This window comes from Flavobacterium sp. WG21 (genome assembly GCF_000335775.1).
Classification (GTDB): domain Bacteria; phylum Bacteroidota; class Bacteroidia; order Flavobacteriales; family Flavobacteriaceae; genus Flavobacterium; species Flavobacterium tructae.
The window spans coordinates 288,358-346,028 of record NZ_AMYW01000001.1 but is presented as its reverse complement, the minus strand read 5'-3'; the positions used below and the strand labels follow the sequence as shown (position 1 = coordinate 346,028).

Here is a 57,671-nt window from a genome sequence, read left to right as displayed (position 1 = left end):
TTGAACCCCTCCAATGCTTAATGTTATATAAAATTCAGGGTTGATTAATTGAGTCCAATCAAAATTATTCATAAATGCGCTTGGTTATATTTATAAGGTGGTGAAATTAACAATAATTTGCTTCAACCACAATTAAAAGCCATATTTTAAAGATAAATTAACTATTAAAAGCCCGGATACAAACCCGGGCTCTTTTGTTTTTTATTCTCTTACATATTTGCAGCAGGAATGTAGATTATCATAATCAGCATCCGTAGCTTTAACCTCTTTAGTATCATGTCCTACCTTAGCGATAACGGCATTTAAATCTGCCGTAGATGATTTTTCTTCGTTCAAAATCACCGCAAGCTGATGCGTATTAATATCCCAAACCGCCGATTTTACACCCGGAACACTAAAAGCAGCTTTTTCAATACGTTTTTTGCATTGCTCACAAGTACCGTTTACCTCAGTTGTATACTTTAAATTTTTATTCTTTTTAGTTTGAGCCTGAGCTGAAAATCCTAAAAAAGTTATTAGTGCAATTAAAATTATTCTGTTCATCTTGTTTATTATTTAATGTTATTTTTTTTATGTTATGTGTGAAATGTTTTATGTGAGATGTAAGATGATTTCATAAAATTTTTGTGTTTCCACAATTCACATTTTACAATTCACATTTCACATCTCAGATTTTTACCTCTATTTTATCTTAAAACGCAATCCCGCGTAATACATCTGTCCAAAAATAGGAGCATACGCAACAGAAGCATCAAAATTAGGACCAAATGGATCTGAAGCTCCTAAAATGGCTTTTTGCTGTTTGTAATTTCCGATATTCTCCCCTCCTACATATACTTCAAAAACAGAAGAAAAAATTCGCGTTACCTGAACATTCATCACCGCGTACGAAGGCGAAAAATCAGGGAATTGATCCGCAACAGGATTTGACGCTGTATAAGGCAATTGTTGTTTTCCTGACCAGTTAAAAGTATAATCAAATTTCCATTGCTTACCATCATTGACTTGGGTTTCGTATTCCAAATTCCCCAGAAAACGATGCTTCGCCTGTAAAGGTCGCTGAAAAGTTCCTCGCAGATAATCCGTTTGAATGTCGTAATACTTGTAAGCTGTTCTTAAATTCAGGTTATGAATCAATTCGAAATTAAATTCCAGCTGAAAGCTATTGGCAAACGAACTTCCTTTTAAATTATAAAACAAAACATCCTGCGGACTCTGCATCAAATCGACAACGGCCTGATTCTGAAAATCGGTACGATAGAAATCAAATCCTACTTCTGCGTTTTTATTAAAAAGACGGAATTTCTGAGAAAAACTCACTCCATAATTCCATGCGATTTCCGGATTCAATCCATAAATTTTACCGCCTTGATCTAAAATTGAAAACGTTCTGGAACTCGCAAAAAGCTGTTGATTTTCGGCAAAAATATTAGCGGAACGTTTTCCTCTTCCTGCCGAAACACGAAGCACTCCATTTTTCCATGGATTGTATCTCATGTGCAGACGCGGCGTAACAAAAACCCCCAATCGATTGTGATTGTCTACCCTACCTCCTAAAATCAAACTAAAATTATCGGTATTATCATAAGTGTATTCGAAAAATGCCCCCACAGAATTATCGATTCGGCTGTAATCATTTGCATTTACAAACTCCCGATACTGATCGTAGGCAAAATTTAAACCCGTAGAGAACTTATGCTTCGTATTGTTAATAATCGAATTGAAAATTAAATTTGAATAATAACTATTTTGTCTGATATCATAAAGACTCAGTCCAAAGTAAGAGTTTTGATTATGGGTATTAAAAGCATTCTGAAAACCGATACTTTGATACGGCATATCTTTAAAGACATATCCAATTTTTGTAGAAACATCAAAACGTTCTGTGTTGATTTCTGAACCCCAGTGATTTTTTGTTCCGCGATCTGTATCCTTATCAAAATCAAGTTCTCCGGTCTGTTTTTTATCATTCATATACCTGAAATTGATAAAACTTACTAAACCGCTATCAGGATTGTAATATTGGTAACGGTTCAAAACATTAATCTGTTTTCCCAACGGATTATCCAAAAAACCGTCGTCGTTCATATCGTTCTTTGCTACACGCGCATTACCATGAACAAACAAACTTGTTGCCCATTTATCCGACAGTTTTCTATTAAAATGGGTATTTAACTCAAAACGGGCATCTGTAGAGCCATAAGCATTTAAGAAAAACGGAATGTCGTTTAATGGCTTTAAAAGTTCGGTATTAATTTGTCCGGAAATGCTCTCATAACCATTGATAACACTCCCCGCTCCTTTTGTAATCTGAACACTTTCGATCCATGTTCCCGGGGTAAACGATAATCCGTAAGCTTGTGAAGCTCCGCGTACAGAAGGAAGATTCTCTTCGGTGATTAATAAATAAGGGCTTGTTAAGCCAAGCATTTTAATTTGTTTGGTTCCGGTTAAAGCATCCGAAAAATTCACATCAATCGAAGGATTTGTTTCGAAACTCTCGGCCAGGTTACAGCAGGCTGCCTTTAATAACTCCTTGCTGGTGATAACAGTAGTATTGGAGGTAAGCGTATAGGATTTTTTTATTCCTTTTTGCTTTTTTGTGATTTTTACTTCCTGCAGATCTTCTTGCGAAAACGCGGACACAGATAGCAAAAATGCCACAAAAAGCAGTATACTTTTTTGCATAAAAAAATGATTTAATGTTAAATAGAAGGCTGTTTCTATAAAATCTCTTCAAAAGGAGAAATAAACAAACAGCATAGCGCAAGCCAAAATGGCCTGGATCTAAACATTAAAATCAGGAATAAAAAATATACTGGTGATACAACTTAAATAAAGGAGGCGCATTGGCATCAGAATAATACGAAATAACCTGATTGCTTTTGAAATTTGCAATTCCAAGGAAAGCAATCGGTTGATATTCCTGAACTGCCAGAGGAAAAGCAAACTGAAAGAAGAAAAACTTTAAGGTAGCATCATCTGATTTCTTTTCAAAATGAACTACTTTGTCTTTACAGCAAGATGATTTTTTTTCAGAGGTGCCGCAACAATTCTTTTCCGGAGCTGCTGCTGTTGTATTCAATGAAACCGAAGCAATCTCTCCGCCACAATAGTGCACATCAAAAGCAAACCCAATATTGGAGACCAATAATAGGAAGGCCAAAAATAATCCGGTACACTTTTTTAGTTTCATACTGCAAAATTATTTAAAAGACTCCAGAAAAGACTGAATAAAGTATTATTTTTTTAAATTTTGCTGCTGATAATAAAATGCAGGAATAAATAACAACACAAATATGGGCTGAATAATGAACCTTCGCACATAAAAAAGAAGCCAGTTTCCTTCTGCAAAACATTCAAGAACGACAAAAAACATCCCCAAAAGTATCACAGCAAAAAACACATACAGAAACAAACTAAATTGAAGCATATCCCGATCCTGAAACAAAACATAGATTAATGCCAAAGATAAAATAGTGTTCAGTACATAACGAAGTAACAAATTCAGAAAAAGAGTAAAAGTTTTCACCTCGGGAAAAGGCAAATTTTTAAAATCACCGTCAAAATAATCCAAAAACGGATCATAGAACAGCTGATTTTCAAAAGCTCTGATAACTGCAAAACACAATACAATCGCAACCGCGATTATTAATTTGGACTTATGTTCGAGGATTCTACTTAGCATACTTCGAAAATTTGTTTACCCATATAATCCACAAAAGAAAAACGAAACCATAAATAATCAAAGGAAACAAAGTTCCGTGCAAGAAATGATCCTGTTCCGGAAAACGAAACAATAAAACAACCAATATTGCAATTCTCGCTACATTTAAAACATAAATAGAGAATATTCCAAACACTATAAACAACAAAGTGGCTCTGAACTTTCCGGAAAAAGCAAGTACAAAAGCAACAAACAAAATCATAACGCTTACCGCATTACAGCCTTCAACAATCCGAACGGAATAGTGCTTATTGTACCAAACCTCCATCCAGGAATCAGTAAGGCTTTTATGAATCTTGATATCACAATTAAAACCCTGCATCAATTGTTCGACATTTCGCCCTACAGTGTTGGTTATTCCATCGATTTCATTTGGTCCAAAACCGTTTAGATAAAACTTATATAGCAAGGTGAGTCCAATATAGGCTGCAAAAAAAGTGCCTATAAAAATAAGGAAGGGTTTAAACTGTACGAGATATTTTTTCAACGAAATTTTTTTTCAAATTTATGTATTTTTTGAGTTTAGCTTTAAATACTTTTGTATAAAATCTTAACATCATGACATTTCAAGAATTACAACCAAAAATAAGCACTATTGTTTCTGACACCGTACTAGTTAGAGAAGAAAAATTATTAGCAATCTGCCAGTTATTAAACGAGAATATCGAATACTATAATTGGGTTGGTTTTTATTTTGCTAATCACGAGAATAAAACCTTACACTTAGGCCCGTATGTTGGAGCTGAAACTGATCATACGGTTATTCCTTTCGGGAAAGGAATCTGCGGTCAGGTAGCCGAAAGTAATGCCAATTTTGTAGTACCCGATGTTGCGGCGCAGGACAACTATATTGCCTGCAGCTTTACGGTAAAATCTGAAATTGTTGTTCCGTTATTTGTTGATGGAGTAAATATTGGTCAGATTGATATCGACAGTCATGTTATAGATCCGTTTACAGAAGCTGACGAACGATTTTTAGAATTCGTAAATCAGGAAGTTGCCAAACTGTACTAAAAATAATACATTCGAGTAATTTTCTTTTTATTAAATTCCATGAAACTAATTTTACGCGTTTTCTTTTTCTTTATAATTTCAGCAAAATTATTTGCTCAAGCCCCTGCGTCGGCTAATAAGTTAATTTATCTCGACTCTTTGTGGACACCTGGTACTCCTGAAAATTATAAGTATACACGCCTTATTGAAGACTATTATTCTGAAAAGAAATCCTATGTCTACAAAGACCATTATAAATCCGGGGCAATAAAGTATATTGCAAATACTACAAACAAAGATGTCATTATAAATGAAGGGCAAGCTGTCTCTTATTATGAAAATGGCAACAAAAAATCTTCCGTGTCTTACGTTAACTCAAAAAAAACAGGGAAAGAATTCAATTGGTATGAAAATGGAAACCTGAAATCGGAACTTGAGTATTCTGACTATAAAAAAGGAGAGGTTGATTTTAAAGTTAACAACTACTGGGCTCCTAATAAGGAACAAACTGTAACTGCAGGAAATGGCAAAGTTGAAGACACTAGTTACGATATTGAGCAAAGCGGCACCATAAAAGACGGTTTTCCTGATGGTATATGGAAAGGTAAGAACCTAAAATCCAAATACATTTTTACAGAGCAGTATGAAAATGGCAAATTAATCTCCGGAAAGAGCATTGATTCTTTAAACATTGAACACCGTTACAAAATCATAAGTGAAAAACCTCTTCCGAAAAACGGTATTGATTCATTTTACAGATATTTTAGCAGCAAAATGGTTATCCCCGTGGATATAAGAAACAAAGTGTCCGGAAAAATATACATGACTTTTATAGTAGATGAGACGGGAAATCTGGTAGATCCAAAAGTAATAAAAGGTGTTGGTTATGGATTGGATGAAAATGCAATTCAGATAATTAAAGAAGCTAAAAAATGGAATCCGGGCTTAATTAGAGGAATACCTGCAAGGATTCTATACAAACTCCCCATTACAATTGTAAAAAACGGACGATAAAATTCGTTTTTCCAAAAAAAAGTTCTAATTTTGCACCCGTCTTACAAAAGTTGTATGACATACATAAAAATCATTAAACAATATTGGAATGTATTTAACTAAAGAAAAGAAAGAAGAGATTTTCGCACAACACGGTGGTGCAACAAACACTGGAAGCGCAGAAGGTCAAATTGCATTGTTCACTTACAGAATTTCACACTTAACTGAACACTTGAAAAAAAATCGTCACGATTACAACACTGAGCGTTCACTTGTACTATTAGTAGGTAAGAGAAGAGCTTTGTTGGACTACTTGAAAAAGAAAGAGATCAACAGATATCGTGAGATTATCAAAGTATTGAATATCAGAAAATAATCAATATAGAAAAGAGGTGCGAGAGTGCCTCTTTTTGTTTTTACATTACAAGCATTTTATAAGAAAAAAAGTTTGGTTTTTCATTGGGTTTTAGAACAATAACTACACACAACAACAACTACAACACAACTAAAACCCATTGTATAATCAAAAAGGAAAAATTATGATTCCACAATTATTTGTAGAAAAAATCGATTTAGGTGATGGCAGAAGCATCACAATCGAGACAGGACGTTTAGCCAAACAAGCAGACGGTTCTGTAGTAGTAAGAATGGGCGATACGATGATTCTTGCAACAGCAGTTTCAGCTCGCACTTCAAACCCGGGCGTTGATTTTTTACCTTTAACGGTAGATTATCGCGAAAAATTTGCAGCAGCAGGTCGTTTTCCAGGTGGTTTCTTTAAAAGAGAAGCTCGTCCAAGTGATAGCGAAGTATTGACAATGAGATTAGTTGACCGTGTTCTACGTCCGCTTTTCCCAGACGATTACCATGCTGAAACTCAGGTTATGATTCAATTAATGTCTCATGACGAAGAGGTTATGCCGGACGCTTTAGCTGGTTTAGCGGCATCTGCAGCATTAGCTGTTTCAGATATCCCTTTTTATAACTTAATTTCTGAAGTACGTGTTGCACGTATCGACGGAAAATTGGTCATCAACCCAAGCAGAGAAGAATTAGAAAAATCAGACATCGATATGATGATTGGAGCTTCTATGGATTCTGTGGCAATGGTTGAAGGTGAGATGAAAGAAATTTCAGAAGCCGAAATGATCGAAGCCATTAAATTTGCTCACGAAGCTATTAAAGTTCAAATTCAGGCACAATACCGTTTACAGGAAGCTTTTGGTAAAAAAGAAATTCGTACTTACGAAGGTGAGAAAGAAAACGAAGAAATTTACAAAAAAGTAAAAGCTGCTGCATACGATAAAATTTATGCTATTGCAAAAGTTGGTTCCGCTAAACACGAAAGAGGAGCTGCATTTGCTGAAGTAAAAGAAGAAGTAAAAGCTTTATTTACTGAAGAAGAATTGGCTGCTGATGGTGATTTAGTTTCTAAATACTTTTACAAAACAAACAAAGAAGCTGTTCGTAATGTAGTTTTAGAATTAGGCGTTCGTTTAGACGGAAGAAAAACAACAGATATCAGACCAATCTGGTGTGAAACTGATTACTTACCAAGAGTTCACGGATCTTCATTGTTTACACGTGGAGAAACTCAGGCGTTGGCTACAGTAACTCTAGGAACTTCAAGAGAAGCTAACCAAATCGATTCTCCATCTGAACAAGGTGAAGAGAAATTCTACTTACACTATAACTTCCCTCCTTTCTCAACTGGTGAAGCAAAACCATTAAGAGGAACTTCAAGAAGAGAAGTTGGTCACGGTAACTTAGCTCAAAGAGCATTAAAAAATATGATTCCTGCTGATTGTCCTTACACAATTCGTATTGTTTCTGAGGTTTTAGAATCTAACGGTTCTTCTTCTATGGCAACAGTTTGTGCTGGAACAATGGCCTTGATGGATGCTGGAGTTCAAATGGTAAAACCAGTTTCTGGAATTGCTATGGGATTGATTACTGACGGTGAGAAATTTGCTGTATTGTCTGATATTTTAGGAGATGAAGATCACTTAGGAGACATGGACTTTAAAGTAACCGGAACTGCTGATGGTATTACTGCTTGTCAGATGGATATCAAAATTGACGGTTTACGTTACGACATTATGGAGCAGGCTTTAAGTCAGGCTCGTGATGGACGTTTACATATCTTAGGTAAATTAACTGAAACTATTGCTACACCAAGAGCTGACGTTAAAGCGCATGCCCCAAAAATCATTACCAGAACTATTCCTGGAAACTTTATTGGAGCATTAATCGGACCTGGTGGAAAAGTAATTCAGGAATTACAAAAAGCTACCGGAACTACTATTGTAATCAACGAAGTTGACGAACAAGGTGTAATCGAAATCTTAGGTACAGATCCTGCCGGAATTGAAGCGGTATTGGCAAAAATTAAGTCAATTACTTTCAAACCACAAATGGGAGAAGCTTACGAAGTAAAAGTAATTAAAATGTTAGATTTTGGAGCTGTAGTAGAATATACTGCTGCACCAGGAAATGAAGTTTTATTACACGTTTCTGAATTAGCATGGGAACGCACTGAAAACGTAACTGATGTTGTAAACATGGGTGACGTATTCCAAGTGAAATACTTAGGTGTTGATCCAAAAACTAAAAAAGAAAAAGTGTCAAGAAAAGCGCTTTTACAAAGACCTCCACGTGAGGAGAAAAAAGAGTAATCAGATCTTAGTTTACTAAAGGTTTATTCATAGAAAACCCCAATTCATGCATTTGAATTGGGGTTTTTCGTTTTTATGACATTTTCTAACTAAAATTTCCCTTGATTACTAGAAAAATCACAAAAAAACACGACAAACCTTACATTTATATGTGAAAATAAAATATCTTTAACACACCAAAAAAACAAATTAATAATCCTTAAAACACCACTATGAACTTCAACGTTACCCAAATCACAAGAATTAATCAGCAAGATTTTGTATTTTCAGACAAAAGCAATCTTACTTTCCCAATCCCTCCTTTAGCCTCTTCACAACTTTACAGAAATCAGGGAGTCCTTACCTTAAAAATATGTGCTACTGTTTACATCAACTCTAAAGATTCAGCTGCCCCAGCAGTTCGTACACTAATAGAAAACGATACTAATATCGAAGTTTATTTTGACTATACATGGGATGAAAGCACACCAGATACCTATGATGTTTGGTATGTTGAAATCGATTATATTTCTGATAGAATTAGCCAAATTACATCTGTTACATCTTATTTAAGAAATCTGGACCCTGAAACTTCTAGAGGAACTACAACATCTGTAGACGGGTAGTCTTCAGATCCCATAAGCAATCACATCGTTTAATTTTATCTTTAAAAAATTAAACGATGTTTCACAAATCATAATTGAATCAGGGAATAATGAGAAAACTTAACTTACTTTTCTTTTCAATTTTATTTATTTTTCCTTTATATATCTTTAGTCAAGTAAATTCCAGTCTCATTACTTTTAGTGATTGTATAAAGAAAAAAGCTAATGAATTTCCGAAAGAAGTAAACTTCAATAAAGCCCAATTTTTTTTATTTAAAAAAGAATTGGGACTCTACATTGGTATATTCTATGAAACAATTAAGCTCAAGTAACAACAATGAGCTTAAAGATTATTGTCATTACTTTAGAGGATACAGTTTTAGAGAATTAAAACTATTAAAAGAAGCAAAATCAGAATTAAATTTAATTTCTAAAAAATTTATATTCTACAATTTAGTAAACTATAAATTTGGCGCCATTTCATTAGAATTAAAAGAATTTGAGAAAGCCATAAGTTACTTTAACAAAATAGAAAAACTTCCAATTGTAAAAAATGGCGATTATAAATTAAGTAATATCTATGAAAATCTAGGAACAAGTTATCTGCATCTTGAAAAATATAATATTGCCGAAAAATATCTTTTTAAAAGCACTTCTCTTAAAATAAAAGAAAACGACACGTTATCTATTATAAGTTCATACCTAAATCTTGCAAATCTTTATTACTTACAATATAAAGATCAACAAGCCATTCCATATTTTGAAAAAGCCTATTTTTTATCCAAAAAAGTAAAGGATTTTAATAAAAAGAAAGAGGCCGCTTTAAATATGGCTGTAGTGGAAGAAAACAGAGGCGATTTTAAAAAAGCCCTAATCTACAGAAAAGAATTAGGACAATGGAAAGATTCTCTAAACAATCAAAACAAAATCTGGGCAGTTGCCGATTTTGAGAAGAAATTTGCAGTTGCACAGAAGCAAAAGCAAATTAAAGTTCTTGAAGTCGAAAACAAACTTAAAAATGCACAGCGTAACGGTTTGTTTTTTGCTGCTGTTGGGCTGTTATTGATTTTAACAGCTGGAGTTTACCTCTACGCTCAAAAAGTAAAAAATGGTAAGACGATTTTGCGCCAAAAAAACAAACTTGATGAATTAAACGCTACCAAAGATCAGTTATTTTCGATTGTCAGTCACGATTTGCGTTCGTCTGTTAATGCTTTAAAAACCAGTAACACTAAATTATCCTCTACACTGGAAACCAAAAACTATGACGAATTAAATCATCTAATAATCCAAAACAGTACTATCGCAAATGGCGCTTACACTTTGTTGGATAATTTGCTGCATTGGGCGATGTTACAAACCAAACAGTTGTACTTTCAAAAAGAATCCATTCATTTGTACTCTATCGTTCAACAAATTGAACACAACTACAAACCTTTGCTTCTTGACAAAGCCATTACTTTTGAAAATTCGGTCTCAAAAAATAGCTTTATCTTTGTAGACCTCGATTCGTTAAAAATTGTACTTCGAAATTTATTAGACAATGCTATTAAATTTTCGAATGAAAATAGCAAAATCAGCTTTTACACCCAGGAAACCTACCCTGATTTTTGTGAACTTGTTATTCAGGACAATGGTATAGGAATGAGCGAAAGCACCATTCAGGAATTACTCGCTGACAATGCTTTACTTGCCAAAAAAAACAACACTGAAATTATAGGTACCGGTTTAGGTTTGCAGCTGTGCAAACAAATGATCAAAAAAAATGGCGGAACAATAGCCATAGAAAGTGAACTCCATGCAGGAACTAAAATGATTTTGACTTTCCCAAAAACAAAAAACAATGGATAATATTCATGTATTAATTATAGAAGACACTCCTGAACAAAGCGATGCTCTGCGTAAAGTACTGCTTCAAAACAATTATAAGGTTGTAGGCATAGCAACTAATTTTGCTGATGCGTTAAAACTCTTTTACGAAAATACCATCGACATTATTATTATTGATATTTTCTTAGACGGGAAACCGGAAGGAATCACATTTGCGGAATCGATTAACATTATTCCAAATGCAGCAAAACCGTTTGTGTTTTTAACCAGCTCGCAAGACCGTCAAATTTTTGAAAAAGCCAAGCTTACAAAACCGTTCAGCTTTTTACTAAAACCTTTTAATGAATTGGAAATTCTTTATGCCATAGAAATGGCTGTAGAAAAGTTTTATGCTCAAACCGAAGTTTTTCAGACTGAAGAACAAGATACTGTGATTAGCAACGACTACTTATTTATAAAAAAGAAGAACTCCTTAAAAAAAGTAGCATTAAATGATATCCTTTATATTGACGTTGAAGAACGTTATTGCAATATCATAACCGAGAAAGAAAAATTCGTAATTCTTATCTCTTTAACAAAAATCAGCAATCTGCTGGATAAAAACAGATTCATAAAAACACATCGAAATACAATTGTAAACACAAATAAAATTGAAGAAATTATTCTGGCTGATAATCTCATTATTTTAAAAGGCGACCACAAAATAAATCTAAGTGATACCTACAAAGATTTTATAAAAAAGATGAATATTTTGTCATAACAACAGTAAGACGAAAAAATAAAAACTCAGCAAATCCTCTCTATCCGGGAGGATTTTTTTGTTTTAAAAGAAGAATACCCTCCCACAGGGTTAGTAAAAAATTTCATGACAAAAAATTCTGCTTTCATGACATTTTTAATTTCCTTCCCGCAAATCGAAATTACTTTTACACCAAGAAATCCAAATTATAAAATCTAAATGAGAATTGAATTAAACAGACCATCGGACATGAAGCTTTTATCTATATTAAAAAAAATAAAAAACAACCCCTGGGTTGGCGTAACTGTCTCTCTTCTCTTTATCATTCCTTGTTTATATAAAATTCTGGACGACATCACCGTTTTCAGAATCGAATATCTTTTGTTAGCCATTGCATTTCCGATCTACATCAAATCGCTTAAAAAAATATTTGATGACATTTTAGATACCTCAGATGATTTTTCAGATTAAAAAATAAATTTTGCCCCAATTTTATCGAGACACTTTGGCTTAATCTTTTTAAGCCTGAGTGTTTTTTTTATTTTAAGACAGGACAGCTTTCCAAACTCAATAATACCGCATAAATCATTCGCTTTTTAAGTCAAAAAATAACAACCTTATTAAAATTTAACAAAAAGACCATTGTTGTTAACATTTTTTTGATATTTTTGAAGAGCTATAAACCAAAAAATCAAAACCACCAATCCTTTGAAGAAAAACCAAATAAAAGGTCAATATATAATTTTATTGGCCTTATTCTTAAATGCATACATAATTTACGGGCAAACAAACAACGAAATCTTAGTATACAACTGGTTTGACAAAAATCTGGGTGTAGAATCGTTAGAATTTGAAAATGGACCCGCCCATTTAAACTTCGACAAAACAGTCAACAACGAAAACCGGTATTACATTTCCGAAGATTTCAGAAAAGGAAGTATGCAGTATAATAATCAAAATTATTCTGATCTGTTACTCAACTACGATACTTATACCGACGAACTGATTATAAAACCGTATGGTGAGCTTAACACCACTAAAATTAATCTCTTTACCCAAAACATCAGTTACTTTAAAATAGGCAATGATAAATTTGTTCATTTAGACGTTCCGAGTTCAACCACTTTCAGGAAAGGATACTATGAAGAAGTTCCGGTGGGAAACAATGTTATTCTTTACATAAAACACTCTAAAGAGAAGAAAAAAAGCAATAAAGCCGAAGTTGATTTAATAGGATATACAGACAGAAAAGAATTCATCCTTTTAAAGCAGAACAATTTTTATCCTATAAATGATAAAAAAGAGATCATAACTTTATTTCAGGAGAATAAAAGAAAAATAAATGATTTTTATCTACTGTATAGAAATCTAAGAAAAGAAGATGCTGCATTATTTATGAAAAACCTCCTCAAGTACATAAATAACTAAAATCTGTAGCAATTATCCAAATGAGAATATTTACCCTTCTTTTATTATTTTTCGGTTTTAATCAATGTATTTATTCACAAGATCAAAAGATTAGTATAAATTACAACAACATCAATCGGATTGAAGTTCTAAAAAAAATAGAGGCTTCTACAAATTATAAATTCTACTTTCAAAAGGAATGGATAGACAACAACGTACTAATATCCGGAGATTACTCTAATAAAGCTATACAGGATGTACTAAGCAAAATCTTTGAAGACACTGATCTGAATTTCTTTATTACCAAAAACAAAGTCATTCTGACCAAGAACAGTATCATCTATGACAAATTTCAAAATGATAAAGTTAAGGCTGGCAATATTCCTATCTTTTTTCAACAGTATGATTCTGTAAAAAAGAACAAAACAGATCAGGCTACCCCTATTGCATTAATTGGAAAGGAATCCATCGATTCTGAGACTGACTTTTATACCATTTCAGGCTATATAACGGACCTAAAAGACGGTAAACCTCTTGCTGACATAACGGTAAAAGCAAAAAACACCACCGCAACAACCGTTACAAATACTCAGGGATTTTACAGTCTAAAACTACCTGTTGGATTAGCAACAATCGAAATCGAATCATTACTGTACAATAACACCGCCCGAAAAATAATGATTTACAGTGACGGTACTTTGGATTTTCCGATAATTGAAAAAATAAATCAATTAAAAGAAGTTTTGGTAAAAGGAAAAAACAGTCAAAATATAAGAACTGCGATAACAGGAGTTACAACAATTGAAGCCGAAGGCGTAAAAACGGTTCCTCTCGTTCTGGGAGAAAGAGATGTTCTAAAAATTGCCCTCACCATTCCCGGAATAAAAACTGCAGGAGAAGGCTCTTCAGGATTTAATGTAAGAGGAGGAAAAGAAGATCAAAACCTAATGTTGTTGGACAACGGAACAATATACAACCCTGCTCATCTTTTTGGTTTTTTCTCTTCTCTAAACCCTTACACCATCAATAAAGTTGATATTTACAAAGGAGGCATACCATCTGAATTCGGCGGCAGATTGTCATCGGTTTTTGACATTACTTCTAAAAACGGAAACACAGAGAAATTTTCGGGTGAAGGAGGAATTGGCCCGGTTACCAGTAACCTTACCGCTTCGATCCCTGTTGTAAAAGGAAAAGCAAGTTTATTATTAGGAGGCAGAGCCACTTACTCGGACTGGATTCTAAAAACCTTAGACGATGAAAATCTCAAAAACAGCCAGGCTTCTTTTTATGATTTGTTTGCAAAATACAGTCACAAAATAAACAAAAACAATACTGTTGAAGGCACCGCCTATTACAGTAAAGATAAATACACTATTACTCCCGACTCGTTGTATCAATACAGCAACCGCTTGATTTCTTTAAAATGGAAACATGCTTTTAATGAAAAAAACAACAGCGAACTTAATGTCTCCAATAGCGAATACAAATTCAGTATCGATTACCAATCTGTTAATCCTGAATCTTTTATTTTCAAGTACAAAATAAACGAAACTCAGGCAAGTCTTAAATTCAATAGTGAACTGAACAGTAAGCATAAATTTACTTATGGAATATCAAGCAAATTATACAACGTTAGTCCCGGCGAGCTCAGTCCTGATGGAGAAACTTCGATAGTGACTCCTATAAAAGTGGATGACGAAAAGGGATTGGAATCAGCGCTGTTTTTCTCTGATAAGTTTAAAATTACCGAAAAACTATTGTTAGATGTTGGAGCGCGATACTCCTTATACGCGGCTTTAGGAGCATCTACACAGAAAATTTACAAAGAAGATGTACCTAAGACTCCTTCAACAGTTATAGAAGAAAAAACGTATGGTAATAATAAAGTAATTACGACTTACGGAGGTTTTGAACCAAGGCTTGCTTTGCGCTATATATTTGATGAAAGTCTATTTGTAAAAGCCGGTTTCGATAAAAACTACCAATACATCCATTTGTTAACCAATAACACAACCCAATCGCCTACAGATACCTGGAAGTTATCTGATTTGAATGTAAAACCGCAAAGCGGACTACAGTATTCTCTTGGGATTTTCAAAAAACTGGATTATAAAGATATTGAGTTAAGTCTGGAAGGATACTACAAAACTTCTAAAAATATACTCGATTACAAAGTTGGAGCCAACTTACTTTTAAACAAGGATCTTGAAACGGAATTACTTCAAGGTAATGGAAAGGCATACGGTGTAGAGTTTTTACTAAAAAAATCAACCGGAAGACTTAATGGCTGGCTTGGGTACACTTATTCAAGAACCTTTATAAAACTGGACAGCAAGTTTAACGATGAAAAGGTAAACAATGGTGCCTACTTCCCAACTAATTTCGATAAGCCGCATGATGTAAGTATCGTAATGAATTACAAATTTACACACCGCTATAGTTTTTCTTCCAATTTCGTATATCAAACCGGAAGACCAATAACCTATCCTATCGGAAAATACAATTACAATGGTGCCGAATACACATTGTATAGCGATCGTAACAAATACAGAATACCCGATTATTACAGACTAGACATAGGATTAAATATTGAAGGCAATCATAAGATAAAAAAATTAGCACACAGTTTCTGGAACATCTCCATTTACAATGTGCTGGGGCGCAATAACCCTTATTCTATCTTTTTCGTAACAAAAGAAGGTCAGGTAAAAGCCTATCAAACCTCTATTTTTTCTGTTCCGATACCAACAATTACCTATAATTTTAAATTTTAAAAGTTATGAAAAAGATCTTACACTACGGATTTCTTATAACGATACTTCTTTCAATTGTATTGGGATGCACAACACCCTATTCGTACCAAACTAATGGCTTCGAAGATGCTCTGGTAATAGAAGCCACCATGACCGATCAATATAAAAACCATCAAATTAAATTGTCCAGAACGTATAAACTTGATGGAAAGAAACCAACCTTTGAAAGTAAAGCGGTAGTATATGTTACCGATGATCTGGGTAATAAATATGATTTTCAGGAAAAAAATGAATCCTATATTTCCGTAAACCAGTTTCAGGCCAGTCCCGGCAGAGCTTATCAATTGCATATCCTTACGAAGAATGGAAGAACATATGTCTCTAATGAGGAAAAACTGCCACAACAGACTCAAATCGAAAAAGTAGAAGCAAAAACTTTGACAAAAAAAGGAGAACTGGGAGTTGAAATCACCGTAAATAGCAATGATCCAACAAATAAATCCCGATACTACCGATACGAATACGACGAAACTTATAAAATTGTTGCTCCAAAAGCTTATCCTAAAAAAGCCGTTGCTGTTTTTTTTGCCCCGGGCTCCAACCCAAAAGGACAAGTGGTATTTGAAGACAGAACAACAGAAGTCAGAGTTTGTTACTCAGATAAAAAATCGAATGAATTAATTCTAACCAATACAAACCAGCTAAGCGAAGACAGAGTTACTGATTTTCCAATTAAATTTATTAGCAGTAAAGACCCCATCATAAGAACCAGATACAGCATTTTAGTCAAACAATATGTACAGAATCTCGCTGCCCATACTTTTTATGAGACCCTTAAAGAAATTGCTGATATAGGAAGTATACTATCGCAAACCCAGCCTGGTTTTTTCTACGGAAACATAAACCCTGTTGACAATCCAGGTGAGAAAGTGATTGGTTTTTTTAATGTGTCCTCCTATTCCGAAAAAAGGATCTTTTTTAATTTTACCGATCTTTTTCCTAAAGAACCAATCCCTAAATACCAATATTATTGCCCCTCTCCCGTTCCTGAAAATGAAATAAATGATTTTTATTTCGAATACTGCTTCAATCCCAACAACGAGATTTGTCGAGGAAATGACATTTTAGATTTACTTAAAAGCGGAATAAAAACTTTTTTCCCTAATGAGTCACCTACTTCTTACCTACTATATCCCGTTGAATGCGGAGATTGCACTTCATTTTCATCAAACATAAAACCATCATTTTGGATAGACTAAAACAGATAACGATCATCACTTTAGCAATGTGTTTCCAGCAAATATTGTTTGCTCAAAAAAACAATGCCGTAACTGAACTGAATGCAATAGATCAAAACCTCAATGAGTCCATTTACATCAGTACAAATGCTAATTCCTATATAACCGGAGAATCTTTATTCTACAAGGTTTTCTGTATCAATAAATCAACAAACGAAATATCAAAATATAGTAAAGTTGCTTACTTGCAACTGGTTGACAAAAACAAAACAACAGTTCTTACCCATAAATTGTTTCTGGAAAACGGAACCGCCAGCAGCGACTTTTTCATTCCAACAACTCTGGAAACCGGAAACTATAAAATTATAGGATATACCAACTGGATGCTGAATAAAGAAGTCTCAGAATACTGCAATATTGACATTTACATCTTAAACCCGTACAAAGATAAACCTGTAAACACCATTTCTCAAAAAGAAGTAACTTTAGCAGAAACGATAACAAACAGAGACATCTCTTTTAATTTAAAAAGCAAAATTTACAAAAACAGAGATCAGGCAGAATTGCAAATCAACACAAATTCTGATGAGTTTACAAAGGGAAATTATGTGCTTTCAGTAAGAAAAGCAGATGGTTTTATCGCTCAAAAGAAAATCAATTTTGAAGAACTTAGTGCAGGCAATACTTATAAAAGTTCTCTATCAGAAATAAAAAACCCTAATTTTCTATTGCCGGATTTACGCGGTGAACTAATTTCAGGAAAAATAAGATCCAGCAATGCTGACATAAAAAATAAAAAAGTAGCTCTTTCTATAGTCGGCAAAAATTCCACATTGAAGCTTGCCAAAACTGATAATGAAGGAAACTTTATTTTTAATCTGGAAAAGCCAAACTCAAACTCCAATGTAATCGTTCAAATTTTAGAAGACAACAAACAGGATTATACCATTGAAATGGACAAACCGAAAAATATCAATTTTTCAAATTTAAGCTTTCCGGAATTTCAGTTCAATTCAGACTTCAAACAGAATATTTCAGAAAGACTGATTTCCACTCAAATAGAAAACGCCTATTACAATCTTAAAAAAGACAGCATATTAGCCTCAAATGATACCATTCCTTTTTACAACAATTTATCAAAAGAGTTTAAACTGGACGCTTTTACACGATTCGCAACTATGGAAGAAACAATAACTGAAGTTGTAAAAGGCGTTTATTTTTCAAAAGATAAAAACAACTATGCTATTCATGTTTACGACTACGATCCTAATTACGAATCTCCTTTACCAACTTTAATAATCGTAGACGGACTGATTATAGAAGACCTAAACGAACTATTTCGTTATAACCCAAAAAACATCCATAAAATCAATGTTGTAAAAGGAATTTACAATTATGGAGCAAAATCTTTTAACGGTTTAGTTTCGTTTACAACTAAAAATGGCGATTACGAAACCAAACTTAAAGGAAGTTTTATTATCAGACCCGAACTTCTGAGACCACAGTCTAAAAAAGAATACTTTAGACCTGATTATACCAGCACTAAAAATGAAAGAATTCCTGATTACAGACATCAGCTTCTTTGGATTCCTAAAGTGGATTTAAGTGACGCAAATTCAAAAATACAATTTTACACCTCAGACGTTTCCGGCAAATTTGAAATCACACTTGAAGGATTTTCTGCTTCGGGAAAACCCGTTTTTATAAAGGAGACTATCGAAGTTAAAGAGGCGCTTTCAAATTAGATGGGAAGAGATAAAAAAGCAGCCAAACAATTAATTTGTAAAAATAATTTAAATTAATTGTAACTTTTTTTGAACTCATTACGTATAACCATTTGTACACTTAAAAATTGAGGAGACAAAAAACATGAGACAACTTAAAATCACCAAGCAGGTAACCAATCGTGAAACTGCATCATTAGACAAATACCTACAAGAAATTGGAAAAGTTGACCTAATTACCGCCGATGAAGAGGTAGAATTAGCACAAAGAATAAAAGCCGGTGATCAAAGAGCATTAGAAAAATTAACAAAAGCTAACCTACGTTTCGTTGTATCGGTTGCTAAACAATATCAAAATCAAGGATTAACTCTTCCTGACTTAATTAATGAAGGAAACTTAGGTTTAATTAAAGCCGCTCAGCGTTTTGATGAAACTCGTGGTTTCAAATTCATCTCTTATGCTGTATGGTGGATTCGTCAATCGATCCTGCAGGCTTTGGCAGAACAATCTCGTATTGTTCGTTTACCATTAAACAAAATCGGTTCTATCAATAAAATCAACAAAATGTATGCTTTATTAGAGCAATCTAACGAGCGTCCGCCTTCTGCTGAAGAAATTGCAAAAGAACTTGACATGACTGTAAATGACGTAAAAGAGTCTATGAAAAACTCTGGTCGTCACCTATCAATGGATGCACCTCTTGTTGAAGGCGAAGATTCTAACCTTTATGACGTTTTACGTTCAGGAGAATCTCCAAACCCGGACAGAGAATTAATTCACGAATCATTACGTACTGAAATTGAGCGCTCACTAGAGACATTAACTCCAAGAGAGGCCGATGTTGTTCGTTTGTATTTTGGTCTTGGCGATCAGCACCCAATGACTTTAGAAGAAATTGGAGAAACTTTCGATTTAACTCGTGAGCGTGTTCGTCAGATTAAAGAAAAAGCAATCCGTAGATTAAAACATACTTCAAGAAGTAAAATTCTTAAAACTTATCTTGGATAAATTCCAAAGTTCCAATTATAGCAATTCCAAATTCCAATTATTTTGTTGGAATTTGGAATTTATTTCAAAACTACCTATATTGGACGACAAAGCAAACAACAGTTTGATTGACTGTTCGTTTTTTGATTGATGATTGAAACTCCGGCTGATTACCGGAGTTTTTTATTTTATTTTTTTTACTGCAACACCTTTTCAGATCAGACTTTTAAAAAAATACAATGCTTCTTGAATTTATTACTCCAATCAAAACATAAAAACTTTGCATAAATCTTTGCGAGCTTTGCAATTAAAAAAATTAACTTTGCAAAAAAAAACAACACAACACACAACTACACAATGAAGAATACACTTATTGCTCCTTCTGTTCTGGCAGCTGATTTTGCTAATTTGCAACGTGATATCGAAATGATCAACAACAGTCAGGCCGACTGGTTTCATATTGATATTATGGACGGAGTTTTTGTTCCGAATATTTCTTTCGGAATGCCGGTTTTAGAAGCTATTTCGAGACATGCTAAAAAAACGATAGACGTACACCTGATGATTGTTGATCCGGATCGTTACATTAAAACTTTTGCCGATTTAGGCGCCAATATCCTAAGCGTACATTACGAAGCCTGTACACACTTACACAGAACGCTACAAGCCATCAAAGCTGAAGGAATGAAAGCAGGAGTTGCAATTAACCCTCACACTAATATTGATTTATTAGAAGATGTAATCAACGATATTGATTTAGTCTGTATCATGAGCGTAAATCCGGGTTTTGGAGGTCAGTCGTTCATCGAAAATACCTACGCTAAAGTAGAGAAGCTAAAAGCCTTAATTACCCGTAAAAATGCTTCGACCATTATTGAAATTGATGGTGGTGTGACCAGTAAAAATGCCAAGCAATTAGTAGAAGCCGGTGCTGATGTTCTGGTTGCCGGAAGCTTTGTATTTAAAGCCGAAAACCCAACTCAGACCATTGCTGAATTAAAAACTTTGACTACTTTTTAGATTCTTTAAATTGGGAAAGAAATCAATTCCGGTCATTTTCTCAAGAGTCTCAATTGGAACTACAAAATCATAAAGTGATTTGTCACTATCCTTGTTCGGAACTAAAAAAGCAATAGCCTTATGTTCCTTTCCGGTTTTGACCAGGATAATTTTATAAAAATAGCTAGGAACAGATACTTTTTCTGTTCCTATTTTTTTATCCGAATCTTTCAGAATTCCTCCTGTCACTACATAAATGTCATGATACTTTTCAGCCCAATAACGTGTTTTCTGTTCCAGCCTGTTCCAAATTCCACTGTTGAAATCGTGATCTTGTGGTGAAATATTTGAAGTGTAAAAGGTATCGTTATAAGCACTTTCATTAAACTCCATATCTCCCGCAGGACAAAGATGCCCCTTATCATAACCCGACTTTTTATAATTCCTCCAATCTGCGGAACCGGTTGTTACTTTTGGATCTTCAATAAAATAAGGGCGTTTATAATCGGTGTTTTTTAGATATTCTTTCTTTAATTCATAAGCAACCCATTCTGCCTGTTCAAATTTCTCATTGTAGGACAGCGTGTAATAGTCATGTTTTACAATTTGTCGCGTCGTAGAAGTAGGCAAATACGCTGCTGTAAACACTGAATCTGAACTGCTTTGATTCGAAACAAATGGAGTCTGCTCCTGTTCATGTAGTTTTACACTTTCATTAATTTCTTTTTTACAGGATAACAGCACAAATCCTAACAAACTCAAAAGGATATAATTTTTCATCTTTCTTTCTGATATTTTTTTATCTGGTTTCCAACATCTGTAGAATACCGTTAAATCTACAAAAAAACGCTCCAAAAAATACATTTTGGAGCGTTTTCCTAACAAATTAATCCTTTTACAGTATTAAGACTTTACTAATTTATCTCTTTTTATTTTAGTTGTAGCACTGTTTCTTACCACACCTTTTACTTGTAAATCATCTAAAACATTCAATGCTTCTTCTACATAAACATCTTTAGATAATGCCTGATGCCAAGCCTCTCTTTTTTCTTTTAATGTAGCATCACTTTTCATTTCAAGCTCTTCGTAAGGCAATGATTTAAAAACCAAATTGTTTTTGTAATCTGAAATTGGTTTGTATTTTTTACCTTCAGTTTCTACCTGTTCCTGAGTTGCTTTGAAGTTTTTGATGTTTAAACTATACGTATTCTCCTTATTCTTAACATCAATCCATTTCGCATTGTCTTCGATCAATTTAAACTGTGCATTTTGAGCAATTCTGTTTTTACTGCTTTCAATTGCTTTAGTAAAATTTGTATTCGAATGCCATGTGCTATAATCCGCCGGATCTATTTTATCCCAAGGCATAGCATTGTCGATATCGCGTTCTCCCATTTTTAAGTAAGCATAACGATCCGGCATTACCACATCACTATGAACTCCTTCTAACTGAGTAGAACCTCCGTTAATTCTATAGAACTTTTGTCCTGTAATTTTCAAAGCACCTAAATCTCCGTAATTTGCATTACGAACAAATTGATTCAGATCCAGAACATTCTGAACTGTTCCTTTTCCGTAGGTTTGTTTACTACCAATGATAACCCCACGTTTGTAATCCTGAATTGCTGCCGCCAAAATCTCTGAAGCCGAAGCAGAGAAACTGTTTACCATAATTACTAATGGTCCGTCCCACTCCACTTTTTTATCTTTATCGTACAGTACTTCTTTCTTTTTTCCTGCAGATTTCACCTGAACAATTGGTCCTTCTTCGATAAATAAACCTGCAATATCAACAACAGTCGATAAAGATCCTCCTCCATCGTCACGCACATCAAGTACGATACCGTTTATATCTTCTTTTTTAAGTCTTTCTACTTCAAGAGCAATATCTTTTCCGGCATCACGACCGTCTTTATTCTCAAAATCGATATAGAATTTAGGCAGGTAAATTACTCCGTATTTCAATCCGTTTCTTTCTACAATACTGGATTTTGCGTATGTTTCTTCAATTTCAACTACATCTCTGATAATTGAAATGATTTTAATTGTACCGTCTACTTTTTTAACGGTAAGTTTAACTTCTGTTCCTTTGTGTCCTTTGATTTTTTTCACAACATCGTCCAAACGCATTCCCACAACATCTACAGGCTCTTCGTTTCCTTGTGCCACTTTCAGAATTAAATCTCCTGCTTCAAGTTGTTTTCCTTTCCATGCCGGACCTCCTGAAATTAACTCATCAATTTGAGTAAAATCATTTTTCTTAGTCAATCTTGCACCAATACCTTCCAGTTTTCCACTGATATTAACATCGAAACGATCTTTATCTTCAGGCGCAAAATAGCTGGTATGAGGATCAAAACGAGTCATGATTGAATTTACATATACTGAAAACCAATCTTCTTTATTCAAATCTTTAATCAGACTAAAATTGTCATCTAAAGATTTCAGTGAGCTTTCACGTGTTTCTTTTTCCAGAGTTTCAAAAGTTTTCTCCTTATAATTTGGGTCTGTTTTCTTTTTATCCTCTTCTAATTTTTGTTTGGTCACAAGCGAAGAAAGTGTAGATAACTTAATTTGTTTTCTCCATCTTTCGTTGATCTCAGCTGTATTTTTGGCATACGGCAATTTGTCATAATCCGCATTAAAAGTCTCATCAATATCGTAGTTGAAAGGCTGTGCTAAAATTGTCTTATAACGTTTTTTACTTTCTTCCATTCGTTTCATCAATCTTGTATACGTAAGATTGAAGAACGTTAAGTCTTTATTTAAAAACTGATCGTCCAATTGCAATTCATATTGTTTGAATTCGTCAATATCCGATTGCAGGAAGAATCTCTTCGAAGGATCTAATGCTTCGATATAATCTTTAAAAATTCCCTTAGAGAATTCATCATTTATTTCTGCAGGACTATAGTGTCCTTTTTCAATGACAAATGCTAATAATTCTAAAAGTGTTTTATCTCTATTCGGGTCCGGATCTACTGATTTGTCTGCATTTATTTTAAAGGCAAACAACGTCAATGACAAGCATAATACGGCTATAAGTATTTTATAATTTCTTTTCATAAACTTAATAATAGCATTCATCAAATTTTTTAATCTAAGTTACGGTAAAAACTGTGCCAACAAAGCCAAGCCCGCTATAATTTTTTGTTAAAGGTATAAAAATGTTTGACGCGCAAAAATCTTCTTCAAATTAGTTGACAAATTTTGCACTTTTTGTTCGTTTTCTACCGAAATCTGTCACTACATTTGCTTAAACCCCTTATATAACCTTACGATTTTAGCATGAAAAATGAGAAACCCCTAATATTAGTTACGAATGATGATGGTATTTTAGCTCCCGGAATAAGAGCTTTAATCAGTGTGATGGAAACTATTGGCGAAGTCGTAGTAGTAGCTCCGGACAAGCCTCAGAGTGCCATGGGTCATGCCATTACCATAAACAACACCTTGTTTCTTGACAAAATTTCTAAAGAAGAAGATGTGGTAACGGAATATAGCTGCTCAGGAACTCCTGTAGACTGTGTTAAACTGGCCGTTAATGAAATTTTAAAAAGAAAACCGGACTTGTGCGTTTCAGGGATCAATCACGGGTCAAATTCTTCTATAAATGTGATTTATTCCGGTACGATGAGTGCTGCTGTAGAGGCCGGTATCGAAGGGATTCAGGCAATTGGCTTTTCTTTACTGGATTTTGACTGGAATGCCGATTTTGAACCGATCAAATCGTTCGTTAAAAAAATTACTTTGGAAACTCTGGAAAACAAACTCCCTCCGGGTGTGGTTTTAAATGTAAATTTCCCAAAACTAAAAGAAGAAGAAATCAAGGGGGTAAAAATCTGCCGTCAGGCTAAGGCTTACTACTCTCAAAAGTTCGACAAAAGACAGACTCCATTCGGTAAGGATTATTACTGGCTTACCGGAAAATTCACAAACGAAGATCAAGGTGAAGATACTGATGAGTGGGCTTTAGAAAACGGATACATTTCAATTGTTCCGGTACAGTTTGATCTGACCGCTCATCATACCATGCAACAGCTTAATACCTGGAAATTAAATGAATAAAAAAGACATTATCATAGGCTTTGTTATTGGAATTTTCACGGCTTTGCTTGGAAGTTTTTTGTTTGTTTCGTTTTTCACCAAATTTGATTTTTTTACTGGAATTCAAACCATCAGGCAACAAGGATATCTCGGAAAAGTAATCACAATCGGGACCGTTTTAGATCTGGCCGTTTTCGGTATTTTTCTAAAAACGAACCGGGAACTGATGGCCAGAGGTGTTGTTTTGGCAGTCATTGTTCTTGCGATTTCAACTTTGTTTATTTAAATCTTATCTTTGTGCTGCAAAAATTATTTTGCGTTTAAAGTTGGAAACACACTTTCAAAAAAATCAATATGAAGTACTACATAATAGCTGGTGAAGCGTCAGGAGATTTACATGGTTCTAATTTAATGAAAGCACTATATGAGGAAGATCCTCAGGCGGAAATTAGATTTTGGGGCGGTGATTTAATGCAAAAAGCCGGAGGAACTCTGGTAAAACATTACCGCGAACTGGCTTTCATGGGGTTTGTTGAAGTTCTTTTCAATTTAAAAACCATATTAAACAATATTAAAATTTGCAAGAAGGATATCACGGCATTTCAACCTGATGTTTTGATTTTTATAGATTATCCGGGTTTTAATATGCGTATAGCAAAATGGGCCAAAGCTTTACATTATAAAACGCATTATTATATTTCGCCGCAAATCTGGGCCTGGAAAGAGAATCGTATCACGGCAATCAAAAATGATATTGACAAGATGTTTGTGATTTTACCTTTCGAAAAAAGCTTTTACGAGGACAAACATCATTTTCCGGTCGATTTTGTTGGGCATCCTCTGATTGATGCTATTCAGAATCAGCCTTCTTTTGACGAAACAACCTTCAGAAAAGAAAACCAACTGGGAGAGAAACCTATTATTGCGGTGCTACCCGGAAGCCGTCAACAGGAAATTACAAAAATGCTGAGTGTGATGCTAAGTGTGGTGGATGATTTTCAGGATTATGAATTTGTAATTGCCGGTGCTCCAAGTCAGGATTTTGAGTTTTATCAGCAATTCATCAGCAATAAAAACATCAAATTTGTATCGAACAAAACGTATGATTTGTTACGCTCTTCAACCGCAGCTCTGGTAACATCCGGAACAGCTACATTAGAAACGGCTCTTTTTAAAGTGCCCGAAGTAGTCTGCTACAAAGGAAGTGCTATTTCCTATCAAATTGCCAAGCGCATTATCACGCTAAAATATATTTCACTTGTCAATTTAATCATGGATGAAGAAGTGGTTACAGAATTAATTCAGAGTGAATGTAACACGAAACGAATTAAAGAAGAATTACAAAAATTACTGACTTCTGACTATCGTGAAAAATTATTAAAGAATTATGACATCTTAGAGCAAAAACTGGGAGGTGTCGGAGCCAGTAAAAAAACCGCAAAGCTTATTGTAGCTGATTTAAAACACGTTTAAAACTTCTTGCTTTGAAAAGAATCTATTATTTAATACTCATCACTGTCCTTTTTGCTTCCTGTAAATCGGCTTCAACTGCGGTGGGCAACAAAGAATCAAAGCGGGAAAACAGATATACGGTTACGCATTTAATCGAACACGCAACAGACAATATTGGGGTGCGATACAAAGCCGGAGGCACCACCAAAAGTGGCTACGACTGCTCCGGATTAGTGTTTACCACTTTTGAGTCGGAAAATATAAAACTACCCCGAAACTCTTTTGAGCAGGCTAAGGTGGGAAGAATCATTAAATTTAATGACGCCCAAAAAGGGGATTTAATTTTCTTCAAAACAAACAGAAGCAAACAGATCAATCATGTTGGGCTTATCGTAGAAGTAAAATCAGACGAGATCAAATTTGTGCATTCTTCTACCTCAAAGGGAGTCATTATTTCATCTACTAAAGAACCTTATTATCAAAATTCATTTGCTCAAATCAACAGGGTACTAGAATAACTACATAAAATATATCTTTTTTCTTACAAATAATTTAATACTTTTGACTCATGAAAGTATTAGATTTTCCTTTAACTAAAATTACCATTTGGTTTAGCTGTGGTATTTTGGTTGCTTATTATTACCCGTCAAAATTCTCAGTAGTAACTTCCATTTTTATTCTTGGTTTTACTGCTTTTTTACTAGTTTACACTTCCCTTCAAAAGAATAACAAGCGAAGTATCTATTTTGGAATAAGTATCTCTTTCATTTCTTTCCTTATTGGCATTGCAACACTTTTACTGCATACAGAATCGCTGCAAGAATCCAACTATACCCATTGTAAAGAAGTTTTTAGCTCTCCTCAAACGATAACTTTTGTGGTACGCGAAAAACTAAAAAGCAACACATACAGCGACCGCTACTATGTGCAGGTAAAGAAAATCAACAACAGGAATTACTCCGGAAAAATTCTTGTAAATGTAGAAAAGGACAGTGCCGAAAATCCAATTATTATTGGAAACATAATAAAAGTCAAAACCATTTTACAACGTACTAGCGCGAATAAAAACCCAAATCAGTTTGACTACCAAAAATACCTTTCAGATAAACAGATTTATGGTCAGTTGTACCTCAATAAAACAGAAATCGCGGTTAATAAAAAACTTCAAAAAGACATCTGGTATTACTGCGGACGTTTACACTCCAGAATTTATAATAATCTGAAAAAAACAGGTTTTCGTCAAACGGAAATGAACGTTGCACTTGCTCTTATATTGGGACAGCGACAAGAAATTTCAAATGATTTGATTCAGGATTATCAGTTCTCAGGGGCTACGCACATTCTGTCGGTTTCCGGTCTTCATGTTGGTTTTATCATGCTGTTCATTAGTTTTATTTTAAAACCTGTTCCCAACACACGAAAGGGCTCTTTATTAAAATTGATTTCAATACTGTTATCTCTCGCACTTTTTGCCGTAATCTCAGGATTATCTCCGTCGGTACTTCGTTCTGTTGTCATGTTTTCTTTTCTTGCTGTTGGCAGCCATCTGAGAAGAACAGGAAGTACGTATCATACTTTACTTGTCTCTTTGTTTTTAATCCTACTCTTCGAGCCTTACTTTTTGTTTGATGTTGGTTTTCAGTTAAGTTATCTTGCTTTGTTTTTCATTCTTTGGCTACAGCCTCTCTTAAACAGTATCTGGTCTCCGAAGCTGAAGATCACAAAATTTCTTTGGAATGCACTAACCGTTTCTTTCGCTGCCCAAATAGGCACATTACCTTTATGCTTGTATTACTTTCACCAGTTTCCGGGATTATTTTTTGTTACCAATATTGTTATGATCCCAATATTATCTTTTATCATGATTGCCGGGATCCTAGTATTGCTTATTGCTGTTTTTTGTCCTCCTCCAATGGTCCTCACTGCGATATTTGAAAAAAGTATTTTCTTCTTAAACTATACCATCCATTATATTGCATCACTCGAGTGGTTTGTTATTCGCAACATTAGCTTCAACTTTTGTCTTCTTATCTCCTCTTACTTTCTAATTATTTCTGCTATAATCTGGGGTAAGAAAAAAAATTACAATACAACTTTCGCTGCATTGATTTCAATTATAGCATTTCAGATTTCTATGATTTATACCAAGAGAGAAACCACAACCAAACGTGAAATGATCGTTTTTCACACAAAAAACAACTCTATAATTTCTCAGAAAAATGGAGGTCGTATCAAAGTGTTTTCAAATGATACTCTTTTACTTCAATCCCCAAAAGCTACTCTTCTAAGTTCTTATCTGTCGAGTGATTTTAGCCAATTAAGCGCTACTGTCAGCATCAAAAACCTGCTATATTTTAATGGAAAAAAGATCTTAGTGATTGACAGTTCCGGAGTTTATAAAATCAGCTCTCCACCTGACATAGTATTGTTGATTCAATCCCCGAAAATCAATTTAGACCGCGTTCTGAAAGAACTGCATCCTAAAATTATAATTGCAGATGCATCAAATTCTTACTCTATTCAAAAAATCTGGAAAAGCAGTTGCCGTAAGAAAAACATCCCTTTTCATGCCACAGCCGAAAAGGGATTTTATTCTTTAAACTAATAAATCAAACTTAGTCCGAAAAGACAAAATAGTTCGTTTAATTCTACAAGATTCAGGGATTCAGAATTAAATTTGCATCTGCAATCCAAGCTTTTGCGCCACCTTGCTTGTACGGAACCAAACCTAAGTTATTAAAAGTAGTTTTGCCTTTTCTGACGGAAGCCATTAAAAGACATACTTGCGGAAGTTCCTGAATGCCTAAAGCGTTTTTTAACTTGACATTTTGCTCCTTTACCATATCAGATGCTTCTGTATCTGACATATCCAGTTTTACCAAAATGACATTATCACGCGACCATACTGCAAAGTCAGGTGTAACAAAAATTTCACTCTGGATTCTCTGCGAAACTCCGGCAGCAGTGAAAAAAATTAATAAGGGCCGTTTTTGTGAATCACTCGCCATTATAGCATCATTCATATCTGTTTTCCAAATCAAATTTTGCGAATGCAGGCCAAACGAACCTAAAAAAAGTAATAAAATAAGTAATTTTCGGTTCATACTAAATTGGTTTTTTAAGTAGGTTAATGCGACTAAATTAACATAATATCTTCACCAAACAAGTGAAAATCAAATAAAATGAGTTAAAAAAGCAACATAAATTCAAATTCATTAATAAAGTCTTGGATTTTTAAGAAAATAAAAAATATACCCTTTTAAATAACAAAACCATTGATTATCCGGATAAACCGTTCAAAAAAAAATCCCTTCTCACTCAAGAGCAAAAAGGGAATCTACAAATTAAACTAAGAAACTTAATTTAAATCTTACTACTCACCTGAATGCAAAATTGCATTTGACTCCGCGATCCAGGCTTTTGCACCACCTGGTTTATACGCAATTTTACCTAAAGCGCTAAATGTGGTTTTATTTTTTCTAATCGAAGCACTTGCAAAACAAACTTCAGGCAAGTCCTCCACTCCAAAAGCATTTTTCAATTTGAGCTTTTGTTCTCTATCACTTTCATCCGCTGTACTGTCAGACAAATCAAGTTTTACAAGAATAACGTTGTCACGGGACCAAACCGCAAAGTCTGGAGTTTTAAAAATTTCGTTCTGAAGATTTTCCGGCACACCTGAGGCAGTGAATAAAATTAGCATTGGTTTTTTCTGTTCATTACTAAGCGCAATAGCATCCGTCATATTTGTTTTCCAAACTAAATTCTGCGCCTGCATAAAAATTGAACCTAAAAAAAACAGTAGGATAAGTATTTTTTTGGTCATATTAAATTGGTTTTTGGTTAGAATATTAAGACGAAATTAACATAATATTTTAATTTTCCAATTTTTATTAATACAAAAAATATATTATGTATTTTTTTAACCAAAATAAATTACAAAATACACAATAAGTGTAAAATTTAGTTATTGCTTTTTCTTACGAAACAAAAAAACTCCTTACCAAAAGGCAAGGAGTTTTTCTAACTATAATTGTAATTTAATGTTTACGCTACGATTTTTTAGGATGTACAATTCCTTCAGCAACTGTTAACCAGGCAGTCGGACCACCCGCAACATATCCTGTCTGCCCCAATCCTTTAAAATTCACTTTCCCGTCTTTTGACTCTGCGCTTGTGAAATAAATAGTTGGGAATCCCTGAATTCCAAATGCCTGCTGTAATTCATTATTCTGATTCTTAAGCTCTGGTGTCTGAGGCGTTCTTCTTGGATAATCAAGCTCAACCAACACTACATTCTCGGTCGCCCATTTTTTGAATTCAGCGGTTTTTAAAACCTCATTCTGCAAACGAATACACCACCCACACCAGTCACTTCCGGTAAAAAACATTAACAGAGGTTTTTTCTCTTTATTACTAACAGTGATCGCTTCTTTAACATCCGTATACCATTTTAACTCTTGTGCCTGCGTTACAAATGCTCCCGCTAAAAAAAGCGTTATTAAAAATATTTTTTTCATATCCTTTTATTTTACACACAAATTTAAACAAAAAAAGAATCGTAAAATGTCGTCTATTTTACTTCTTGCATTAATTTCCTAATAATTGGCGAAATTGCTAATAATATCAAGCCCGCAACTAGCGAATAAATAGCCAGTTGATAGTAACCTTCTGTATACGATTGTAATTTAGAAATCAAGGTGTCGCCAGTATTTGATCTGGAAATCTCGGCCCCCAGTTTACCCGCAGCCAACTGTCCAAAAGCACTTGCCAGGAACCACAACCCCATCATCATTCCGAATAATCTTTTTGGAGATAATTTGGTAATGATTGACATTCCAATTGGCCCCAGACAAAGTTCCCCAATAGTGGTTATCAGATAAGCAAACGTAAAGACATTCAATGAAGCAATTCCGTTAGCATCAGCAAAGAATTTGGTCAGATAGAAGATGTAAAAGGAAGCTGCCAGGAATAAAAACCCAATTCCGAATTTAATCAAAGTATTTGGTTCAATTTTCCGTTTCCCTAACCAAATCCACAACAAACCAATAAGCGGACTTAAAACTACTACAAAAAAAGTATTCGAACTGTTGTTCACAACGTTGGGATCAATTGTAAAAAACAACAATTTATTATTCAAATTATCTTTTGCAAAAAGCGATAACGATCCACCACTTTGTTCGTAAATAGAATTGAACAGGAAATAGAAAAATACAAACAGAAAAGCAGCAAAAAGCTTCTTTTGCAATTTAGGATCTCCCAGTTTAAACAATTCATAAGCAAAATACAAAACAGCAACTGTACCAATAGTATACATAAAATAATCCGTATACTTCGTATTCTTAACCATTATAAAAATAAAAGGCAAACTCAAAATAGACACAGCATATACGGCTATCTCACGAATTCGTCTCTTTTGTGGTGTTAAATTCAATAACGGAGAATCACCAATTGGTCCTAAATATTTTTTAGTAAACAAGAAGGTGATCAACCCTAAAAACATTACAATTGCAGCGGATAAAAAGCACAATTGCCAAGAATAAAACTTCCCTAAATACACACACAAAGCACCACCAAAAAGTCCGCCAACATTTATACCGGCATAAAACATCCCATAACCTGCATCTCTTCGACCATCATCTTCATGATACAATTCTCCGACCATCGAGGAAACATTGGGTTTAAAAAAACCTGTCCCAATAATAGAAAAAGCAATTCCGTAATAAAAGAAATCATGAGGCGCAATAGCGATCAAAAGGTTCCCCAGAATCATGACGATTCCTCCAAAAAACAACGATTTTTTAAACCCTAATACTTTATCGGCAAAAATACCTCCAATAAAAGTAAAAGCATATACAAAAGCCTGAATAGCACCATACTGCTCGCTGGCATGATCTTCTTTCAAGAAAAGCTGATCGACCATAAAAATAACCAAAACCCCACGCATTCCGTAAAAGCAAAAACGCTCCCACATTTCGACAAAAAACAAATACCATAATTGTTTCGGATAATTGCCTTTAAAATTTTGAATTTCTTCTAAAGTGATTTTTTGCTCCATTTATTTATAAATAATTAATTAATTCCTCTCTCTTTCATCACTTTGTTAAGTTGCTTTACTAAAGCAAACATCAATATTGTCGCAAACATTAACAGCGCAAAATTTACCCAAAAAAAGTTGACTTTATTGTCGTAGCTATCCCACATACTGGCTAAAACACCACTTAGTTTATTCCCTATAGAAGTTGACAGAAACCAGCCTCCCATCATTAAAGAAGTGATGTTAACAGGACTTAATTTGGAAACTACTGATAATCCCATGGGACTCAAAAACAATTCACCAATTGTTATAATACCATAATTCGCTACTAACCACCATGCACTAACTTTCTCTGTACCGTTACCCCCAATTTTTACAGCAGCTATCATAACCAAAACAGACAGCGCCGAAATCAGCAAACCGAAAGCAATCTTTGTAGGTGTTGAAGGTTCTTTTTTACGCATTCGTAAAAAAGAGAAAAATGCAACGACCAAAGGAGTTAATATAACGACCCAGCCCGGGTTGATAGACTGACTTAAATTTGTTGCCCAAAGATGAACCTTAGCACCTTCTGCCGGTAATTTATCCGGAGCAACATTTCTAAAATATAAAGGATAATTGACTTCTTTCTTAACCACTCCGTTTACTTTTTGCAAACGAAACTGATCGTCGTATAGTTCCGTAGAGTCCTTTTTATATTCGACCTCTTTTGCCAGTTTTAGCTTTGCAATTACCTTACCTGATGTTCCAGTTACCTCTCTGTCAGTATATCGATCTGCCCAGGTAGTAAGCGCCGAGCCATTAAGCTTAAAGACTGCCCAAAATAAAATCACTACTCCAAAAATAGCCAATAAAGCTCCTATTGATCGCTTATCTTCTGTTTTTGCTTTAAAATAAAGCGAACCGTAAAAGAGGACTATTGGAATACATGCAAAAATGAAAGCGTCTGTACTGTCTGAACCAAATATAGAACTATTCACATTAGCATCGGAAGCTACTCCTTTTATCAACCAGCCAATTGCTCCAAAAACAAAAGAGGGCAATAAAATAAACAGTATAATTTTATAAAAAGGCATATCTCCTTCCTGCACTCCTTTTTTCTGGTCGTGTCCCACATAATGCTTCGTACCCAACAAAAACACAATAACACCTATAAACATTCCGACACCGGCAGCCATAAAAGCCCAATGCCATCCCAAAAGGATTTGCAAAGCAGCTCCAAAGAAATTACAGATAAAGCCTCCAACATTAATCCCCATATAGAAAATATTGTAGCCTTCATCTTTTTTATCTTTATACTCTTCTTTAGAATAAAAACTGCCCAGTAATGTAGAAATATTGGGTTTAAAAAAACCATTTCCAACAATTATCAAAGTCATGGCGATATAAAGCATGGTCAAATCATGCACTCCAATTAAGAAGTAACCAACCCCCATTAAAATTCCGCCAAGGATGATTGATTTTCTATATCCTAAATACCGATCGGCAATTAGTCCGCCAATAAACGGCGTCAGAAAAACCAAAGCAATAAAAGTCCCGTATAAATCAGAAGCCTCTTTCTCGGTCATAGCAAAACCGCTCTTTACATCTTTCAGATATAAAGTAAAAATTCCGATCATTAAATAATAACCAAAACGTTCCCACATTTCAGACAGAAACAGGAATGGCAATGCTTTTGGGTGTTTTTTCCACATAACTATAAAGTCTTTAAAATTAAAATTACCTACAAGCCTAAACCTGTAGGTAATTTTTTATATATGATTACGATTTATGTTATCTAACACCATGCATCATTCTTTTCAGAAATGGAGTCAAAGCAAATAAAATAATTGCAGCAATACCTGTTAAAACAACAAATACCATGAAGAATTCGTATAAGTTATGAATTTCGAATCCGGCAAAGAAGTGGTTATGTGCACTAATTTGGTGGTGCTCTAATAAAGCTAATTGTTCAGCTGTTGGTGTAACTTTGTTGTCTAAAACTGCCTGAAGGTCAATTCCTAATTCTTTTGCTTTTGCAAATTTGTCTCCGGTTGCCGGTAAGATTGAACCTAAAGTTCCTCCTAAAGCATAACCTGAAGCATTTGACAAGAAGAATACTCCGTACAATAACGAAGCAAAACGTTTTGGAGAAAGTTTACCCACCAATGACAAACCAATTGGAGACAAACATAATTCAGCACATGTATTTAAGAAATATAATAAAATAAGCCATTTTACCAATAACAACCCTGATGTTCCGATATAAGAAACCTGAGTCGCAATCATAAAGAAACTAACTGAAATTACCACTAAACCAACGGCTAATTTTACCGGTGAAATTGGTTCTTTACCTTTAGCTCTCAAAGTATCCCAAAGGACACTAAACGGCACTGCTAATAATACTACGAATAGTCCGTTAAAAATCTGAACCATTGACGGAGGCATTTGCCATCCGAAGAAATTTCTATCCGTTTGGTTGTCTGCAATAAAAGTCAATGACGAACCTGCCTGCTCAAAAGCTGCCCAGAAGAAAATAATAAAGAAAGAAACGATGTAAATTACAATAATTCTGTCTCTCTCTACTTTAGTCAAAGAAGTATCCGAAATAATTAATCCGGCCAATGACAAACCACTGGAATAAATCAAAGTATAGATCAAGTTCTGACCTACCACATAATGGAAAAAGAATCCCAAAGCGACAAAAGCGATTCCGGCAATTGTTAAAGCTTTACTTGAGAAATTAGCTTTCTGAGCTTCTCCTTCTTCAAAATCAGAGGCGTCATTTTTAGAAGGTAAACCTCCTAATGGCTTTCCTTCAGGAGAAACCACATATTTATTTTTCAGGAAGTAAAAAAGAATTGTTCCGATAAACATTGCAGCAGAAGCAGCAAGGAATCCCCATCTAAAAGCGTGGATATCTCTAACTCCACCAGCATCTTTAACATCTCCTAACAAAGGGCAAATAGACTGACCTAAAAAAGCACCAATATTGATACCCATATAAAAAATAGTAAAAGCACTATCTAATTTTGTCTTTTCCTGTTTAGGATACAAACTTCCTACCATACTTGAAATGTTTGGCTTGAAGAATCCGTTACCGAATACGATAACTCCTAATGCAGTGTACATAATAATCGTAGCAAACGCTCTGTTACCTTCAAACACACTACCACTGGTAAACAGCAACAATTGTCCGATTGCCATAAGCAACCCTCCTAAGATGATACAATTTCTGTTTCCTAAGAAACGATCGGCAACAAAACCTCCCAACATTGGCGTTAAATAACAAAGCCCAAGGAAACCTCCGTAAATCAAAGAAGCCTCTTCTTCCTTCATCAACAATGAATTTACAAGAAATAAAGTTAATAAAGCTCGCATTCCATAAAAGTTGAACCGCTCCCACATCTCCGTTCCGAATAATACCCAAAGTCCTTTTGGATGCGCTGTTTTTACCTGAGTTTCTCCCATATTCTTTATTATTTATTTAAGGTTTTTAGTTTTGTTTTATAATTATAAATTTTCTTTGATGAAGTTAGTCATTTTGTTGTATAGCTGAATTCTGGTCTTTCCTCCATAAATACCATGATTTTTGTCCGGATAGATTTGAGAATCAAATTGTTTATTGGCCTGAATCAATGCTTCCATCATTTGCATGGAGTTTTGCACGTGTACGTTATCATCTGCTGATCCGTGAATCAATAAAAACTTACCTTTTAGTTTGTCAACGTGATTTATTGGAGAGTTCTGATCGTACCCGCTTGCATTTTCCTGAGGAGTCTGCATGTATCTTTCCGTGTAAACGCTGTCATAAAAACGCCAGTTGGTTACCGGAGCAACAGCAATAGCCATTTTGAAAACATCATTCCCTTGGAAGATACAATTTGAAGCCATAAATCCTCCAAAACTCCAACCAAATATTCCAATTCTTGAAGCATCCACATACGGATATGCTCCAATTACTTTTGCGGCGTCAATCTGATCTTCTACTTCGTATTTTCCTAATTCTTTTTGAGTAACTTTTTTGAAATCTGCCCCTTTAAAACCAGTTCCTCTACCGTCAACACAAACCACAATATAACCTTGTTGTGTTAGGGATGCAAACCAATAGTCGTCTGAATTATTCCAATCGTTGTTTACCTGCTGAGAACCAGGCCCGGAATACTGGTACATGAAAACCGGATATTTTTTTGAAGAATCAAAGTCTTTAGGTTTTAAAATCCACGCATTAAGTTCATTGCCTTTAGCTGTTTTTAAAACAAAAAATTCTTTTGTTGGTAAATTGTAAGCTGTTAATTTAGCAGAAAGTGCCTGATTGTTTTCGATAACCTGAATTTCTTTTCCTGTTTTCGCCTCGTTTAAAGTATAAGTAGTAGGCTGTGTACTGCTTGAGAAAGTATTGATAAAAAACTGAAAGTTTGGACTAAAAGTTGCCGCACTTGTTCCTGTATTTTTAGACAAACGAATTTTATTTTTTCCGTCTAAAGCAATACGATAAATATCTCTGTTGATTGAACCATTTTCTGTAGACTGATAGAAAATTGTTTTATTTTTTTCATCGAAACCGTAGTAAGACACTACTTCCCAGTTTCCTTTTGTAACCTGATTTTTAAGTTTTCCGTTTTTATCATATAAGTAAATATGATTAAACCCGTCTTTTTCGCTGGTCCAGATAAAGCTATTGTCTTTTAAGAAGGTCAAATTATCGGTAACATCCACATAAGCCTTGTCTTTTTCATTCAAAACTACTTTTGTTGCAGCAGTAGTTCCATCTACAAACAACAAATCCAGATTGTCCTGATGACGGTTTAAAACCTGAGCAGATAATACATTGTTATCATTTGTCCATTGTAATCTTGCAATATAAAAGTCATTGTAGTTTCCTAAATCAACTTTTTTACCTGCATTACTCACTGCATCATAAATGTGTAAAGATACTACTGAGTTTTTTTCTCCTGCCTTAGGATATTTAAACGTTTCAATTGTTGGATATAAATCTTTTTGAAAGATTGACATCGAAAATTCCGGAACAGCACTTTCATCAAAACGGATGTAAGCTAATTTTTTACTGTCTTTACTCCAGTCAAAGGCACGAACAAAGGAGAACTCTTCTTCATAAACCCAGTCCGTGATACCGTTAATAACAGCATTTTTCTTTCCGTCGGTAGTAACTGCTGTTGATTTTTTCGAAGCCAGATCATACACATACAAGTTATTCTCTTTTGCGTATGCGATTTTAGTTCCGTCCGGAGAAAAAGTTGGCTCCTGAATCTGAAAATCAAATAATTTGCTTAACGTTTTTGTGGTGATATCGTATAAGAAGTAATCTGCTGTAAACGAGTGACGGAAAATTTGTTTGCTGTTACAGGCAATTAAAATCTTTTTCTCTGAGGCATCAAAAGTATAACTGTCAATTCCTTCAGCAAGATCTGCATGATTCTTTGTATCGATTAAATTGGCTACTTTTTTTAGTGTTGCAAAATCGTACAAATCAATCTGCATGCTTCGGCTGGCCTGATCTACATTTAGTACCGTATATTGGTCTGTATTTTTTAACGATTGCAGTTCATCCATTCCTTTTGCCCGAAATGCTCCGCTATAAATATTTTCGACAGTAATTTTTTGCTGACCAAAAATAGTGGTCACTAAAAATAAAAATATAACAGTAATTTTACCTGTATTCATTAGAATTATTTTAAATATAAAAAAAGAGCCCAATTTTAATAAAAAAAATGAACATAATACCCATTTTAATTGTTAAATGTTAAAAAAAATAACGATTGCGTAGTTTTCAATTTTCAAATACATTGCAAACAAAAGTCTTAAAATAGTATCTTTGCCGCAACTTTATTATTTAAAATACTGAGAATGAACAACGCCGTTGCCGGATTTTCGAAATTATCCAAAAAAGAAAAAATAAACTGGATTGCCAATACCTATTTTTCAAGCCCTGAAGAAGCCCTTTCTATTATAAGAAATTACTGGAATACAGACGAAAAGCTACAGCAATTGCACGATGAATTCATCGAAAACACCATTACAAACCTTTACATCCCGTTAGGAGTAGCGCCAAATTTCCTAATCAACGGAAAATATACCACAATTCCGATGGCAATTGAGGAAAGTTCGGTAGTAGCCGCAGCATCAAAAGCAGCAAAATACTGGTCGACCAGAGGTGGTTTTAAAGCAACGGTTATGGCTACCGAAAAAATAGGTCAGGTACATTTTACCTTCAACGGAGATGCTGAAAAACTGCAGTCTTTTTTCAATCAGATTAAACCTAAATTCTTCACCGACACGCAAAGCATTACTAAAAACATGCAACAACGCGGCGGCGGAATTTTAGACATAAAACTAAAAGACAAAAGAAGTCTTCTGGAAAATTATTTTCAGCTTCACGCTACTTTTGAAACCAAAGACAGCATGGGAGCGAATTTCATCAACTCATGTCTGGAGCAATTTGCGACTACATTAAAAGATGAATTTCACCATTCTGATTTGTTTTCGGAAGATGAGACTCTAAAAGTAATTATGAGTATTTTGTCTAATTATGTACCAAATTGTATTGTTAGAGCAGAAGTTTCCTGCCCTATCGAAGATTTAACAGAAAAACACATTCCGAATCCGCAAGAGTTTGCCGAACGTTTTGTACAGGCGGTTCAAATTGCCGAGGTAGAACCTTTCAGAGCTGTTACTCACAATAAAGGAATTATGAACGGTATTGACGCTGTAATTCTGGCCACCGGAAATGATTTTAGAGCAGTCGAAGCCGGAGTTCACGCTTATGCTTCTAAAAATGGTCAATATTCAAGTTTATCTCATGCTAAAATAGAAGACGGCATTTTTACGTTCTGGCTTGAAATTCCTTTAGCACTGGGAACGGTAGGCGGATTGACTTCTTTGCATCCACTGGTAAAACTATGTTTTGATATTCTTGAAAAACCTTCTGCAAAAGAATTAATGGAAATTGTTGCAGTTGCCGGTCTCGCACAAAACTTTGCTGCCTTACGTTCCTTAACTACTACCGGAATCCAGGAGGGACACATGAAGATGCACCTGAACAATATTATCAATCAATTTGAAGCAACTGAAGAAGAACGTCATTTAATTAAAACTCACTTCAAGAAAAGCGCCGTTTCGCATAGTGCTGTGGTCGAGTTTATTGAAAATTTAAGAAAAAAGTAAAAAATTTAAATTCCAAACTTCAAATTCCAAGTTCCAAGGTTAATTGGAATTTGGAATTTATAACGACGTTTGGGGATTGGAATTTAATTTATAATTGAAGAATGAAAACAACTTTTTACAGTAACGGAAAATTGCTTATTTCCGGGGAATACCTTGTTTTAGACGGAGCTGACGCTTTTGCCTTACCTACCAAATTTGGTCAAAATCTGGTGGTTGAAAATGGCACAAACCAGGAAATCAGCTGGAAAAGCTATGATTTTGACGGACAGCTATGGTTTGAGGATTCAATTCCTTTTTCAAAGATCATCGACAATCCAAAATCAGAAATCGAAACTGTAAAAACGACTTTGATTCAAATTCTTCATGAAGCTTATCTTCTGAACCCGGAGTTCCTAAAAGATACTGATGGTTACAAAATCAGCACCCATCTTACATTTCCTAAAAACTGGGGATTAGGCACTTCGTCAACTTTATTGAACAATGTTGCGCAATGGACGAAAATCAATGCTTTTACTTTGCTAAAAAACAGTTTTGGAGGCAGCGGTTATGACATAGCCTGTGCACAAAATGACACGCCAATTGTTTATCAAATTGAAAATAATGCTGTAAAACCGATCTCTTTTAACCCGGATTTTACAGATAAAATTCATTTTGTATATCTCAACAAAAAACAGAATAGTAAAGCAGCCATAAAAGCCTATTACAACAATAAAAATCAAAATTTAGCGCAAAATATAGCCGAAAACAACAAAATTACTTCTAGCCTTATCAATGCTAAAACAGCAAAGGAATTTGCTCTTGCTGCTGAAAAACACGAGGTTCATTTAAGCGATATTCTGGAAATGGAAACCATCAAAGAGATTGCTTTTCCCGATTTCAATGGAATCGTAAAAAGCCTTGGTGCCTGGGGTGGAGATTTTGTGATGGTGATCTCCAAAGAAGATCCCAGATTTTATTTTGCTTCAAAAGGATATGAAACCATCCTGAGTTATGAAGAAATGATTCTGCAAAAATAAAGTCATCAGATTTTAACCGATCTAAAACCAAAAGAAAGGAGATTTTAATTTACTTTTTTACTTTCGCGATCTTTGGTTTCCAGTTTTCTGACTTTTTGATTTTCCTGCTCATTAGATTCTCTAAGTGTGTTGTGCAGTCGCTCAGCCATTTTTTCTATGTTATTGGTTATAGAATCATAAACCTCTTCCATTCTGCGATGCTTCTCTTCTTTTATTGCCTTCAAAACGTCATCCACAAAAGCTTTATCATACTTCTCAGCAACTGAATCCCTTGTATTGGTTAGTCGGATTACATAATCATTACCTAAGACCGTCACTTTAAAATGCTGCTCTTCGTTACTTAAATAATACTTCCCTCCTAATTCATCCCCATTGATTTCGGTACTGCTCAATTTTAAAAGCTCTGTTATTATTCCGAAAATATGATTTTCAATCTTAGAATAAGCTCTGGGCTTTCTTTTCAACAGCTTAAACATAAAAATGGAATGCTAGATTACTAAAGTATTTATTCATCAGTCTTAAATGGGTTTTGTTTGAATTTTAGATTATAATTTCAACAAATTAACTGTAATATTCTTAATACTACAAACTTTTAACCAAAATTCCTCACAAAAAATCTAAAAACACAAACAACAAAACTCCTTTAACCCTCATCAATACGTAACAAAAAAACCGAAACATTCTGTTAGATCGTTTCGGTTTTAATATTTCTATTGAAGTCCAGAGACATATATTGTTAGGATAATACAAATAGACATTTTTTTTTAAAACTTCTGTTATCATATATCTTGCTTAAACAAAAATAGCACTTACACAGAATCTCAATCACAACTAGTAATAAACATAATCTCCAATCACTTTAACTACAATCCACTTTTCTTTTTCTTTTTTCATGATTACAACTTCTGGCTGATTACTGCCAAAAAAAGATGCTATATTAAAATAAAACATTACATACTTTCTTTCCATATAATACATAGGTTCAGAAATCATTACAACATCTTCAATCTTACTATTCATATATTTATCGTGAAATGCCGATCCAAATAAACCTTCCTTACTTTCTAATATAAAATCATACTCAGGAAAATCTTCCTTTTTCCAATATCTCTTTATTGTGTCAGACGCGTATTTTTCATACATTTTTTTCCAATATTTTTCTACAAATAAACCGTCTTTATAATCTATAGGAACATTTGGCTCTCCCACATGATCAGGTCCTTCGCCACCATTAAAAATTCTCAAAGCTTGTTTATTTGAAACCTTATCCGCTTGTAAAATATATTTCTTTCCTCTTTCTATCTTTTGAGTTGCTAAAAATGCATTAATAGGCTCGGAGCTTTTAAGATATTGTGCATTAGCACATAAGAAAAAGAAAAAATAAATTGTAGTAAATATTTTTTTAGACTGTTTCATTATTTTCATTTTTTACATGGTTTTCCTGCAGGAGAAGTGCTACCATACTGTTCCCTTTTTCTTTCTGCAGTTATTCTCGTGAAAATGCTTTCTCATTCTTTGAAGCCACCCAAGCTATGTCGAGATAGACCTGTTTAATAAAAGCTGAAGAAAAGACTAGTTTTAAATTCAATATTTAAACTATACACTAGTAATAAACATAATCTCCAATCACTTTAACGACAATCCATTTTTTATTTTCTTTTTTCATAATTACAACTTGAGGTTCATTACTATTTCCAAAGTCAACTATATTAAAATAAAAAATAATGTACTTTCTATTTATATAATACATGGGCTCAGAAATTATTAGAATTTTATAATTTAGGTTATTAACATACTTATCCAGAAAAGCCCCTTTCATAATTAAACCTCGGCCTTTCTCTAAAATAAGATTATAACCAGGAAAATCTTCTTCCTTCCAATATCTTTTTATTGTATCATATGCGTATCTTTTATATATTTTTTCCCAATGCTTCTTCGCAAACAGACCATCTGTATAATCAATATCCTCGACAATATGCTCTAGTCCCTCACCTCCATTAAAAATTCGCAATCCTAATAAATTAGGTTCTTTGTCAGCCTGCAAAATATACTTTCTCGTTCTATCTATTTTCTTAGTTTCTAAAAATGCATTTACAGGCTCATAATTTTTAATATATGGGCTGCCGGCACAAGACATCATAAGAAATACTAATATTACAGCTACAGTTTTTAATTGTCTCATAATTTTCATTTTATACATGGTTTTCCCACAGGAGAAGTAACTCCATATTGCTCCCCTTTCCTTTCTGCAGTTATCCTCGCGAAAATCCTTTCACGTTCTTTATAGGAATATATTCGCTTTTTGAAGTCCTTCCAAAGCCAAATCCAGATACACCTGAGAGTCAGCCGGGAAATGCTTTGGAAATCTTCTAGTTCCAATCTGTTTATCAATAATAGACCTCTTCCCACATTGTTCTATCAACAATCCATTTCCCTTTCTCTTTTTTCATAACTACGACTTGCGGGCTAGAGCCACTACTGAAATATGATGTGCTTAAATAAAACATAATATATCTTTTATTTCTATAATACATAGGTTCAGAAATTGTCATAACTTCATAGTCTAAATATTTAGCACTCTTATAAGGAAGCTTGGGCCAGTCTCTACTATTCTCTAAGATAAAATCATATTTCGGGAAATCTTCTTTCTTCCAGTATTTCTTAATCGTATCATTGATATACCTTTTATACATTCTTTTCCAATGTTTTTCTACAAACAAACCATCGTTAATATAATAATGAGGATCTGCTATATGCTCAGATCCTTCACTCCCGTTAAAAATACGTAGTACTATCGCATTAGATGCTTTGTCTGTTTGCAAAATGTATTTTCCTCCTTTTCCTATTATTCTTTTATCTATTATTTCTTTTTCCAGGAACACATTAATCGGTTCATAACTTTTTACATATTGTGTACCGGTACAGGATAAAATAAAAAAGGGAATTACCGCAAATATTTTTTTAAACTGTTTCATAATTTTCATTTTTTACATATTTTTCCTACGGGAAAAGTAACTCCATATTGCTCCCCTTTTCTTTCTGCAGTTATTCTCGCGAAAATCCTTTCACGCTCTTTATAATTTTTATTATTAGGATCGTTAGGGTAAATTTTATTGAATATCTCTGTTTTTTGTAGTCCTGCCCAAGCCATATCGAGATAAATCTGCTTAAGAGAGGATGAAGAAACAACCAATTTTCCTGTGTGAAACTCCTGTATCGTTGAAGCGATCGCATTCACATACTTATTCGTAATTAATTCGTGTTGCGCATCTGGGAGTACATTGGGGTTCCTGGCAATTTCATATTGTACATAAGCCTCATAAACGGTAGGGAAATCACATATTCCGGAAGCTCCACAACTTTTGTTTTCTTGAATTAAACTAATCAGATAAGCATGAATAACCTCGTGCGCCATTGTAGCGGCAACCGACAAATCGGTAGGAGGATTTGTATTACCTGTTCCGTAAATATAATCCTGATTGAAAACCATATTAACATCGTTAGTACTCCCGTTGGTCTTAGTGGTTTGCGCCCAAACATTTGCATCATTATTTTGTACTTGTCCCGTTGACATGTTTATATTAAAAACAGATCCGGTCGCACTAAAACGAGTTAGCATTTTTGCGATATCGGCTTGTTTTAAATTTTTCAATTTTTCCAAAACTGCTTTGGTACAGGCATCCAGCTTGTCCGCACTAATTTGCTCTTCTATCCTTTGTGCATTTGGGGAAGTTGTCGAACCTGAACTTCCACTTCCACCACCTCCGGGAGACTTCACATATCCCTTTGGACTGTTACCCTTCGATCCTGAATTTAAACTGCCTCCATAAGAGCCTCCACCGCTTCCTCCACCACCATAATCCTGTTTATTTTCGGATTTTTCCCTGCGAATGATCACTTCATCTAACTCAAAAGGATCTGATTTAGACGTCGATTTATTGAGACGCCCTGCCTCCTCCGGGGAGATTACTCTAAGTCCTGTTAGCCCTGCTGTCGTAGTGGAGTTTTCAAATTTTGCTCCGTTTACAAATCCGCTTTCTAAATCCCAGGCAATGATATATCCATTAAAGTTAACTAAATCCGCTGAACTTTTTATTTTTTCTAAAGATTCCGATGACGGTATTATTTCATATAATGTAGCCGAAAATTCTTTTTTATCCTCTGATGGATACAAATACAATAGTTTTTGTCCTTTATAAGCATCACTGAGATTTTTATCTCTAACAGGAACCACAATTGCCTCAGACCCATCTTCAAACTTTTCTGTACCTGCTTTATTCCAATCATAAACCTGATTTTTAAACGACGAATCAGTTTTTACCTTTGATTGATACTGTTCAAACCAAGCCTTCGCTTCATTAACACGAATAGATTGCTCTATTTTTTGTTTACCTCCCGCTTCTTCTAAAGCACAACGACCTGCCAACACTGCAACTCCTAAAACCATTAAGAGGATTACTAATTTTCTAGTATTTTTCATACAAATATATTTTTATAAATATAGGAAAAATACTATACGAAATTAAAGAAGCAAATTTTATTTCATAAAAAAAACCTGCTCGAACTAACGAGCAGGTTTTTTATAAAGTTTTAACTAACTAAACTAGTAGTTAAATTGCAATCTGTTATCTTCAATTTTAGCGTTAGCTTTCAATGCTGGTAAAATTCTACTTGCATCAGATGCGCTTTGTGCTTTTACTTTAGCCACATATTCTGCATGATTAGCAGCTGCAGGAGCTTTTACTGTACTGATGTTTTTCACTACATATACACCTGTATTACCTTCAATTGGAGCAGAGATTTTGTTTGCAGCTAATGCAAATGCATTACCTACCACTTTTGGCTCTTGTCCTACACCTCCAGGCAATACCGGGCTATCCATAGTAACATTAGCAGCTTGTTGAACTGCTACACCAGCACTTTTAGCAATAGCTTCAAGTGATGAACCTTTCATTTTTGCTTTTAAGATCTCCGCTTTTTTCTTGTTCTTTAAAATTGACTCTACATAAGGTCTTGCCAAAGTTACAGATACTAAACCTGATTTGTTTTCGCTTTTGTATTGTGCAATTACGTGACCGATATTAGCCAATTCAAAACGTTTTACATCTCCAGTGTTTGTTTCTTTATCAAATGCCCATCTGATGATGTTACGTTGATTTCCTAATGGACCAAATGCTTCATCCATAGCTTTTGCAGTTATTGGAGCAGCCACTTTTAAACCTAATTCTTTTGCCGTAGCATTAAAATCTTTATCGGCAGCGTCCATTTCAAATTTAGTTGCCAATGTAAATACTTTATCAGAAGTAGCTTCAGAAGGCTCAATTTTTTGAGCGATAGTAGCTAAACGAATCCCGTCTTGTTTGTCGGTAATTTTGATCACGTGAAATCCAAAAGGAGTTTCAACTAAACCAACTTTTCCAATTCCGTTACTGAATACAAAATCATTGAATGGTTTCACCATTTGGTTTGGACCAAAATATCCTAAATCTCCTCCTTGTTGCGCAGAAGAATCATCTGAACTTGTGAAAGCCAACATCATGAAACTATCAGGGTTTGCCTGAACCTGAGCAAGAATTTCTTCTGCTTTAGCTTTAGCTTCTTCTTTCGTTCTTTTCTCTTTTGTATTTGGAGTTTGAGAACCTTCGTATCCAATTAAAATATGACTTGCTTTTGCATTAACTCCCGCTTTAAATCCTAAAGATTTAGAAATTGCATAGTATCTTCCGTAAACATACGGTCCGTAAATTGCTCCTGCAGGCAAACTGAATAATTTATCAGCATCAACAGCCGGCAAAGCATTTTTAGGTACATATGTTGAATCGTAAGGAACATCAGAATTTGAGTTTACAAATTCAGCAATGTTGGTAGCATTTTTAAATCCTGGCAAAGTATCGTTCTTACCCGTTTTAGCATTGTACTCTACTCTTCCGTTTAATAATGCCGTAATTTTAGCTTTAATTTCAGCTTCGTCTTGTTTTGAAGCTTTATCTTCTACTAAAACATATTGAATTTCACGAGTTGCATCCGCTTTGAATTTCTTCTCGTTTTTCTTCATATATTCTACAATCTCTGAATCAGAAATTTTCACTTCACTATCTTTAATCGAAGAATACAAAGCAGCAGCGTAAGCAAAGTTTACTTTGTTAGCTTCCATTTCATATTTTAGTTTTCCTTCACTTACAGTAGTGTAAAGTCCTGATTTTACTAATGTATTGTAGATTTGAAATTTAGCGTTTAGCTCAGCATCTTTTTCTTTTTGAGAGATAAATTGTGCTGCTTCAGGATTTGTTTTAAAGTATTCTTTAAATTTAGCTACATCAAAAATACCTGCAGCATTTAAGAACATTGGGTTTTTACCAATATTCGGATCTGCCTTTAAAACTTCAAGCAGGTGTTTTTCACCAACTCTCAATCCTAATTTATCAAACTGTGTTGATAATAATGCGATTGAAACCTCTTGGTCCCAAACTCTGTTTGCAGCTTCAGTGGAAGTAATTCCTTGACCACTTTTTTCAACATTACTAACTTTAACTCTAAAGTCTTCAAATGAAATATCTTTTCCATCGATGCTTCCCACATCTTTTGAACTTTGACCAAAGGTTCCTCTTGTGAATAGATCTTGTATTATAAATGCAAATAATGCAAGTGCAATAACTCCTATCAATAAAGCGGAACGCTGTCTAATTTTTGCTAAAACTGCCATTTTTATTATCGTTAATTTTATATTCAGTTTGCGAAAATACAATTATCTAGTTAATAACAATACAACTAGCGTTTTATTTTACACAATTTTTTTTATTAATTTAAAAAATCACTCTTTTATTGTCAATTTAACCAATTCTATTTTCTTATTTGTGGCTTCTTCAATCACAAAATGATAGTTTCCAATTCGTATTTCTTCTCCTTTTTGAGGAATTTCTTTGGTCGAATTGACAATAAAACCACCTAAAGTCCCGTAAGAATCCTCCTCAGGAATCGCTAATTTATAGGTTTCATTTAGATATTCGACATCTAATCGGGCAGAGAACAAATACTTACCTTCTCCCAATTCCTGCTCCATCAATTCCTCATCTAAATCATGCTCGTCTTCGATCTCACCAAAAAGCTCTTCAACGATGTCTTCTATGGTAATAATTCCGGAAGTCCCTCCGTATTCATCCAAAACTACGGCCACATTTTTTCGTTTTTTGATCAACAGATTTAATACATCTTTTATCAAAATGGTCTCAGGAACAAATTCAACCGTCATCAAAACCGATTTTATTGTTTTTGGTTTTTTGAACAAATCAAACGAATGCACATACCCCACAATATCATCTAGTGAGTTTTGACTCACTATAATTTTTGAATAGCCGGTTTCTACAAATAACTCTTTAAGATCCGTAACGCTGTCAAACAAATCAATATCGACAATTTCGGTACGCGGGGTCATAATATCACGAGCCTTTACACCTGAAAATTCCAGTGCATTCTGAAAAATCTGAATTTCAGAATCTACTTCTTCATCATCTTCAACAGCATTCATTTGTTCTGCAATATAATTTCCCAATTCAACTTTGCTAAAATACAACTGTATCTGATCTCCTTCTGTTTTAAAAAATTTACGCAGAATAAAATCTGAAATCCAAATAAAAAAAGCGGAGAAATAATAGAACAAACGATAAAACAAATAGGCCGGAATCGCAAAAATCTTGATTAACGAATTGGCATAAATCTGAAAAAAAACTTTTGGAAAAAACTCAGCAGTTACCAAAACTACAAAAGTCGATATAACAGTCTGAATCAGTAAACTTGCTAAACTTGAAAAATGCCCGCCTGAATTGATGATCCATTTCAGAATCAAATCTCCCATGTAAAAGGCATAGACAACCAAAGCCAGGTTATTGCCAATAAGCATTGCAGCAATAAACTTTGAAGGATTTCCGGTAAGTTTTGTTAGAATTTGTGAGGCAAAATTATCTTGTTTTTTTTCAATTTCAAGATAAATTTTATTGGATGAAATAAAAGCAATTTCCATTCCTGAAAAAAAGGCTGACAATATTAGACATAATATTATAATCCCTATTTCCATTGTTTACTGCTTTTTATTACGGTCATCAAATTTCTTAACAAATTTCCTCCTGAAGAAGAACATAAATACTGCCATACCTGCAATTAAAAAACTTAAAGCGGCGGTATCATTTCCATCGTTTATCTTTGTAAAACCATCATAAATAAAGTAAATAGCAAATATGATGTAAACGTATTGTGTATATTTTATGTAACCCATAATCTCTTTTTTTATTCGTCTGATTCGATCTCACCGCTCACACGCTGCGAATTAATCACTTTAAAATCCTTACTAAAATCTATCCCTTGCCCATTTGAGGTTCCTTTTGCATCTGTAAGCTTAAATTTCCTTTCGGTATAAAACCATTCGTTATTCTGATCGAAGTACAGCTGTTCTGTTTCCAGCATTTGCCCTTCTTCAGAAGTGATTCTAACTTTTCCCTGCAAGTCAATTATGCCAGTTGGCTTATAAGACACTGCATAATTTGATCGGATAAAGGTACGCTTTTGATTTTTATCGTATAAGGTAACATCAATTCCTTTTGGGAATTCGGTAAATGGAAAATCTAAATTAGAATAATCCAGCATTTTAGGACTTTTCAAAACCCCGGTTATACGCCCGGAGTCTGTATATTTAATATCAACGGTATCTGCATCACTTCCGGGAACAAACTCTGAGAAGTTAATTTTCTGAACTTCTTTAAAATTACTTTCGCACCCAAAAAACAGTGTCACAGTAAAAACTGTGACAGCCGCTATTGTATATCTTTTTGATAAATTCATTTGCCAAATGTAGTAAATTGTAATGAGCTTAAAAAAACATAAAAGTTTATGTTTAATTGAATTTACTTTTCACGAACCATTTATCATTAAATGAGAAGCTCATACTAAAATTGAAATAGTTTTCCTGAACTAAACCTGCTGACGTCGTTCCTCTTTTTCCGAACTCAAGTCCAATATTAACATTTGAAAAAGATCCGTTATTAAGTGGAATCCCCATACCCAATGTCATTCCTAAATCATTGATTTCCTGATTATTTATCACCAAACCAATTTTCTCGTATTTTAATCCGGCTCTATACGTCATTCGGCTAAAATAGCTTGTGAACGATCCATAATTAGGAATATAGTAACCGCCTATCGCATACTTTTGATATTTTTCGTAACGTACATTATCTCTTGTATTGTAAAAATTCGCAAGCTGTCCCTCGCCCTGAAAAGAAATGGTAGTACCCACCAGCCATTTTCTGGCTTCCCCGATACCAGCACCAAAGGTTATTTTATTTGGCAACTTTAGTTTATTTGTTTGTTCAGGAGTATTAATTGGATCCGAATCACCATCTACCTGAATAACTCTCGTGCTGTTTGAATTTAAGTTACTGGCAAACGTATAATTCAAACTGGTAAACAAACTTAGTTTTTTATCAATTTTGGCTTGATACATTGTCCCAATATTAAAATTAACACCTGATAACTCAGAAGTATTTGTTTCTCTGGTTGCGTTTTCAACATTTGTTCTAAGCGCTAAACTACTAGTTGTAATTTTTCCGAAATTATATTGTGCATCAACTCCAATATTCCAGTTCTTTTTAATCTTATATCCTAAACCAAAAAACACTTTATTAACGCCACCTTTTCCCTGAAGCTGCGTACTTGTAGCTCCTTCTGTATCTGTAAGGTCATTTTGAATTTTATACCCAACAGAACTCAACGGAACTAAACCAAACGCTGCTCCAAATTTTCCCATTGGAATTCCTAATGCCAAATAATCAAAAGTAGCTCTTTGTGCCTTTTCAGATTTTTCGCCGGTTTTCAGATTAGTTGTACCAAAAGATCCCCCAACTGTAAAAGTTGTAAACTTTAAACTCGCATAACTTGCAGGATTTTCAATATTCAGGTGAATACTATCCTGCTCCACCGCAACTCCTGACATCGATCTGTTTTCAAGGGTCCCTTTAAATCTTGTATCTCCAATTCCGAAGAAAGAATAAGGCGATGCGGTACCCTGTTGAGCGAATGAAACGAACGAGATAAGCAAACAAGCGCTTACTATAATTTTTTTAATCATTGTCGATTTTATATTGAAATGTTTGGTTCAAACTCTCCAAAAGGAAATTTGAATTGGCAAATATGGTATTTTTTAATCGTTTAGCCAAAAAATCTGCATCACCTCCCGTTAAAATTATTATAAAATTTGAAAAGTTTGCCCGATATTCATCGATAAAACCATCAATCTCATAGACGAATCCATTGACCACTCCGGAATGAATTGCCTGTTTGGTGGAATCTCCAATATAGGAATCCGGAGACTCTAAAGTGAGTAACGGCAGTCTGGCTGTAAAATTGTGCAAAGATTCGTAACGCAACCTTAGTCCCGGAGATATAGCTCCACCTAAATAATTATCATTTTCGTCGATGAAATCGTAGGTTATACAAGTTCCGGCATCAATTACCAGTCTGTTTTGTTTGGGAAATTTCAAAGTTGCTCCGGCCGCCAAAACCATTCGGTCTATTCCTAATGTTTTTGGAGTTGCATATTTATTGGTGAAGGGAAAAATATCCTCATGGGTTAAAAAATGAACTTTTAGATCCTTTTCGAAAGTCAGGAAAGATTGTTTTTCGATATTTCCAACCGATGCAACTACCAAATCGGAGCATTTCTGAAATTTTTCTAAAATTTTTTTAATTTTTTTTTCGAGCTCATTTTTCTCAAAAGTAAAAATTTCAAGAACAGTACCACCCTCAAATACAGCAGCTTTAATTCGGGTATTTCCAACATCAACCGTTAAAATCATGTTTGTTTTTTTAGCAAGGCGAAGATACGAATTGATTTTTTTAAAAAAATGTTTTGGATAAACGAAAAATGATTCTATCTTTGCACCCGCAATGCGCACAGCACGGTACCTTAGCTCAGATGGTAGAGCAATGGACTGAAAATCCATGTGTCCCTGGTTCGATCCCTGGAGGTACCACCAAAACCCACTCAACCGAGTGGGTTTTTTGTTTTTACTATCTTTCCTTCGCAATCAAACATTCTAACACAAACTTTTTTCTTTCTGATTAGACTTTGCGTTCCTTGTATAATCCTTCATGTACATTCCGGTCAAAAACAGCACACGGATGATACAGATTCTATGTATTATTTTCCAGAGGATAATAACATCTCTCATGATCCGCTTCTGCCTTTTCGGGACTTAAACAATCATGTTCATCTCCCTTAGTACTTTACACTATTCAATAGCTATGGCTCTCTCTGAGCAACTGTTCCCGAATACTTTCTTCAGGGGCATAAATTATAGCCTAAATATTTTACGATAACTATTCTGCCTAAAAAGCAGCACATATCTTTTATCATCTTTTTGTTAAAAAATCATTAAATAAATAAAAAAATATCTTATATATTCGCGAAATAACACTTTATACTTTTATTCATCATCAAGTACACAAAGTCAGCTTATGAGCAACACCTCTACAAAGGGCATCTGGAAAGTAATTTCGGCATCGTCGATGGGAACCATGATTGAATGGTATGATTTTTATATTTTCGGAAGTTTAGCAGTCGTCATTTCAACCAAATTCTTTCCCAGTGATAATCCTACTGCTGCATTCTTATCGACTTTAGCCACTTTTGCTGCCGGATTTGTAGTACGGCCTTTTGGGGCATTGTTTTTCGGAAGACTTGGTGATATCATTGGCCGCAAATATACTTTTATGGCTACCCTCTTATTAATGGGAGGCTCTACTTTTTTAATTGGCTGTATTCCGAGTTACGAAACCATTGGTTTTTTAGCTCCTATATTGGTTTTAATTCTTCGTTTACTTCAGGGTCTCGCTCTTGGGGGCGAATATGGCGGAGCTGCTACTTATGTTGCAGAACATGCTCCTGCGGGACAAAAGGGTTATTGGACTTCGTGGATTCAAACTACCGCAACAGTTGGTTTATTTATTTCTTTGATGGTCATATTGACCACGAAAAATATTCTTTCAAACGAAGATTTCGATTCCTGGGGATGGCGTGTTCCGTTTTGGGTTTCTATTGTGATGATCGGAATCTCCTATTTGATTCGTAAAAACATGGATGAATCTCCTGTATTTGCTAAAGCCAAAAAGGAAGGAACAACAAGCACCAATCCTTTAAAAGAAAGTTTCGGGAATCGCTATAACCTGAAATTTGTTTTACTCGCATTATTCGGCGCCACTATGGGGCAAGGTGTGGTTTGGTACACCGGGCAATTTTATGCCATGAGTTTTATGAAAACAGTGATGAATATTAATTCGTCACAAGTAGATGAATTACTGGGAATCGCATTGTTGTTCGGAACACCATTCTTTATTTTTTTCGGATGGCTGAGTGATAAAATCGGACGAAAACATATTATGATGGGAGGAATGTTGCTTGCTATTTTGTTTTACAGACCTATTTACAAAAAGATGTACAACACAACCGATCTAAAACACAAGACTGAAATAGCCGAGAAAACAACTACAAATACAGCTGTTTTTAAAGAAAATCAAACCATTACCACTATTTCGAAAACCTATACTGACGGAACTACGTATACAGAAAAGAAAACAAACTTTGCAGATCAAAAAGAATCTCAAAGCAATATTATTATAAATATCAATTCTAATGATGAATGGACTTTAATTTTCTTAATTTTCATTCAGGTTTTATTTGTTACCATGGTTTACGGCCCAATTGCAGCTTTTTTAGTTGAACTGTTTCCAACTAAAATCAGATATACTTCGATGTCACTTCCCTATCATGTAGGGAACGGAATTTTTGGCGGACTACTCCCGGCAATTTCAACTTATTTTGTAACTCATGCTAAAGCTGCCGGAAAAGATGATTTTTATCTTGACGGACTTTGGTATCCAATTATTATAGCCTCAGTATGTTTTGTAATTGGAATGGTTTACATCGATAATAAGAATAAAACAAATCACCTTTAATATACTATTTATGAATTCAATCAAACAAGCTTTAGGTGTTCTGTGGATTATACTGGCAATTGCAGCGACTTATTTTTGCATTTTCGAATTTGGCTTACCTAAACTGCTTTCAGACAAACAAGACGATCTTATATTCGGAATCATTATTCTTTTCATTCTTACTCCATTAATTGTTTTGGGGCTAGGTACTTTTGGCTATTTTGCTGTAGCAGGAGAATACAATACTAAAATAAAAAGATAATAAAAAACGAAAGGACTGTCTAAAAACAGACAGTCCTTTCTCACCACTAACAAAACCAAAAATCTTTTACCTGTCGGTTCTATTTTTCTATTTGTTTCGATAAATTATTTTTTAACAAACTTCATTACCTGAGTATGTCCATTCTCATCAACTGTTTTCACAAGGTACAATCCTGTTTTCAAATCGTTTACAGCAAACTGAGAATCCCTATTTCCTTTCGGATTAAAGCTTTTCACTAATTGACCCGAAACGGCATATACCTGAACTTTTGACACTGGTACATTTAAAGTAAAATAGTCTGTAACCGGGTTGGGATACAGATGAACTGCACTTCCTTTTTCAAAATCTGTAATGGCTAAATTTGCTGCTTTATTGCCATAAATTCTATACTCTCCTGCAGGAAGATTTAAGGGAGCATTTACGTCAGTAACATTAATAGTAGTATTGTCCATCAAATTATACCAGGTGCCTGTATATTGAAAACCTGTTGGAACATTTTGTGCAGTAACATCAAAATTTGCCACTATTAAAACATCCTTTAACTGAGTTGAAGACAAGTCCGGATTGGTAATTTTAATATTAACTGATAAAGAATTTGTATTTGCAATTACAGGAGTTCCCAAAAACACAGGCTCTTTTATTTTCAAGGTAATCATCTTTGCCCAGTCAGTATAAATTTTACTACGCGCTGAATTACCCAACCAATTACTGGCCCATTGAGGCTGTGGTTTTGTATCGAGTTTACAATCACCCACAGCGCCATCAAAATCATTGTTAACCGAATTATCATTACAGGTAAAAATAGAATTCTCCCATCCTAATTCTCCAAAATGCCAGATCATTTTTGGTCCCGGAACTAATAATGAAACGGCGCCAATTGCCGACATCCTAGACAATGCAGTGTCTAACGTTTTTACATTATACCCTACTGTTGAATTTCCGTATTGTAAATTTTTATACATCAAACGTTCTTCATCATGACTTTCAGCATATCCCATTAATCGGTTTGCGGTAAAACCATGACTTTCACTAGACATTCTTGAAATAGTACTCTCACTTGCGTACCCCATTGACAATTGGTTGTAGGGTCCTGTCATTTTCCCCCACATCATTACTCCTTTAGAAGGGGTCTCAGCAATTCTGTAATTCGCCCATTCTTTTTCCTCAGTATCAGATCCCAGATGTTCGAAAATCGTATAATGTGTAGAATCCAGACTCCATGAATAATCAGCATACTTTTTTAATACATCTACCCTGTCTTGTTGATAGGCATCTGTACAGGCTCCATCAGAAGCCGTACAATTTTGCGTAAAACCTTTGGTTAAATCCCAACGGAAACCGTCAATTTTATATTCTTCGATCCATTGTTTAATAACACGATCGACATAGTTCTGCGTTTTTAGCGACTGGTGATTGAAATCTTCTCCCACATTGTACGCATGTTTAGCTACTGTATTAAAATAGGGGTTTTCGGCAGTTGGCGAACCAAAACCATCTCCATCCGGATCATTCATCCACATTCTCACCATAGGATTTCTTCCGAAAGCATGATTTAAAGCAACGTCCAGAATTACTGCAATTCCATTTTGATGGCACAAGTCGATGAATTCTTTTAACTTATCTGAAGTCCCGTAAAATTTATCCAAAGCCATATGAAACGAGGTATTGTAGCCCCAACTTTCATTGCCTTCAAACTCCATTACCGGCATTAGTTCGATGGCATTTATTTTAAGGTTTTTGAAATAATCGATACGGTCTATTAAACTTTGATAGTTTCTGGCTGCATCAAAATCACGAACCAAAACTTCGTAAACTACTAACTTTTCTTTTTCGGGTCTTGCGAAATTGGTCACCTGCCAATTGTATGGTGTTTGTCCGGTTTTTAGAACAGTAACTTCAAAATTCTGTCCTGCCGGATAAACAGGCATGTTGGGATAAGAAGCTGAAGGAATAGAAGAATCATCATAAGGTGATAACACTAAAGTGGAATACGGATCGGCCGTTTTTACCATCGAAGGTGAATTAGCCAATGGTGTTGTATCTACTACCCAATATTGATAAGTATTATTTGCGCCTGAAACCAAACCTGTTAATTCCAGCCAAAATTTGCCCGAAACAGGGTCTTTTTTCATAGCATAAGCCGATGAAGGCTGCCAATTATTAAAACTTCCGGCAACGTATACAAAGTCTTTTAAAGGCGCATCCAAAACCAAAGTGGCTTTTGTGGCATCGGCCAGATTGTAGTTTATTCCGTCTGTCAAACCCGCCGGCATTGTTTCTAAAACCGTATTTGGATTTACCACAACCGAAAACTTCTTTACAATAGTAGTTGCTCCCTGAGTCACACTCAGTTCATAACTTTGATTGCTTGTAATATTTGAGTGAGAATAAGAATAACTTGTCGTACTTGTATTGGTATTAATGGTCGCTCCGTTTGACTTCAAGAGGTAGCTTGCCGCACCATTTGTATTGGTGGCCCCAATATTAAAATTTGCGCTTGAAACAATAATTGTTGTACTATTTTCTGCAGGACTAGTGAGGCTTACCTGAAAGCTGCCCACTTCTACTAAAATATCCTGCGATTTTTTATCGCCATTTCCGTTTTTCGCTTTTACCAAAAAACCAATTCTTCCAATCCCTGTGGTATTGTAATAAACTGTTGGCGTAATGGTTTTGGTATACGTGTCTGTACCCGAATTATAGGTGAATTTGCTCGCCTCGCTTGAAGCATCCCAGGAACCATTATCCGGACTTCCCTTCTGAGTAGTATCGTTGGTATCAAAAGCCCAGGCCCACATATACAAGGAATGATCGGTAATTCCCCAGCTATTCTCATCAACACTGGTACCGTTAATGGTGATGGTAATGGGTGTAGTCTCTTCAAAAGTTGACGGACTTATGGAGTAGCTTACCGTTTGCGTTTGGGCAAAAGTAGCCACAGACCACAAAAATGTGATCCATAGTAAAGTTTTTTTCATAATGTGGTTGATTGGTTAGTTAGTCTGACTAAAAAAAGGGCTATCTTCTAACAGATAGCCCTTTTAAATTTCAGTAAAAAATTATTCCTGATTTGGAATCATTAAATAGCTTCCGTCTAAATCATTAAAATAAATAACATATTTAGATTTTGCTACTGGTATGTTTTCACCGGAACCTCCTCCTGAGAACGGAGTAGTTCCTCCCCATGAAACGTCCCATTTATCATCTGCTCTGAATTTAAGTCCGCCATCTTTCAACGCCGTTACTCCCAGAGTCCAGATATGATCGTTGAACGTAGATTTTTTCATCGCTGTCGACGTATTCCAGCCTCCTGGCGTACTATCGCCAATGATACCAACTGTACCATACGTTTTAGCAGCAGACGCATCATACGGAGTTAGTTTGTACGTTAGTTTTTGCACATCGATTTTAAAGGTGTAATACCCCTGAGTTGCAATTACAAAACTAGCCGGATCAGCGTCAGATTCTTTTCCTCTGTACACTAAAACATCACTTGCACCACCATACATTGGAGCCCAGCTGCCTAAAGTACTAATGGTTTTAAAAGCACCTGCTTTAAAGAATCCTGTAAAAGTATATTCGTTAGGATTTTTTGGATTTCTGAATAAAATTTGATTTCCTTTATTATTATCCCATCCTGAAACTGTTGCGTCACCAACTAAATACCATTCTGTAAATTTGTAATCTACTTTTCCGGTATAAGGGGTTACACTAATTGTGATTACTGTTTTAGAAACCTGTGGAACTCCGCCTGAAACGCTTGACGCTATTTTTACATCAAATAAAGAGGCTACTTCTGTTTGAGCTCCAAGATCAATCGCTGCCTGGTTCAAATCTTTTGCAAGCACTGAAACCTCGGCTATATTTGTGGTTCTTTCCAGCGTAACTGCTTTCGAAAAATCACCTCCTTTTTTATCAATCAACAACGTATAACTTACTACTACAGGAGCAGAATAGGTTGCTTTAGACCATGTAAATTTGGCCACTTCCTGCGAAGGTTTATCCACATCTAAAACAAATGCTTTTCCTGTTGCAGGTGCCGTAATTTCAGGTGTTGCA

General features: G+C 34.7%; 51 protein-coding genes and 1 tRNA gene (2 of these 52 only partly in view). 24 read left to right on the top strand and 28 right to left on the bottom strand.

What is annotated here, in order from left to right; genetic code table 11:
- From C245_RS0101540 to xrtF, 6 genes are all read right to left on the bottom strand, one after another.
- A protein-coding gene (locus C245_RS0101540; protein ID WP_017494825.1) for a DedA family protein crosses the window boundary here: on the bottom strand, positions 1-72 show its start. Its footprint begins 609 nt before the window's first position; 72 of the gene's 681 nt are visible here — the first part of the coding sequence; the start codon lies at positions 70-72; its stop codon lies beyond the left edge, outside the window.
- A 129-nt stretch (positions 73-201) separates the two neighbouring features.
- A complete protein-coding gene (locus C245_RS0101535) occupies positions 202-543 on the bottom strand; it encodes a heavy-metal-associated domain-containing protein (protein ID WP_017494824.1) in 342 nt (113 codons plus the stop codon).
- 138 nt (positions 544-681) lie between these two features.
- Complete coding sequence (locus tag C245_RS0101530) at positions 682-2,688, bottom strand: TonB-dependent siderophore receptor (protein WP_017494823.1); 2,007 nt, start codon at positions 2,686-2,688, stop codon at positions 682-684.
- Positions 2,689-2,800: 112 nt separating this feature from the next.
- Positions 2,801-3,196 carry a hypothetical protein gene (locus C245_RS0101525; RefSeq protein WP_017494822.1) on the bottom strand — a complete coding sequence of 132 codons (396 nt, stop codon included), beginning with the start codon at positions 3,194-3,196 and terminating at the stop codon, positions 2,801-2,803.
- Positions 3,197-3,241: 45 nt separating this feature from the next.
- Positions 3,242-3,688, bottom strand: a complete 447-nt coding sequence (locus C245_RS0101520) for an exosortase F system-associated protein (RefSeq protein ID WP_017494821.1) — start codon at positions 3,686-3,688, stop codon at positions 3,242-3,244.
- Positions 3,678-4,214 (bottom strand): exosortase family protein XrtF, encoded by a 537-nt coding sequence (gene xrtF / locus C245_RS0101515; RefSeq protein ID WP_017494820.1) that lies wholly within the window; start codon positions 4,212-4,214, stop codon positions 3,678-3,680. Before xrtF ends, C245_RS0101520 begins: the two co-directional genes overlap by 11 nt.
- 71 nt (positions 4,215-4,285) lie before the next feature.
- On the opposite strand from xrtF, the gene C245_RS0101510 reads away from it, so the two are divergent.
- The 14 genes from C245_RS0101510 to rpe all read left to right on the top strand — a co-directional run bounded on the left by C245_RS0101510 (position 4,286) and on the right by rpe (position 20,674).
- Positions 4,286-4,741 (top strand): GAF domain-containing protein, encoded by a 456-nt coding sequence (locus tag C245_RS0101510; protein WP_017494819.1) that lies wholly within the window; start codon positions 4,286-4,288, stop codon positions 4,739-4,741.
- Positions 4,742-4,780: 39 nt separating this feature from the next.
- Positions 4,781-5,734 carry an energy transducer TonB gene (locus C245_RS0101505; RefSeq protein WP_017494818.1) on the top strand — a complete coding sequence of 318 codons (954 nt, stop codon included), beginning with the start codon at positions 4,781-4,783 and terminating at the stop codon, positions 5,732-5,734.
- 88 nt (positions 5,735-5,822) lie between these two features.
- A complete protein-coding gene (gene rpsO / locus C245_RS0101500) occupies positions 5,823-6,089 on the top strand; it encodes a 30S ribosomal protein S15 (protein ID WP_007804772.1) in 267 nt (88 codons plus the stop codon).
- Positions 6,090-6,252: 163 nt separating this feature from the next.
- Positions 6,253-8,388: a polyribonucleotide nucleotidyltransferase gene (locus tag C245_RS0101495; RefSeq protein ID WP_017494817.1), complete on the top strand. Its 2,136-nt coding sequence runs from the start codon at positions 6,253-6,255 to the stop codon at positions 8,386-8,388.
- Between the two features lie 212 nt (positions 8,389-8,600).
- Positions 8,601-8,993 carry a hypothetical protein gene (locus C245_RS0101490; protein ID WP_017494816.1) on the top strand — a complete coding sequence of 131 codons (393 nt, stop codon included), beginning with the start codon at positions 8,601-8,603 and terminating at the stop codon, positions 8,991-8,993.
- Positions 8,994-9,281: 288 nt separating this feature from the next.
- Positions 9,282-10,823 (top strand): tetratricopeptide repeat-containing sensor histidine kinase, encoded by a 1,542-nt coding sequence (locus C245_RS22580; protein WP_017494814.1) that lies wholly within the window; start codon positions 9,282-9,284, stop codon positions 10,821-10,823.
- The gene (locus C245_RS0101480; protein WP_017494813.1) at positions 10,816-11,562 is read left to right on the top strand and encodes a LytTR family DNA-binding domain-containing protein; all 747 of its coding nucleotides are present in this window, start codon (positions 10,816-10,818) and stop codon (positions 11,560-11,562) included. The genes C245_RS22580 and C245_RS0101480 overlap by 8 nt, the downstream gene beginning before the upstream one ends.
- A gap of 198 nt (positions 11,563-11,760) precedes the next feature.
- Positions 11,761-12,012, top strand: a complete 252-nt coding sequence (locus C245_RS0101475) for a hypothetical protein (RefSeq protein ID WP_017494812.1) — start codon at positions 11,761-11,763, stop codon at positions 12,010-12,012.
- 237 nt (positions 12,013-12,249) lie between these two features.
- On the top strand, positions 12,250-12,969 hold the full coding sequence (locus tag C245_RS0101470) for a hypothetical protein (RefSeq protein WP_157495759.1): 720 nt from the start codon (positions 12,250-12,252) through the stop codon (positions 12,967-12,969).
- Between the two features lie 20 nt (positions 12,970-12,989).
- Entirely contained in the window at positions 12,990-15,725 is a 2,736-nt protein-coding gene (locus C245_RS0101465; protein ID WP_017494810.1) for a TonB-dependent receptor plug domain-containing protein, read from the top strand.
- 5 nt (positions 15,726-15,730) lie between these two features.
- Positions 15,731-16,963, top strand: coding sequence for a DUF4249 domain-containing protein (locus C245_RS0101460; RefSeq protein WP_017494809.1), 1,233 nt, complete (start codon positions 15,731-15,733; stop codon positions 16,961-16,963).
- Positions 16,951-18,687, top strand: a complete 1,737-nt coding sequence (locus C245_RS0101455) for a hypothetical protein (protein WP_017494808.1) — start codon at positions 16,951-16,953, stop codon at positions 18,685-18,687. The genes C245_RS0101460 and C245_RS0101455 overlap by 13 nt, the downstream gene beginning before the upstream one ends.
- 124 nt (positions 18,688-18,811) lie before the next feature.
- Complete coding sequence (locus C245_RS0101450) at positions 18,812-19,675, top strand: RNA polymerase sigma factor RpoD/SigA (RefSeq protein ID WP_007804760.1); 864 nt, start codon at positions 18,812-18,814, stop codon at positions 19,673-19,675.
- Positions 19,676-20,011: 336 nt separating this feature from the next.
- Positions 20,012-20,674, top strand: coding sequence for a ribulose-phosphate 3-epimerase (gene rpe / locus C245_RS0101440; protein WP_017494806.1), 663 nt, complete (start codon positions 20,012-20,014; stop codon positions 20,672-20,674).
- Here rpe and C245_RS0101435 read toward each other — a convergent pair.
- On the bottom strand, positions 20,651-21,433 hold the full coding sequence (locus C245_RS0101435) for a DNA/RNA non-specific endonuclease (RefSeq protein ID WP_035745998.1): 783 nt from the start codon (positions 21,431-21,433) through the stop codon (positions 20,651-20,653). The genes rpe and C245_RS0101435 overlap by 24 nt on opposite strands.
- A 123-nt stretch (positions 21,434-21,556) precedes the next feature.
- On the bottom strand, positions 21,557-23,740 hold the full coding sequence (locus tag C245_RS0101430) for a carboxy terminal-processing peptidase (RefSeq protein WP_017494804.1): 2,184 nt from the start codon (positions 23,738-23,740) through the stop codon (positions 21,557-21,559).
- A 201-nt stretch (positions 23,741-23,941) separates the two neighbouring features.
- On the opposite strand from C245_RS0101430, the gene surE reads away from it, so the two are divergent.
- The 5 genes from surE to C245_RS0101405 all read left to right on the top strand — a co-directional run bounded on the left by surE (position 23,942) and on the right by C245_RS0101405 (position 28,757).
- Positions 23,942-24,721: a 5'/3'-nucleotidase SurE gene (surE, locus tag C245_RS0101425; RefSeq protein ID WP_017494803.1), complete on the top strand. Its 780-nt coding sequence runs from the start codon at positions 23,942-23,944 to the stop codon at positions 24,719-24,721.
- On the top strand, positions 24,714-24,986 hold the full coding sequence (locus C245_RS0101420) for a hypothetical protein (protein ID WP_017494802.1): 273 nt from the start codon (positions 24,714-24,716) through the stop codon (positions 24,984-24,986). The genes surE and C245_RS0101420 overlap by 8 nt, the downstream gene beginning before the upstream one ends.
- A 68-nt stretch (positions 24,987-25,054) precedes the next feature.
- Positions 25,055-26,173, top strand: coding sequence for a lipid-A-disaccharide synthase (gene lpxB / locus C245_RS0101415; protein ID WP_017494801.1), 1,119 nt, complete (start codon positions 25,055-25,057; stop codon positions 26,171-26,173).
- A gap of 11 nt (positions 26,174-26,184) precedes the next feature.
- Positions 26,185-26,670, top strand: coding sequence for a C40 family peptidase (locus tag C245_RS0101410; RefSeq protein ID WP_017494800.1), 486 nt, complete (start codon positions 26,185-26,187; stop codon positions 26,668-26,670).
- 50 nt (positions 26,671-26,720) lie between these two features.
- Positions 26,721-28,757 (top strand): ComEC/Rec2 family competence protein, encoded by a 2,037-nt coding sequence (locus tag C245_RS0101405; protein WP_017494799.1) that lies wholly within the window; start codon positions 26,721-26,723, stop codon positions 28,755-28,757.
- 52 nt (positions 28,758-28,809) lie between these two features.
- On the opposite strand, the gene C245_RS0101400 is transcribed toward C245_RS0101405, so the two are convergent.
- From C245_RS0101400 to C245_RS0101370, 7 genes are all read right to left on the bottom strand, one after another.
- Positions 28,810-29,256, bottom strand: a complete 447-nt coding sequence (locus tag C245_RS0101400) for a hypothetical protein (RefSeq protein ID WP_017494798.1) — start codon at positions 29,254-29,256, stop codon at positions 28,810-28,812.
- A gap of 269 nt (positions 29,257-29,525) precedes the next feature.
- The gene (locus tag C245_RS0101395) at positions 29,526-29,978 is read right to left on the bottom strand and encodes a hypothetical protein (protein ID WP_017494797.1); all 453 of its coding nucleotides are present in this window, start codon (positions 29,976-29,978) and stop codon (positions 29,526-29,528) included.
- A gap of 226 nt (positions 29,979-30,204) precedes the next feature.
- Positions 30,205-30,672: a thioredoxin family protein gene (locus C245_RS0101390; protein WP_017494796.1), complete on the bottom strand. Its 468-nt coding sequence runs from the start codon at positions 30,670-30,672 to the stop codon at positions 30,205-30,207.
- A gap of 53 nt (positions 30,673-30,725) precedes the next feature.
- Positions 30,726-32,210 carry a peptide MFS transporter gene (locus C245_RS0101385; RefSeq protein WP_017494795.1) on the bottom strand — a complete coding sequence of 495 codons (1,485 nt, stop codon included), beginning with the start codon at positions 32,208-32,210 and terminating at the stop codon, positions 30,726-30,728.
- Positions 32,211-32,224: 14 nt separating this feature from the next.
- Complete coding sequence (locus tag C245_RS0101380; protein WP_017494794.1) at positions 32,225-33,883, bottom strand: peptide MFS transporter; 1,659 nt, start codon at positions 33,881-33,883, stop codon at positions 32,225-32,227.
- A gap of 79 nt (positions 33,884-33,962) precedes the next feature.
- Complete coding sequence (locus C245_RS0101375; protein ID WP_017494793.1) at positions 33,963-35,639, bottom strand: peptide MFS transporter; 1,677 nt, start codon at positions 35,637-35,639, stop codon at positions 33,963-33,965.
- 42 nt (positions 35,640-35,681) lie between these two features.
- Positions 35,682-37,853, bottom strand: coding sequence for a S9 family peptidase (locus C245_RS0101370; RefSeq protein WP_017494792.1), 2,172 nt, complete (start codon positions 37,851-37,853; stop codon positions 35,682-35,684).
- Positions 37,854-38,036: 183 nt separating this feature from the next.
- Between C245_RS0101370 and C245_RS0101365 the strand changes: the two genes are divergently transcribed.
- Complete coding sequence (locus C245_RS0101365; RefSeq protein ID WP_017494791.1) at positions 38,037-39,353, top strand: hydroxymethylglutaryl-CoA reductase, degradative; 1,317 nt, start codon at positions 38,037-38,039, stop codon at positions 39,351-39,353.
- 101 nt (positions 39,354-39,454) lie between these two features.
- On the top strand, positions 39,455-40,369 hold the full coding sequence (locus C245_RS0101360; protein WP_017494790.1) for a GYDIA family GHMP kinase: 915 nt from the start codon (positions 39,455-39,457) through the stop codon (positions 40,367-40,369).
- 44 nt (positions 40,370-40,413) lie between these two features.
- On the opposite strand, the gene C245_RS0101355 is transcribed toward C245_RS0101360, so the two are convergent.
- The 11 genes from C245_RS0101355 to C245_RS0101305 all read right to left on the bottom strand — a co-directional run bounded on the left by C245_RS0101355 (position 40,414) and on the right by C245_RS0101305 (position 51,213).
- Positions 40,414-40,845, bottom strand: coding sequence for a hypothetical protein (locus tag C245_RS0101355; RefSeq protein ID WP_017494789.1), 432 nt, complete (start codon positions 40,843-40,845; stop codon positions 40,414-40,416).
- Positions 40,846-41,200: 355 nt separating this feature from the next.
- A complete protein-coding gene (locus C245_RS0101350; RefSeq protein WP_157495758.1) occupies positions 41,201-41,785 on the bottom strand; it encodes a hypothetical protein in 585 nt (194 codons plus the stop codon).
- 187 nt (positions 41,786-41,972) lie between these two features.
- Positions 41,973-42,551, bottom strand: a complete 579-nt coding sequence (locus tag C245_RS0101345; protein WP_232424315.1) for a hypothetical protein — start codon at positions 42,549-42,551, stop codon at positions 41,973-41,975.
- Positions 42,552-42,756: 205 nt separating this feature from the next.
- Entirely contained in the window at positions 42,757-43,344 is a 588-nt protein-coding gene (locus C245_RS0101340; RefSeq protein ID WP_232424314.1) for a hypothetical protein, read from the bottom strand.
- Positions 43,345-43,349: 5 nt separating this feature from the next.
- Positions 43,350-44,849, bottom strand: a complete 1,500-nt coding sequence (locus C245_RS0101335; protein ID WP_157495757.1) for a hypothetical protein — start codon at positions 44,847-44,849, stop codon at positions 43,350-43,352.
- Between the two features lie 123 nt (positions 44,850-44,972).
- On the bottom strand, positions 44,973-47,072 hold the full coding sequence (locus C245_RS0101330) for a peptidylprolyl isomerase (protein WP_017494783.1): 2,100 nt from the start codon (positions 47,070-47,072) through the stop codon (positions 44,973-44,975).
- A 108-nt stretch (positions 47,073-47,180) separates the two neighbouring features.
- Positions 47,181-48,440 carry a hemolysin family protein gene (locus C245_RS0101325; protein ID WP_026109800.1) on the bottom strand — a complete coding sequence of 420 codons (1,260 nt, stop codon included), beginning with the start codon at positions 48,438-48,440 and terminating at the stop codon, positions 47,181-47,183.
- Positions 48,441-48,443: 3 nt separating this feature from the next.
- Positions 48,444-48,638 (bottom strand): hypothetical protein, encoded by a 195-nt coding sequence (locus tag C245_RS0101320; RefSeq protein ID WP_017494781.1) that lies wholly within the window; start codon positions 48,636-48,638, stop codon positions 48,444-48,446.
- Between the two features lie 11 nt (positions 48,639-48,649).
- Positions 48,650-49,201, bottom strand: coding sequence for an LPS export ABC transporter periplasmic protein LptC (gene lptC, locus C245_RS0101315; RefSeq protein WP_017494780.1), 552 nt, complete (start codon positions 49,199-49,201; stop codon positions 48,650-48,652).
- Positions 49,202-49,253: 52 nt separating this feature from the next.
- A complete protein-coding gene (locus C245_RS0101310; protein WP_017494779.1) occupies positions 49,254-50,486 on the bottom strand; it encodes a membrane protein in 1,233 nt (410 codons plus the stop codon).
- Positions 50,479-51,213, bottom strand: coding sequence for a type III pantothenate kinase (locus C245_RS0101305; protein ID WP_026109799.1), 735 nt, complete (start codon positions 51,211-51,213; stop codon positions 50,479-50,481). The genes C245_RS0101310 and C245_RS0101305 overlap by 8 nt, the downstream gene beginning before the upstream one ends.
- A 104-nt stretch (positions 51,214-51,317) precedes the next feature.
- On the opposite strand from C245_RS0101305, the gene C245_RS0101300 reads away from it, so the two are divergent.
- From C245_RS0101300 to C245_RS0101290, 3 genes are all read left to right on the top strand, one after another.
- Positions 51,318-51,393, top strand: a tRNA-Phe gene (locus C245_RS0101300).
- Between the two features lie 481 nt (positions 51,394-51,874).
- On the top strand, positions 51,875-53,371 hold the full coding sequence (locus tag C245_RS0101295; protein ID WP_017494778.1) for an MFS transporter: 1,497 nt from the start codon (positions 51,875-51,877) through the stop codon (positions 53,369-53,371).
- Between the two features lie 10 nt (positions 53,372-53,381).
- The gene (locus C245_RS0101290; protein ID WP_017494777.1) at positions 53,382-53,612 is read left to right on the top strand and encodes a DUF6814 family protein; all 231 of its coding nucleotides are present in this window, start codon (positions 53,382-53,384) and stop codon (positions 53,610-53,612) included.
- A gap of 104 nt (positions 53,613-53,716) precedes the next feature.
- Here C245_RS0101290 and C245_RS0101285 read toward each other — a convergent pair whose 3' ends face one another.
- Together C245_RS0101285 and C245_RS0101280 are read right to left on the bottom strand one after the other, a co-directional pair.
- Positions 53,717-56,590, bottom strand: a complete 2,874-nt coding sequence (locus tag C245_RS0101285; RefSeq protein WP_017494776.1) for an alpha-amylase family glycosyl hydrolase — start codon at positions 56,588-56,590, stop codon at positions 53,717-53,719.
- Between the two features lie 81 nt (positions 56,591-56,671).
- Positions 56,672-57,671, bottom strand: the 3' portion of a protein-coding gene (locus C245_RS0101280) for a SusE domain-containing protein (RefSeq protein ID WP_017494775.1). Its footprint extends 98 nt past the window's final position; the window shows 1,000 of its 1,098 coding nt (coding positions 99-1,098); its start codon lies beyond the right edge, outside the window; its stop codon occupies positions 56,672-56,674.

Coding starts and splice junctions, on each gene's coding strand:
- C245_RS0101535 (WP_017494824.1), bottom strand. CDS start 543: ATGAACAGAATAATTTTAATTGCACTAATAACTTTTTTAGGATTTTCA.
- C245_RS0101530 (WP_017494823.1), bottom strand. CDS start 2,688: ATGCAAAAAAGTATACTGCTTTTTGTGGCATTTTTGCTATCTGTGTCC.
- C245_RS0101525 (WP_017494822.1), bottom strand. CDS start 3,196: ATGAAACTAAAAAAGTGTACCGGATTATTTTTGGCCTTCCTATTATTG.
- C245_RS0101520 (WP_017494821.1), bottom strand. CDS start 3,688: ATGCTAAGTAGAATCCTCGAACATAAGTCCAAATTAATAATCGCGGTT.
- C245_RS0101510 (WP_017494819.1), top strand. CDS start 4,286: ATGACATTTCAAGAATTACAACCAAAAATAAGCACTATTGTTTCTGAC.
- C245_RS0101505 (WP_017494818.1), top strand. CDS start 4,781: ATGAAACTAATTTTACGCGTTTTCTTTTTCTTTATAATTTCAGCAAAA.
- rpsO (WP_007804772.1), top strand. CDS start 5,823: ATGTATTTAACTAAAGAAAAGAAAGAAGAGATTTTCGCACAACACGGT.
- C245_RS0101495 (WP_017494817.1), top strand. CDS start 6,253: ATGATTCCACAATTATTTGTAGAAAAAATCGATTTAGGTGATGGCAGA.
- C245_RS0101490 (WP_017494816.1), top strand. CDS start 8,601: ATGAACTTCAACGTTACCCAAATCACAAGAATTAATCAGCAAGATTTT.
- C245_RS22580 (WP_017494814.1), top strand. CDS start 9,282: ATGAAACAATTAAGCTCAAGTAACAACAATGAGCTTAAAGATTATTGT.
- C245_RS0101480 (WP_017494813.1), top strand. CDS start 10,816: ATGGATAATATTCATGTATTAATTATAGAAGACACTCCTGAACAAAGC.
- C245_RS0101475 (WP_017494812.1), top strand. CDS start 11,761: ATGAGAATTGAATTAAACAGACCATCGGACATGAAGCTTTTATCTATA.
- C245_RS0101465 (WP_017494810.1), top strand. CDS start 12,990: ATGAGAATATTTACCCTTCTTTTATTATTTTTCGGTTTTAATCAATGT.
- C245_RS0101460 (WP_017494809.1), top strand. CDS start 15,731: ATGAAAAAGATCTTACACTACGGATTTCTTATAACGATACTTCTTTCA.
- C245_RS0101450 (WP_007804760.1), top strand. CDS start 18,812: ATGAGACAACTTAAAATCACCAAGCAGGTAACCAATCGTGAAACTGCA.
- rpe (WP_017494806.1), top strand. CDS start 20,012: ATGAAGAATACACTTATTGCTCCTTCTGTTCTGGCAGCTGATTTTGCT.
- C245_RS0101435 (WP_035745998.1), bottom strand. CDS start 21,433: ATGAAAAATTATATCCTTTTGAGTTTGTTAGGATTTGTGCTGTTATCC.
- C245_RS0101430 (WP_017494804.1), bottom strand. CDS start 23,740: ATGAATGCTATTATTAAGTTTATGAAAAGAAATTATAAAATACTTATA.
- surE (WP_017494803.1), top strand. CDS start 23,942: ATGAAAAATGAGAAACCCCTAATATTAGTTACGAATGATGATGGTATT.
- C245_RS0101420 (WP_017494802.1), top strand. CDS start 24,714: ATGAATAAAAAAGACATTATCATAGGCTTTGTTATTGGAATTTTCACG.
- lpxB (WP_017494801.1), top strand. CDS start 25,055: ATGAAGTACTACATAATAGCTGGTGAAGCGTCAGGAGATTTACATGGT.
- C245_RS0101405 (WP_017494799.1), top strand. CDS start 26,721: ATGAAAGTATTAGATTTTCCTTTAACTAAAATTACCATTTGGTTTAGC.
- C245_RS0101400 (WP_017494798.1), bottom strand. CDS start 29,256: ATGAACCGAAAATTACTTATTTTATTACTTTTTTTAGGTTCGTTTGGC.
- C245_RS0101395 (WP_017494797.1), bottom strand. CDS start 29,978: ATGACCAAAAAAATACTTATCCTACTGTTTTTTTTAGGTTCAATTTTT.
- C245_RS0101390 (WP_017494796.1), bottom strand. CDS start 30,672: ATGAAAAAAATATTTTTAATAACGCTTTTTTTAGCGGGAGCATTTGTA.
- C245_RS0101385 (WP_017494795.1), bottom strand. CDS start 32,210: ATGGAGCAAAAAATCACTTTAGAAGAAATTCAAAATTTTAAAGGCAAT.
- C245_RS0101380 (WP_017494794.1), bottom strand. CDS start 33,883: ATGTGGAAAAAACACCCAAAAGCATTGCCATTCCTGTTTCTGTCTGAA.
- C245_RS0101375 (WP_017494793.1), bottom strand. CDS start 35,639: ATGGGAGAAACTCAGGTAAAAACAGCGCATCCAAAAGGACTTTGGGTA.
- C245_RS0101370 (WP_017494792.1), bottom strand. CDS start 37,853: ATGAATACAGGTAAAATTACTGTTATATTTTTATTTTTAGTGACCACT.
- C245_RS0101365 (WP_017494791.1), top strand. CDS start 38,037: ATGAACAACGCCGTTGCCGGATTTTCGAAATTATCCAAAAAAGAAAAA.
- C245_RS0101360 (WP_017494790.1), top strand. CDS start 39,455: ATGAAAACAACTTTTTACAGTAACGGAAAATTGCTTATTTCCGGGGAA.
- C245_RS0101355 (WP_017494789.1), bottom strand. CDS start 40,845: ATGTTTAAGCTGTTGAAAAGAAAGCCCAGAGCTTATTCTAAGATTGAA.
- C245_RS0101350 (WP_157495758.1), bottom strand. CDS start 41,785: ATGAAACAGTCTAAAAAAATATTTACTACAATTTATTTTTTCTTTTTC.
- C245_RS0101345 (WP_232424315.1), bottom strand. CDS start 42,551: ATGAGACAATTAAAAACTGTAGCTGTAATATTAGTATTTCTTATGATG.
- C245_RS0101340 (WP_232424314.1), bottom strand. CDS start 43,344: ATGAAACAGTTTAAAAAAATATTTGCGGTAATTCCCTTTTTTATTTTA.
- C245_RS0101335 (WP_157495757.1), bottom strand. CDS start 44,849: ATGAAAAATACTAGAAAATTAGTAATCCTCTTAATGGTTTTAGGAGTT.
- C245_RS0101330 (WP_017494783.1), bottom strand. CDS start 47,072: ATGGCAGTTTTAGCAAAAATTAGACAGCGTTCCGCTTTATTGATAGGA.
- C245_RS0101325 (WP_026109800.1), bottom strand. CDS start 48,440: ATGGAAATAGGGATTATAATATTATGTCTAATATTGTCAGCCTTTTTT.
- C245_RS0101320 (WP_017494781.1), bottom strand. CDS start 48,638: ATGGGTTACATAAAATATACACAATACGTTTACATCATATTTGCTATT.
- lptC (WP_017494780.1), bottom strand. CDS start 49,201: ATGAATTTATCAAAAAGATATACAATAGCGGCTGTCACAGTTTTTACT.
- C245_RS0101310 (WP_017494779.1), bottom strand. CDS start 50,486: ATGATTAAAAAAATTATAGTAAGCGCTTGTTTGCTTATCTCGTTCGTT.
- C245_RS0101305 (WP_026109799.1), bottom strand. CDS start 51,213: ATGATTTTAACGGTTGATGTTGGAAATACCCGAATTAAAGCTGCTGTA.
- C245_RS0101295 (WP_017494778.1), top strand. CDS start 51,875: ATGAGCAACACCTCTACAAAGGGCATCTGGAAAGTAATTTCGGCATCG.
- C245_RS0101290 (WP_017494777.1), top strand. CDS start 53,382: ATGAATTCAATCAAACAAGCTTTAGGTGTTCTGTGGATTATACTGGCA.
- C245_RS0101285 (WP_017494776.1), bottom strand. CDS start 56,590: ATGAAAAAAACTTTACTATGGATCACATTTTTGTGGTCTGTGGCTACT.